Below are 50852 nucleotides of genomic sequence, written 5' to 3' on the forward strand. Positions count from 1 at the left end.
GTCCCCATAGGACAAAAAATGTCCTATGGGGACCCCTCATGACACCCCGGGTGACCCACGCCGCTCAGGAAGGCCGGTTCATGTCCGGGATCTCGATGTGGACCGGCCTGCCTCCCGAGAGCCACAGCTTGATGTACTGCCGGATCGCCTCGTCCAGCACCCAGGCGACCGGCGGCACCAGCGGCAGCGGGATGAGCTTCTCGTGGAAAGCCACCAGTGCCGGGAAAGCGGTGCCGATCAGCGGGTCCCAGATTGGCTCCCGCGGGATGTCGTTCCACGCCGAGACCCGGTCACCGATGATGTACCGGGCCAGTGCGTTGACCATCGGCCGGTCGGCGCCGCCGGGGCTGGTCTGGTCGGCGAGCATGTCGAGGAGGATGTCGGTGAGTTCGACGCCCTCGCGGGTCGGTCCCATCGCCGGGTCCAGTACCTGCGTGGACTGCGCGTAGGCCGCGTCCCATGACGACGGCAGATACTCGTCCCTGATTCCGAGCATATGGCCGGTCACCTGCCAGCTGTGCAGGTAGGCGGCGGAATGCGCGGGGGAGACCCGGACGTGCCAGTCGGTCAGTTTCCGCATCGTGTAGGTCGGCAGGGTGTGCCAGGTGACCAGCAGGTCGTTCTGGCTGATCGGGATTCCCTGCTGCCAGTGCGGGGATCGCGGCAGCAGATGCCGTACGGCGGCGTGCACGAGGCGGGTCTTCACCGCCGAGACGATCATCTGGCCGTCGGGCCGGTAGGCGTTGAGCGAGCCGACGTCATAGCCGAGTTTGGCGGTCTTCGCGACGCGGTCCTTCATATCCGCGCCACCCTTCGAGTAGTAGACAGCGCGGGCCTCGTTCGGGATGGCGGTGCTCAGCATCCCGCCGCCGAGCCCGTTCAGCAGGTTGACGAACCGCCCGCTGACCTTCATGAAATCTGCCGCCGTGTCCAAAGTGGACTGATTTGCCCACGGCGGGAGCCGTCGTGCGTGCTCGACGAACTCCCGCAGGTCCGGTGGGAGCCCGGACGGCGTCGGCTGGTCGTTCCGGGTCCAGGTCCGCAATGCCTGGTTGACCTCCGCGACTTGTCCCCGGTCGAGGACCGCGGCGACCACCGGATCGGCCTCGGCGTCCCACACCCATTTCGGATCGGTGCCCGCCCCCGCCCCGGCCACCGAACCACTCGGACTCCACGCCCAGGCCGGCGTGGCCACCCCCATCGCCCCCAGGATGGTCGCTCCGCCACTGACGATCAGCATTTTGCGTCGATTGAGTTCGGTCATACGCCAGTACTCCTCCTTGAGTCCCGGACCTGCGGATTGATACTGTGATACAAAGAGTGCAACCGCGTATCTCAAGGAGAGCACAATCATCGCGAAGACACCAGACCCGGATTCTTTGCTGGAGCGCGCGCTCGCCGACGCGCTCGAACCCGCCGAAGAGACCGACGAGATCGCTCTCCGGCTGCTCGACGCCGCCTACGAACAGTTCTGCCGCATGGGGATCCGCCGCTCCACCATGGAGGACGTCGCCCGCCGGGCCGGCGTCTCCCGCATTACGGCCTACCGCCGGTTCGCCACCAAGGACGCGCTGGTCGAACAGGTCGTGCGCCGGGAGTTCCGCCGCTACTTCGACCGGTTCCTGCTCGACATCCAGCACGCCGAAACCGCCGCGGACCGGGTTGTCCTCGGGTTCGCCAGCGCGCTGCGGGCGATTAGGAGCAACCCGCTGATCGGTGGCCTGATGGCCGTCGAGCCCGACGTGCTCATCCCGTCGATGGTCAGCGACGGCGGCAACACCCTGGCGACAGTGCAGCGTTTCGTCGCGGGTCAGCTTCGCCGTGAGCAGCAGGCGGGTACCGTTTCGGCGGACGTCGACGTCGAACTCGTCGCTGAATTGATGACCAGGGTTTCCGCCTCGTTCCTCGTCACGCCGAGCCATGTCATCGATCTCGACGACGACGAGCAGGTCCGCGAGGTGGCTAGGCGGTTCCTCGTCCCGATGCTGCGGCCGAAGTGAGTCCGTCGACCAAGATGTCCAGTGCCTTGATGAAGTCCCGCTCCGGTTCGACAGCCGAGAGCGCGGGCAGTGCGCGGCTGAAGTTCGGCAAGACCGCCGGATCGACCCGGCGTAGGTAGCGATCCCGCTTTTCCTGCTCTGCCTCGCCGTCGCGATCCAGGGTGAATCCGATGGTCGTGAGCAACAGCGAGCCGAAAACGAGACTGTTCAGCGCGCCCAGTGTCTGGCGGACTTCGTCGCCGTCGAAGCCGGCTTCGTAGAGCGCGCCGATGAGATCGTCGGTCGGCAGCAGGGCCCGCACCGAGTTCGGGTTGGCCTCGTCGGTGGCCAAGGCCATCGGGACGACCGGATGGCGGGCGAGCGCGCGGTAGGTGTTGAGCACGGTGACCCGGACTCGTTCCTGCCAAGGCGAAGCGGGGTCGGCACGCTCGATCCCGCTGTAGACGCGTTCCGCGATCCCGTCGAGGATGTCGGTCTTGTTCCGGACGTGGTTGTACAGCGCCATCGCTTCGACGCCGAGGGTCTTGGCGAGTTTGCGCATGGACAGCCCCTTGAGACCTTCCTCGCCCGCCAAGGCGAGCGCCGCGTCCAGGACTTTCTCCCGGTTCAACGGTTCTCTCCGCGTCATCTCGGCGCCCTTCGCTTGACAGGTTTACACTGTATCTATCATATTTACAGCGTAAATATACGCTGTAAATACGGGGGTGTCATGAACGACGTGATCATCGTGGGCGGGGGACCGGTCGGACTGCTGCTGGCCGGAGAGCTTCGGTTGGCAGGTGCCGATCCGCTCGTCCTGGAGGCGGCGGCCGGGGCCGCGCGCCGGAACCGGAGCTTCGGGTTGCGCGGTATCAACGGCCGTACCTCGCAGTCCTTGCGGCTGCGCGGACTGACCGAGGTGTTGCGCGAGGCGCAGCGTGAGATGTTCGACGCGCTCGCGGTGAAGGGCGCGGCGGACGGCACCGATGTCGCCCGCGGTCTCCTGCATCTGATGAAGGGGAATCGGGCGCGGGGGCATTTCGGCGGTTTGCCGCTCGTCGAAGAGGAAAGCGAGCTCCGGCCCGGCGCCGCAGGCGGGTTCATACTCAAACAACCTGTGCTGGAACAAATCCTCGCCGACTGGGCGACCGGGCTCGGGGTCCGGATCCTGACGAACCGCGAAGTCGTCGACGTCGTGCAGGAGGATTCGGCGGTCCGAGCCGTGCTCGCCGACGGCCGGGTCGAGCGCGCCGCCTATCTGGTGGGCTGCGACGGCGGCCGCAGCGTCGTGCGCAAACGGTCCGGGATCGCCTTTCCGGGAACGGACGCGACGATGACCGGACGGGTCGCCTCGGCCGAACTCGCCGATCCCGGCGCGGTCCGGTCCTCGATGCACGGACCCGGCGGTCTGGTGAACCTGTCGCTGGTACCGGGGGAGATCTCCACCATCGAGTTCGACGGCGGACCGGACGACCGGGACGCGCCGCTGACCGCGGCCGAGCTGCAGGGGAGCATCCGCCGGGCCAGTGGTGTCGACGTGACAGTGACCAGGCTGGACGACGGAATCCGCTACAGCGACAACACGCGGCAGGCGGCGACCTACCGGCAGGGGCGTGTGCTACTGGCGGGCGACGCCGCGCATGTGCATTCGCCGATCGGCGGTCAGGGACTGAACCTCGGGCTCCAGGACGCGATGAACCTCGGCTGGAAACTGGGGCTGGTCGTGCGGGGCTCCGCTCCGGAGTCCTTATTGGACACTTACACCGCGGAGCGCCATCCGGTCGGAGAACGCGTGCTGCGCAACACGAGGGCGCAGGTCGCGCTGATGCGGCCGGGCCCGCAGAGTGCGGCACTTCGGGAAGTGCTGGCGGAGACGCTGGAGATTCCGGCGGCCAAACGGCATTTCATCGCGATGGCGAACGGGATCGACGTCGACTACGCGCCGGGCTCCGAGCATCCGCTGGTCGGCAGGTTCTCTCCGATTCCGGTGACGTCCGAGAACGGTCGCGCGCTCCTGGTGGCTCCTTCCGACGAGATCCGGGCGGCGGTGAACGGGCACGCGGTCCAGGTCGTCGAGTCGGACTTCGAGCAGGCACTCCTTGTCCGGCCGGACGGTTACGTCGCGTGGGCCGCGTCGGACGGCGGCACGGCGGGCCTGCGGGAAGTGCTGGACGGCTGGTATAAAGCGAAACGTTCGTTCAAAATGTAACAAGTGTTCAAGTTGTGAGGGTATGCCTTGGCAGGCCAGTACCAGGAGTTGTTCTCCGCGAAGGGGTCCATCGCCTTCTCCGCAGCGGGGTTGGTCGCCAGGATCCCGGTCCCCATGATGGGGATCGGGCTCATCACCATGCTGTCGCAGGCCCGGGGTGACTACGGCCTCGCTGGGCTGGTCTCGGCGGCGTTCACGCTGTCCATGGCGTTGCTCGGGCCGCAGGTCTCGCGGCTGGTCGATCGCCGCGGGCAGGGCAAGATCCTGCTGCCGGTGACCGGGATCAGCGTGCTGGCACTCGGCGCGCTGCTGCTCTGGGCCGGTCCTTAAAGGACTCCTTGAGGGACCCAGAGTCCCTCAAAGTTCCCCTCACCAGTCCCGGAAGGCCATCACGAGCCCCCGCAGCACCACCAGTCACAACGGCGGCGCGTGAAGGACCCCTTCCCTCGGCTCAGCCGAGGAAACTCGACCTTCACACCCTTCCCCCAGTACATGAAGGCCCCCTTCCTTGCGCCTAGGTACAGGAAGGAGGCCTTCACGTACCTAGGCAAGGAGACCTTCACGAACCTGACCCCACAATCAGCCCCGCAACCAAATCCAGTAGCTACCCAAGACACTCTTGGCCCTAACGACCCAAATCACTCACGAGGCCGGGGGTGACCAGGTCAGCCGCGGATCGGTCTGGACGAAACTCCCGAGCAGGGCGTCGATCCGGGTCAGGACGTCGAGGTCCAGCGCCACGCCGGACGCCTTCGCGTTCTCCGTCACCTGGTCGGCGCTGCTCGCGCCGGTGACCACGGAGGCGACGGTGTTGTGCTGCAACGTCCACGCGAGCGCCAGTTGCGCCATGGTCAGCCCGGCCTCGTCGGCGACACCACGCAGCATGCCGACGCGGTCGAGCAGATCCGGCAGGAGCAGTGGCCGCGTCTCGCGTGCCCCCGCCGCCCGGGAGCCGGGCGGGATGTGGCCGTCGCGGTACTTGCCGGTCAGCACACCCTGCGCGAGCGCGACCGAGGCGAACTGCCCGATTCCGGCACGTTCGCATACTGGCATCACCTGCGCCTCGGCGACCCGCCACAGCATCGAGTAGTGCGGCTGGTTGGCGATGAGCGGGACGCCGTACCGCTCGGCGATCGGCCTGGCCTCCAGCAACTGCTCGGCCGTCCACTCCGCGGTCCCGGCGTACAGGATCTTCCCTTGCCGCACCAGATCCGAGAGCGCGAGGAAAGTCTCGGCGAGCGGAGTCCGGTAGTCGAACCGCAGCAACTGGTAGACGTCGATGTAGTCGGTGCGCAGTCGCCGGAGCGAGCCGTGCAGCGACGTGGTCAGGTGCTTGCGGCTGAGCCCGGCGTCGTTGACGCCGGGGCCTTCCGGCCAGAAAGCGCCGGTACACAGCACGAGATCGTCGCGGCGGGCCGGGGTCAGTGCCGCCGCGAGATTCTCCTCGGCGGCACCGCCGTCCCAGGCGGCCGCGGTGTGGAACGTCGTGATGCCCGCGTCGAGCGCCGTCTGGACGCATTCCGCGCCGTCGGGATGCGTGAGCCAGTTGCCGTACGAGATCTCGCTGACGGACAGCCCGCTCGCGCCGAGCCTGCGGTACTCCATGCTCACCTCTTCCGCGCGCCGGTTTCGAGGATGGTGCGGTCGATCCACGCGTCGAGGCCCGCCGCCTTGCGTGCGTAGGTCTCCCGCACCGATTCGTGCGGCAGGATCAGGAACTCCTCCGACGCCAGCCCGTGCACCACGGATTCCGCGACGTCGTCGGGTTCCAGCAGCGGCGCCATACCCGCGATCGCGAGTGCGGCGGGATGCCCGGCGGCGATCCCCGGTTCCAGCAGCGCTGTCCGCACCCCGAGCGGGCACAGCGCGCTGACCCGCACCCCGCGCGGCCGGTAAGTGATCGCCAGCCATTCGGCGAGCCCGACGGCGGCGTGTTTGGTCACCGAATAAGGTGCGTCGCCGGGTGTGCCGAGCAGACCCGCGCCCGAGGCCGTGATCAGCAGATATCCCTGTCCGCGGCCCAGCATCGCGGGAAGCGCGACCTGTGCGGCGTGCACATGCTGCATGACGTTGATCGCCCATGACCGCGTCCACTGCTCGTCGGCGGCGTGCACGCCGGTGCCGAACGCGGCTCCGGCGTTGGAGCAGAACAAATCCACCGGGCCGAACGCCGCACGCGCCTCGGTCACCAGCATCTTCAAGTCCTCTTTGGAGGCCGCGTCGGCGCGGAGTGCGATCGCGGCGCCACCGGAGGCGGTGATCCCGGTGACGACGTTCCTGGCCGCGTCGAGGTCGAGGTCGGAAACCACCACTCCGGCGGCGCCCTCGGCGGCGAACCGCCGGGCCATGGCGGCGCCGATTCCGTGTGCCGCGCCGGTCAGCACGACGACTCGTCCTGTCACTTCCACATGCGCTCCATGGTTAATTCGTCTTCTCTCGATGACAATTCTTCTGTTTTGTTACGCCGGTGAGCAACGCGTTGTCGAAATATGGAATGCGGATGATAAAAGTGCAGGTCAGAGGCTTGTTCTGACCGTGTCGACATATTTGTTTCCGGCGCCGGACTTTAGCATGCGTTCCCTTGTTTTCCGAGTCTTCACGCGAGAGTATTGCGCTGTCTGCGGCAAGTAGGTTATTTCTTGGGAATCCCGCTGAAGATCGCCGAACCCGGCGAGGTCCGACCAGCCCAGCCGAACAGGAGGTCCGCCGGTGACTCATGCGACGGCGCGCATGCGGGTTCTCGGCGTCAACCCGCTCGGACGTCCCGATCCGGGGCTGGTGACCGCCGTCGCCAGGGGTGGCGGGCTCGGCGTCCTCGACATCGGGGACACCAAGTCCTCAGTGGACGGTGGGTTCCCGTTCGGGGTCCGGATCCCGGCCGGCCGCCTCGTGCGGCCCGAGGAAGTGCGGGAAAGCGGCGCGGAACTCGCCCTGCTGGCCGAAGGGGCAGGTTGGCCGGGCAAGGTCGAGTGCCCCGTGCTGGCCGAGGTGACCGGTGTCGAGCAGGCCGTCCGGCTGCTCGGCACCGGCGCCTCCGGTCTGGTGGCGAGGGGAGCCGAAGCCGGTGGCTCGGACCTCACCACGTTCGTCCTGCTCCAGCGGTTGCTGGAGCGGTTCGGCGACGATGTCGCGGTGTGGGCGTACGGCGGCATCGGTCCGCGGACGGCCGTGGCCGCGATCGCCGGAGGCGCGGCCGGAGTGGTGCTCGACGGACTCGGCCTGTTCCCTGAGGCTGACGTCCCCGAAGCGGCCAGGAACGAACTCGCCAGGGCCGACGACGGGCTCGCGGCGTTGTTCGCGAACCGGTTCGAGGACGCGGAAAGCGCTGTCAGGTCGGTGATCCGCGCGCTGGCCGTCCCGGCGGGGAACGCGGACCAGGGCGCCCGGCTGCGCCGCACATTGGGAACGACGCTCCCGGTCGTACAGGGACCGATGACGCGAGTCAGTGACCAGCCCGGTTTCGCCGCGGCCGTCGCCGCCCATGACGGGTTCCCGTTCATCGCGGTGGCCACCGCGAACGGCGCGAAGACCACCGAACTGCTCGGCCGCACCGCCGAAGCACTGGGCGAGCGGCCTTGGGGCGCGGGCATCCTCGGCTTCGTCCCGGAGGCTCTGCGCACCGAGCAACTCGCGGCGATCCGGGCGGCTCGGCCGCGGTGCGTGCTGATCGCGGGTGGGAAGCCCGCGCAGGCCAAGGCACTCGAGGCCGACGGGATCGCGACCTTCCTCCACGTGCCGTCGCCGATCCTGCTGCGGCAGTTCCTCGACGCCGGGATCCGCCGGTTCGTCTTCGAGGGCGCCGAATGCGGTGGGCATGTCGGCCCGCGATCGAGTTTCGTGCTGTGGGAGCAGCAACTCGACGTCCTGCGCGAATACGGCGCCGCGGACGTCGAGGTGCTGTTCGCGGGCGGTGTCCACGACGCCCGCTCCGCCGCCATGGTCGCGGCGATGGCGGAACCGCTGGCGGCACGTGGCGCGGGGATCGGTGTCCTGATGGGCACCGCGTACCTATTCACCGAGGAGGCCGTGACGCACGGCGCCATCACCGGGCTTTTCCAGGACCGCGTGCTCGATGCCCGGTCCACCGTCACCCTGGAGACCGCGCCAGGACACCTCACTCGATGCCTGCCCAGTCCATACGCCGACGAGTTCGCCACGCTGAAGGCAGGGCTGCGGGCGGAAGGGATCGCGCCGCAGGAGAGCTGGCAACGGCTGGAGGAGCTGAACACCGGGCGGCTCCGGGTCGCGAGCAAGGGAATCCGGCGTGAGGGCCAGGCACTCGTCGAGGTCGGCGAACAAGTTCAGCTCGCCGAGGGGATGTACATGGCGGGCCAGGTGACGGTCCTGCGTGAGGAACGCACCGACATCGCCGCCCTGCACCGCGACGTCACCGAGGGCGCGGCGGAACTGCTGGCCTCCCGTATGCCAGGAGAAGAGTCCGTTGTGGACGGTGACGTCGCCATTGTCGGCATGGCCTGCGTGTTCCCCGGTGCACCGGATCTTCCCGCCTTCTGGTCGAACGTCCTGCACGGCGCCGACGCCGTCACCGAGGTTCCGGATCAGCGCTGGGACAAGGAGATCTACGCCGATCAGTCGACGTCGAAATGGGGTGGTTTCCTGCCGCCGGTGGACTTCGACCCGCTCGCCTACGGCATTCCACCCAAATCGATGGGCAGTATCGACCCGGCTCAGCTCGTGTCGTTGCAGACGGCGCGGCGTGCCCTCGAAGACGCGGGCTACGGTGACGGCGGTTTCGACCGCGAGCGCACCAGCGTCATCTTCGGCGCCGAGGCGGGGGGAGACCTGGCCAACGCGGGGGTCCTGCGCGCACTGTTGCCCAGTTACCTCGAAGACGTCCCGGAAGAATTGCTCGCGCAGCTGCCTGAGCTGACCGAGGACTCGTTCCCAGGCACCCTCGCCAACGTCATCTCCGGCCGGATCGCCAACCGGCTCGACCTCGGCGGTACCAACTACACCGTGGACGCCGCGTGCGGTTCGTCGCTGGCGGCGCTGGATCTCGCGGTCAAGGAACTGCGGGCGGGGACTAGCGGGATGGTCCTGTGCGGTGCCGTCGATCTCCACAACGGCATCAACGACTACCTCATGTTCACCTCGGCAGGCGCGTTGTCGCCGACCGGACGGTGCCGCCCGTTCGACGCGGCGGCGGACGGGATCGCGCTCGGTGAAGGCGTCGCGTGTCTCGTGCTGAAGCGGCGGGCCGACGCCGAACGCGACGGCGACCGGGTCTACGCACTGGTCAAGGGGGTCGGCGCGGCCAGTGACGGCAAGGCACTCGGTCTGACCGCGCCCCGGCCCGAGGGACAGCGGCGGGCACTGGAGCGGGCTTACCGTGACGCCGGGGTCTCGCCCGCGGACGTCTCGCTGGTGGAGGCGCACGGCACCGGCACCGTCGTCGGTGACGCCACCGAACTGACCACCCTCACCGACTTCTTCCTCGACGCGGGCGCCGAACCGGGCATGTGCGCGCTGGGTTCGGTGAAGAGTCAGATCGGGCATACGAAATGCGCCGCGGGACTGGCCGGGCTGATGAAGGCGGCGCTCGCGCTGTGGCACGAGGTCGTGCCGCCCACGCTGCATCTGAGCAGGCCGAATCCCGCCTGGGATGCGAAAAGCAGCCCCTTCACCTTCTCCACCGGCGCCCGGCCGACGCCGGTTGCGCGCGGCCGCGAGTTCGCCGGCGTGAGCGCGTTCGGGTTCGGTGGGACCAATTTCCACGCGGTGCTGGCCGCGCCGGAAGTACCGCCGGACCGGCGGCACGGTCCGCGTGACTGGGACGCCGAGCTGTTCCTGCTCCGAGGGTCCGATGTGGACGGTGCTCGCGCGGCCTTGCGTGACCTGCTGTCGGCCAACGAAGGCCGTCCGCTCCGGGAACTCGCCGCCCTCGTCGCCGAACGTCGTGAGTCCGGGCCGGTGCGGCTCGCCGTCGTCGCCGGTGACCTCGCGGAACTGCGTGAGGCCGCGCACGGAACGGGCGGGCTCACCGCCGAGAGCACCGAGCCGGGCGCGGTCGCGTTCCTGTTCCCCGGTCAGGGCAGCCAGCGGACCGGGATGCTGGCGGAGCTGTTCGTCCACTTCCCGGAACTGGCAGGCGTCCTGCGGCTCGCCCCCGACATCGCCGCCACCACGTTCCCGCCCCGCGCGTTCACCGAGGAGACGCGGGCGGCGCAGGACGAAGCGCTCAAGGACACCCGGGTCGCGCAGCCCGCGCTCGGCCTCGTCGAATCGGCCGTGTGCCGGTTGCTCGCCGGCCTCGGCGTCCGGCCGGATCTGCTCGCGGGGCACAGCTACGGTGAGCTGACCGCACTCTCGGTCGCCGGGGCCTTCGACACCCCGGCACTGGTGGCACTCAGCCGGGCCAGGGCCCGCGCGATCGCCGAAGTCGCCGGAGCAGACCCGGGGACGATGGCCGCGGTGAAGGCCTCCCCCGAGAAGCTTGCCGACGTCCTCGACCAGCCCGAAGTCGTGCTGGCCAACCACAACGCGCCGGGGCAGACCGTCCTTTCCGGACCGACGGCCGCGATCGAGGACGCCGTCCGAGTGCTGCGCGAGCAAGGGATCAGGGCCAACCGGATCCCGGTCGCGTGTGCCTTCCACAGCCCGCTGGTGGCCGGCGCGAGCGACGTGTTCGCCGTCGACCTCGACAACGCCGAAATCACCGAACCGGCGCTGCCGGTGTGGTCGAACCGCACCGCCAAGCCGTACGAGGCCGGGAAGGTACGGGCCGGGCTGGCCGCGCAGATCGGTGCGCCGGTGCGGTTCGTCGACCTGATCGAGGATATGTACGCGGCGGGTGCGCGGACGTTCGTCGAGGCCGGGCCGGGTCAGGTGCTTTCCCGGCTGGCCAAGGAGATCCTCGGCGACCGGCCGCATACCGCGATCGCGTGCGAACCCGGCGGCCCCGGCCTGCGAGGCTTCCTCACCGCGCTCGCGCGACTGGCGCTCACCGGCGTCGACGTGCGCACCGAGCGGCTCTTCCTCGGCCGCGTCCGTGTCGGCCCGCTTCCCGCACCCGCCTGGACCGTGGACGGCCGGACCGTTCGCGCACCCGGCGGCGAGGTCCCCGCCCATGGGCTCGTGCCCGCCCGCCGAATCCCGAGGACGACCATGAACCAGCCCGTACCCGGTCGTGACCAGGCCGTCGTCGAATTCCTCCGCACCAGCCGCGAACTACTGGCGGCCCAACGGGACGTGATGCTGGGTTACCTCGGCACCATACCGATCAACCCCACACCGATCAGCCCCACACCGATCGCCGCCGCTCCCGCGCCGATCGTGCTGCCGGTCGAGGTCCCGGTCGTACTCGCCACCCCTGAACCCGAGGTACCGGTGGAGACCGACGTCCTCGCCACCGTGATCGGCGCGATCAGCGATCGCACCGGTTATCCGGCCGAGATGATCGACGCGGATCTCGACCTTGAAGCGGATCTTTCCATCGACTCGATCAAACGCACCGAAATCGCGGGCTCGCTGCTGGCGAAGCTCGGTCTCACCGGCCGGGTCCACGACGACGCCCAGGACCAGCTCAGCCGCGACCGGACGGCGAGCGCCTTGGCGGCCAGGTTGCGGAAGTGGCTCGAACCGGCGGTGCCGGTCACCGTGGCCCCGGCACCCGTCGAGGCCCCGGCCGGCCGCGCGCCAGGCCGGTATCTGCTCGGCCGGGTTCCGGCGCCGCTCGGGACACCCGACCTCGCCAAGGTGGGCGGCAAGACGGTCGCGGTGAGCTTCGAATCTGGTCAAGAAGACCTCGCCGAATCGGTCCGGACGGTGTTCGCCGAGGCAGGCGCGGTGCCGGGGGAGCGAGGTGCGGCCGAGATCGTCGTCGTGCTGAACCCGCTTTCGGACGCCGAAGAGCCGGTCGCCGCGCAGGTCTTCGGCTTGATCAAGGCGGCCTCCGGCACCGTGATCGTGGTGGCGCGCCCAGGTGCCGGGCACACCGCCGGGCTGCGTGGCCTGGTCCGGGCCGCCGCCAGGGAACGGAGCGAGCCGACCCGGCTGGTCGAGCTGGAGTCCACGGTGGACCTCGCGCGGATAGTGCTGGAGGAGGTGATCGCCGAAGGACCGGCGGCGGTGCGGTACGACACCGCCGGCCGCGCGACGTTCGAGCCGTCGGCAGGCCCTCTCGGTTCGATCGCCTACGCGGGCGCGGGACCCGGCGGCGGGGAGACCAAGGCACTCGGGCTCGACGCGGATTCGGTACTGCTGCTCATCGGCGGCGCCCGCGGCATCACCGCGCGGGCGGCGATCGCGCTGGCGGCGAGTGGCTGCCGGATCGAACTGGCAGGCCGCACGCCGTGGCCCGCCGAACCCGGCGACGACGGCCTGCCCGGCGACGCACAGGGGATGCGCTCGGCGCTGTCGGCGCGTGGCGGCTCTCTGGCGGATATCGAACGCCGGGTGCGCACTGTGCTGGCCCAGCACGAGATCGCCAGGACGTTGGACGAGATCACCGCCGCCGGTGGCAGCGCGGCTTACCGTTCACTCGACGTCCGCGACGGTGCCGCCGTCCGGCAGGTGGTGAAGGATCTGCACACCCGCTACGGCCGCATCGACGGCGTCGTCCACGCGGCGGGCGTGATTGACGACAAACTCATGGCGGACAAGGACGAAAGTTCCTTCCGCACGGTGTACGGGACCAAAGTGGACGGTGCGCGGGCGTTGCTCGACGCACTGGAACACTTCGGCGTCCGGCCAGGGTTCGTCACCTTCTTCGGCAGTATCGCCGCAGTACTGGGCAATCGCGGCCAGACCGACTACGCGGCCGCGAACGACGCGCTGGAAACCCTCGGCGCGCAGTGGGCGGAGCGCACCGGCTGCCGGGCACTGACCGTCCATTGGGGACCGTGGGCGCCTTCGGGTGACCATGCCGGAATGGTGTCGCCGGAGCTGGCGCGAGAGTACGAACGCCGCGAGGTCGCGCTGATCGATCCGGACGAGGGCACCGCCGCCCTCCTGCGTGAACTGGCCTACGGCCCGTCCGACGTCCGCTCGGTGCTGTACACGGCCTCGCTGTGGTGAACCAGGAGCCCGTCGCGATCGTCGGCATGGGAGTGTTCCTGCCCGGCGCGTCCACTGTGGACGAATATTGGCAGAACATCGTTTCCGGTACGGACGCGATCACCGAGATCCCGCCGCACCGGTGGGATCCGACCTTCCACGACGGCGACGGCCGCACGCCAGACCGCACTTACGGGCGGCGCGGCGGTTTCGTCGAGGACAGCTTGGACTTCGACGCGGCCGCGCTCGGCATCGCGCCCAGTTCCCTCGCCGGGATGGAGCCGGATCAACTGATCGCCTTGTCCGTTGCCGCGTCGGCGGTCGATGACGCCGGTGGCCTGCAGCGGCTGGGCGACCTCGAACGCGTCGGCGTCATCCTCGGCCGGGGCGGCTACCTCTCGCCAGGGCTGCAGCGGTTCGAACAACGCGTCCGGTCGGTCCGCCAGATCACCGGCACCATTCGAGAACTCTTGCCGTCGGCGAGCCCGGAGGTACTCGACCGGTTGCGGGACGCGTTGCTGGAACCACTCGGCGAGTTCCGGCCCGACACCGCGATCGGGCTGGTGCCGAACCTGGCGGCGTCGCGGGTGGCCAACCGGCTCGACTTCGGCGGGCCCGCGTACACGGTGGACGCGGCCTGCGCCTCTTCGCTGCTGGCGGTGGACCAGGCGATCGGGGAACTCACCCGGCGCCGCTGCGACGTCGTGCTGGCAGGCGGTGTGCACCATTGCCACGACGACACGCTCTGGTCGATGTTCACCCAGCTCGGCGCACTCTCGCCGAGTCAGCGGATCAGCCCGTTCTCCCGCGACGCGGACGGCCTGCTGATCGGCGAGGGCACCGCGATCGTGGTGCTCAAACGGTTCTATGACGCCCGCCGCGACGGCGACCGGGTCTACGCCGTGCTCCGCGGTTCGGGGACGTCGAGCGACGGCAAGAGCGCGAGCCTGCTCAGCCCGGCCGTATCCGGCCAGACACTGGCGCTGCGCCGGGCGTGGGCGTCGGCGGGCCTCGATCCTGCCGCGCCGTCCGCGCTCGGCCTGCTGGAGGCGCACGGGACCGCCACGCCGACCGGGGACGCCGCCGAACTGGCCACCATCGCCGAAGTGTTCGGCCCGCCGGACGGTCCCCGCGCGGTGATCGGCGCGGTCAAGGCGATGATCGGGCACACCATGCCGACCGCTGGGGCCGCCGGGCTGATCAAGACGGCGCTCGCACTGCACCACGCCGTCTTGCCGCCCGCGCTGAACTGTGCCGATCCGCATCCGCTGCTGGACAAGACCCGGTTCCGCGTCCTGACCGAGGCCGAACCTTGGCCGTCGGGTGAGGTCCCACGCCGGGCCGCGGTCAACGCCTTCGGTTTCGGCGGTGTCAACGCGCACGTGGTGCTGGAGGAGGCCGACCCGGCACCCGCGCGGCCACGCCGGGTGAAAGTCGAGGAGCCGGAACGGGTACTGCGGCTCGCGGCGTCCACTCCGGACGGACTCCGCGTGCTGCTCGACAACCCGCGGCAGGACTTCGCGGGAGACGGGCCTTGCCGGATCGGGATCGTCGGGCCGACCGGGAAGCGGCTCGAAGTCGCGCGCCGGGTACTGGCGAAGGTCGCGGCCGAGGGCAAGTCCTGGCACGGGCCCAACGACATCTGGTGCGGTATGGCACCGCTGCTGGAGCAGGACGGCGCGAAGACCGCTTTCGTCTACCCGGGACTGGAAGCGGACGCGGAACCGCGCTGCGCCGACGTCGCCCGGCATTTCGGCCTCGACCGGCCGGAGTGGTCGACGACGAGCGTGCTTTCCCGCGCGTCGAGCGTTTCCCAGGTCGGGTTGCTGCTCGACACCGCCCTGCGGCGGGTCGCGATCACCCCGGATCTGCTCGCCGGGCACAGCGTCGGCGAATGGACCGCGATGCAGGCCGCCGGGATGTACCCCGGACAGTCCACTGAGGACTTACTGAGCCGGTACTGGCCGCAAGGTTTCACCTTGCCCGACGCGGAGTTCCTGGTGCTCGGTTGTTCCGCCGAGCGTGCGGAGGGGTTGCTCGCCGCCGAGCCGGAACTGATGATCTCCCACGAGAACGCGCCGCGGCAGACGATCGTCTGCGGTGATCCGGCCGCCGCGGCCCGCCTCGCGCGGCTGTGCACGCAGCACGGCATCGTCGCCAGGACGCTGCCGTTCCGGTCCGGGTTCCACACCCCGCTGATGCGCTCCCGGCTCGGCCCGTTCACCCACCTCGCGGCGGAACTGGACCTGCGGCCGCCTCGGGTCCCGGTGTGGTCGGCGACCACGGCGCGGCCGTATCCCGAGTCCCCGGTGGAGGTCCGCGAGCTGTACCTTGCCCACCTCGTGCGCAAGGTCCGGTTCCGGGAGCTCGTCGACGCGCTCTACGCCGACGGTGTCCGCGTGTTCGTGCAGGCGGGCGCCGGGCAGGTCGGCTCGTTCGTGACGGACACGCTGGGGGACCGGCCGCATCTGGTCGTCGCGGCGTCGTCCGGGACGCGACCGGGCCTGGCGCAGTTGCGCCGGGTCGCCACCGCGGTCTGGGTCGAGGGCGGGAGCCCGGCGTTCGACGCGCTGGAACCACGACGGACCAAAATCGACACCGCGGGCACGCGGCTCACCGTCACCGACGACGTCAAAGGCCTGTTCGACGACGCGGGCGGGATCCCCGAGCTGACCGAGGGTGTTCCGGACGCGATCGTCGCGGAGTTCAGCGCGTTGCTCGCCGAGACAAGGCAGGCCGCGGCGAGTGTCGTCAACGCGGCGGCACGGCGAACGGTCGAGTCCACTGTGGACGTGTCCTTGGAAGCCATGCCGTACCTGGTGGATCACCGGTTCTTCCGCCAGCGTGAGGGGTGGCCTGAGGAAGCCGATTTCCGTCCGACGGTCCCCGCGACGACGCTGATCGACCTGGCCTGCCGGGCGGCCGAACGGGACTGGCCGGGGACGATCGCGACCGGGGTGGGCAACGCGGCGTTCTCGCGGTGGCTGATCGCGGCGCCCGCGCGAAGTGTACCGCTTTCGATGACGCGCGAAGGTGATCGCGTCAGTGTCCAAATCGGACCGCACGCGAGTATGGACGTCCAGCTGGCGCGGCGGTATCCGACAGCACCCCGGCCGTCCCCGTTGCCGGGACCGGAGACCGCGCCCCCGCTGAGCGCCGCCGAGATCTACTCGCGACGGGAGATGTTCCACGGCCCGGCGTATCGGGGGCTCGCCCGGCTGACCGGGCTCGGCGAACGGCATATCCGCGGCGACCTCGTCGTGCCTTCGGCGCGCGGCGCGCTGCTGGACAATGTCGGTCAGCTGCTGGGTTGCTGGCTGATGGCCACCAAGGCGGACGCGTTGCTCGCGTTCCCGACGTCGATGGGCCGGATCACCTGGTACGGCCCGGAACCGGCACCCGGCACGTGGTTGCAGTGCGTTGTCCGGGTCCGGCTGCCCCGGCCGGACGTGCTGGAGATGGACGCCGAACTGGTGCGCGGCGGCGCCGTGCTGGCCCGGATCGAACAGTGGCGGGACATCCGCTTCCCGTGCGACCGGCAGGCCCACCGGGTCTACGCCTTCCCCGACCGGCACCGGCTTTCCGAGGACCACCACGGATCCTGGACGCTGGTCACCGACCGATGGCCGAGCCCCGCCGCACGCGACATCTACGCCGGCGTCTACCTCGGTTCGGAGGAACGGGCCGAGTTCGCTGCTCGCGCGCCACGCGAGCAGCGAGGATGGCTGCTGGAGCGGATCGCGATCAAGGACGCCGTCCGCGCGAGGCTTGCCAAAGCGGGCGTCGACGGCGTCTACCCGGCGGAGATCCGCGTGAGCGCCGACGGCACGACGGTGTCCGGGAGACACGGCAGGACGTTGCCGGACCTCGCCGTGGCGGTCGCCGTCGCGAAGACAGGGGACCTCGCGGTCGCCCTCGTCCGCGACGCGACCGAGGCGCCGCCCCGGATCGCCGTCCGGGCCGAGGGCGAGCTGACGGGGCTGGCCGACGAGATCGGCGCAGGGGTGGAGTACGCCGGGATACCCGGGCACGTCGTGGCCTGGAACCGCGGGTAGGAACAGGAGCAGAGCATGACCATCGAACAGCACAGCCCGGTCTCCGTCTTCGGCACCGTGGCCGATCTCCTCAGAGAGCTGGTCGGGGACACCGACGTCCTCGGCATCGAAATCAGCCCGGAGACCACCTTCCACGAAGACCTCCAGCTGGAGAGCATCGACCTGGTGACCTTCGCGAGCATCCTCGCCGAGTTCTTCGGCGCCGACGTCAATCTCGCGGAGTTCCTGGCGGAGAAGGATCTCGACGACGTGATCGGGTTGCGGGTCGGCGACATCGCCGACTACGTGGCCGCGCGCCTCGGCGAACGGGGCTGACACGGTGCCGACGATGACCGTCAACGGGCTGCGCACGAACGTGCAGCTTGTACCCGGTGGGGGTACCGAAACCGTGGTGTTCCTGCACGGTATGGGTACCGACAGCCTGGCGAGTTTCTACCTCACGCTGGCCCCGCCGGTCGCCGCCGCCGGCATCGACGTGATCAGCTACGACCTGCGCGGGCACGGCAAGACCGAACGCCCCGAACGCGGGTACACGATCGCGGATTTCGTCGCCGACCTCGACGACCTGCTGTCCCAGCTCGACCTGGACCGGCCGGTGCATCTGGTGGGCAACAGTTTCGGCGGCACACTCGCCTACAGCTACGCCGTGGCGAAACCGGAGAGGGTGCGCAGCATCGTGTGCATCGAATCCGAACCCGCGACCGAGCTGTGGGCGGACAAGATGGCGCAGATTCTCGAACACACCGTGCGGTTCCTCAAGGTCGAGGAGAGTTTCGACTGGATCGAGGCCAACTACAGCGCTCATCACCGGCGGCTCGCGAGGATGGCGGCCGAGCGGATCATGGCGACGTCGATGGCCGAGGAGGTCCCGCTCGGCCCGTTGCTGACGCTCGATCAGGTGGCGGGGATCGGCTGCCCCGTACTGTCCATTTTGGGCAGTCACGGGTACCAGGCCGACGATCTGAACGCGTTGACGTCCCTGTTGCCTCGCGGCGAGTTGCACGTATTCGAGGGCCAGGGTCACTCGGTGCTCGTCGAGCAGCACCGGGAGGTCCGGGAGCTGCTGCTGAACTGGATCACCCGGCACGGAAGGCCACGCGGATGAGCCGGTTCCTGCTGGTCGTCCCGCCGCTGACCGGACATGTGGCGCCCTTGCGCGCGGTGGCCGCCGAACTGGTCGCGCGCGGTCACGACGTCGCCTGGTGCGGACCGGAGCCCACGACCTCCGAGCTGACCCGGGCCGGACGCGTGTACGCGGCCGGAGACGCGCTGGAGTTCGCCGTCGAGCGGCGTCCCGAGGGTTTGCGGGGCTTCGCGGCGCTGAAGTTCCTGTGGGAGCAGTATCTGGTGCCGCTGGCCGACGCGATGGTGCCCGGGGTCGAGAAGGCGGCCGACGCGTTCCGGCCCGACGTCGTGATCGCCGACCAGCAGGCCTTCGCGGGTGCTCTGGTGGCGAGCCGCCGTGGCCTGCCCTGGGTGACTTCGGCGTCGACGTCGACCGAACTCGGCGACCCGCTGGGTGCCCTGCCGAAGATCGCCGCCTGGGTCGGCGGTTTGCAGCGCGATCTCCGGGAGCGGCACAAGGTGTCCTGCGGCGACCTGCGGTTCTCGCCGGACCTCGTACTCGCCTTCACCACCGTGACGCTGACCGGACGGATCGCCGACCCCGGCACCGTCCGGTTCGTCGGACCGGCATTGGCGCCCGCGCCACCGGTGGGCTTCCCGTGGCACCGGCTCGACGGCCGCCCGCTCGTGCTCGTCACCCTCGGCACCGCCAACGCCGCCCTCGGCCGCCGCTTCCTGGCCGAATGCGTCGACGCCCTCGACGGGATGCCTCACGTGCAAGGGCTGGTCATCGACCCGGCCGGCGGGTTGTGCAGTGAGAAAGTACTGCTGGCCAAGCGGATTCCGCAGGCCGAAGTGGTGCGGCAGGCGGCCATGGTGGTCTGCCACGGCGGGCACAACACCGTCAGCGAAACCCTGGCGTCCGGGCTGCCGCTGGTGATCGCCCCGATCCGGGACGACCAGTCGATGCTGGCTCAGCAGGTGGAGGCCGCCGGTGCGGGACTGCGGTTGCGCTTCGACCGCGTCAAGGCGCCGGACATCCGCCGCACGATCACGGACGTCCTGACCGAGCCCGCCTACGCCGCGGCGGCCGCGCGGGTGCGGGCTTCGTTCGCGGCGGCCGGGGGAGTCGTGGCCGCCGCGGACCACGTGGAGTCCCTGCGGCACTCGTGAGGACCATTCTCGAACGGGACTCAGACCCGGAACTCGCGTGCTTGAAGGCGTAACTCGCGTGCTTAAGGGCCGATCTCGCGTGCTTGAAGGCGTAACTTGCGTGCTTGAAGGCGTAACACCGAGATCCGTCTCTGAGCACGCGAGTTACGCCTTCAAGCACGCGAGTTACGTGCTCAAGCACGCGAGTCACGTCTTCGTGCTGGCGGCGAACCCGGCGAACGGGCCGGTCAGGGTCACCTTGGGGCGTGCTCCCGGGGTGACCGGAACGTCCTCGCCGCGATCCATCCACCCGCCGACGCGGCGGCCGCCGCGATTCCGAGCGAAACCGGGATCGACCAGCCCGACGGGCGGCCCAGTGCGAGCGCCCTCGTCGCGTCGATCGCGTAGGTGAGCGGGTTGATCGCCGAGACCACCCGCAGCCACGCGGGCATGGTGTCGAGCGGCATGTAGGCGCTGGAGGAGAACATCAGCGGGAACATGACCACAAAGGACGCCATCTGCAGGGTTTCGGCCTTACGCAGCCAGGTCGTGATGGCGACGAAGATCCAGCTCAGGCACCAGCCGACGACGAGTGTCAGCAGAAGTGCCGCGGTGATCCCGAAAACACCGCCGGTCGGCCGGAAACCGAGCAGGATCACACTCGTGAACGCCGTCACCAGCAACTGCACGGCGAGCCGGGCGGAGTCGGAGATGGTGCGGGCCACCAGGACGGCGGACAGGCTGATCGGCAGGCACCGCAGCCGTCCGGTGAAGCCACTGTAGATCTCCGCGAGCAGGCCGGCGCCGGAACTCATGGCCGTGGTCATCGCGATGTTCACCAGCGTGGCCGGGACCAAAAAGTTCACGTAACCCTGGTAGGCCGCGACCCCGGGCAGCGTGCTGACGCCGTTGAAGACCTGGCTGAACAGCAGGAGCAGCACGATCGGTTGCAGGAGCCCGAAGAACACCAGCCGCCGGTCGCCGAACGCGGTCTTCAGCGAACGTCCGGCGAGCACCCGGACCTGGGTGGCGAACGTGCTCGGCCGCCAGGCCGCCGGATCGGTCAGTAACACCGGCGACGGCGCGCGGTGTCGTGCTTCGGTCATGACAGGGCCGCCGGATTCCGGTGCAGGGAAAGGTAGACGTCGTCGAGGGTGGGCTCGGCGACGGTGAGGTCTCGCATCGGCGCGCCCGCCGCGTCGAGCGCGCGAACCAGCACTGTGATGTCGGAGGGCCCGGAAAGCGGGACGCCGATCACCAGCCCGGAGGCCGACGTCGTGCAGCTCATGCCGAGCCGATGCAGGGCGGCCAGTGCCCGGTGGCTGGCGAGTTCGGTGCCGAAGGTCAGGGTCGCGGTCCGTTCCCCGAGCCGGGCCTTCAGTTCCGACGGCCGCCCGGAAACGGTGACCTGGCCCAGCCCCAGCACGATGACGTGATCCGCCAGCCGGTCGGCCTCCTCGAGATACTGCGTGGTGAGCACGACGGTGGTGCCCCTGGCGGCGAGCCGCTCGACGCCGTCCCAGAGTCCCGCGCGGCTGAGCGGGTCGAGGCCGGTGGTCGGTTCGTCCAGGAAAAGGACCTCGGGGGAGCCGACGAGCCCCGCCGCCAGATCGAGCCGTCGCCGCATCCCGCCGGAATACGTCTGCGCGGGACGGTCCGCCGAGTCGTCGAGCCCGAACATCGCGAGCAGTTCGGCGGCACGCGCTCTGGCCTGACGCCGATTCGCGCCCAGCAACCGCGCGACGAGTTCGAGATTTCCCCGGCCCGAGAGCGCGTCGTCGACGGCGGCGAACTGCCCGGTGACCCCGATCCGCTTTCGGACGTGGTGCCCGGCGCGGACGACGTCGAAACCGCACACTTTGGCACTGCCGCCACTCGGTTTGACGCGGGTGCTGAGGATGTCGATCAGCGTCGTCTTCCCGGCGCCGTTGTGGCCGAGCACCGCGAGCACGGTGCCGCGGCCGACGCGAAGATCGATGCCGGCGAGCGCCGTCACCTCACCGTAGTGCTTGGCGAGGCCGGTCACCTCGATGGCGGCCTGCTCCATCGCCACTCCTCGGGTTCGGTCCGCCGAACCTACCGAGGTATTCGGCACGGCCGCAATGAACGCGTGCGGACCGCGGACGCGCGTGACAATTCCGGCCCTCGCGTATGGCATGGGCGTCACAAGAAGAGTCGCGTGACAGTTCCGTGCCGCGAATCGATGAGGTAAGTGACAAAAGCGGGTTCCGGCGGGCGCCGATGCCAGTCTGTTCGAACTCCGGCCTCATCCGGATGACAAAGAAACGGGGCGGCATTCGAGATCCTTGCCGGTGGTGTTGGGCACAGGTAATTTACCGCTTCCGTGACGTGGCAGTTTCGGTCTTGTCACGTAATTTCCCCGATTCCCCGGGAGTGACCGTTGTGAAGTTCCCATTGAAGTCGAAAAGATCCGTACAGGCCTTGGCCGCCGGTACGGTGGCCGCCGTCGCGGCCACCCTTGGCATCGTCGGCGCGGGTCTGAGCGAGGCGGCACCCGCGTCGCTGACGCTGAAGTACACCTGCCCGTTCCCGTTGATCGGCGACCAGACCCTGGTCGTGAAGATCGACACCGTCCTGCCGGACGACGCCGTGGCCGGGAAGACGTCCACCCCGATCACGTTCGACGTCGACGTCACCGTCCCGGCGGACGCGACCGCGGGACTCTCGCTGGTCGGCGCGACCACGGTCGAGGGCAGCGCGAAAGCAGCCGCGGTGCTGAAGTACCCGGTCGACAAGACGCTGAACCTCGGCCTGCCGCTGGCGATCCCGGTCACGCCGGTGCCGGAGTCCGGCGATTTCCACGTCAAGACGAGTGGCAAGGCTCCCGCCGTCACGTTCCCCAGTGCCGGTACCGCGTCGGTGACGGTCGGAAACTTCAGTACCACCATGACGCCGAAGAACGCGCAGGGTCAGCCGACCGACCTCGGCACCTTCACTTCGGACTGCGTCGTCCAACCTGGACAGAACCAGCTGCTGGGGACCTTCGAGATCAAGCCCGCCGGTGGTGGTACGACGACGCCGACCACGCCGACGACGACCCCCACCACGACGACCGCGGAACCGACTCCCACCACAGAGCCGACGCCCACGACGCAGCCGACCCCGACGACGGAGCCGACTCCGACGACTCAGCCGACGCCGACCACCGAGCCCACCCCGACCACCGAACCGACCCCGACCACGCAGCCGACGCCCACGACGGAGCCGACCCCGACCACGAAACCGACTCCGACCACGGAACCGACACCCACAACGCAGCCCAGCCCGACCACCGAACCGACACCGACCACGCAGCCGACACCCACCACGGAACCGACTCCGACGACCGAGCCGACCCCGACCACGCAGCCGACGAGCCCAACCACCATGCCGACGACACCGACGACGCCGACCGGGACGACCACGACACAGCCGCCGGGTGACACGCAGATCGTCTACGGCGTCAAGGGCAAGACCACCATCGCGGGCCTGAACGCCAGGCTGCCGCTCGGTCCCGGCGAGTTCTCCGCGAAGCTGAACGCGCAGTCGGGCAAGTTCACCGGTCAGCTTTCGCTGCCGCCGTCGAGTGTGCAGTTCCGTTTCCTCGGCTTCTTCCCGGCCTCCGCGACGGTAAAGATCAACCAGGTCGGGGACGTGACGGGTACCGTCACCGCCGGCGCGGTCAAGGCGGACACGAAGGTCGACGTCAAGCTGCTCGCGGTGCGGCTCTTCGGGTTCCCGATCCTGGCGAGCTCGTCGTGCCAGACGGCCAAGCCCGCGGACATCCCGCTGGTTTCGGCGTACGGCTTCAACCCGTTGAAGGGCGGCAAGCTGACCGCTGAGTACAAACTGCCGCAGTTCCGCGGCTGTGGCCTGCTGACCCCGATGATCAGTGCGATGGTTTCCGGCGACGGCAACAGCCTGGAAGTGAACCTCACCAAGAAGTGAGGGTCACCGGGGTCGTGAGTGGCGATTCGGGTTCTGTCGAGGGGTAAGGCAAGGGTGGCGTGGTGGTGGCCGAGGTACCCCGGTCCGATGCCGTCGCCAGGCGCGTCCATGAAGGAATCGGGACGTTGAGTGTCCTGATTCCTTCATGGACGGGGGTCACCATTACCGCGCTACTCGCAGTCGTGAGTGATAAGGGTCGTTCTAACGACACTTATCACTCACGACCCCCCACCCTGACCGGCCTGACGTGGCACCCCTCGATAACCGTCATGACCACTCACGAACCCACCACCAAAACAGTTACCCCCATTACAACCTTTCTCGTGGCGGCCCCCCGAATTCCCGCATCGCTTGTTTCCCTGATCTTCCGCCAGTAGCGTGCTGCACAAGTTGGCCGTTCGGCCGGAGAACTCGAAGTGAGGAAGCCCGAATGTCAGTGCTGACCGGGCGCGTTCCGCGCGCTTTCCTGCTCCCGGTGATGCTGGGGCTGGGGGCGCTTTCACTGGCTTCCGCCTCCGCCGAACCCGCGCCGGCACCGCAGGCAGAGGCCGTCCCGGAACAGTTGATCGCCGCCGGGCTGCCGTTCGGTTTCTACGTCGGCGACGAACAGCAGCCGACCACGAGCCGGGTCGCCAAACTCGGTTCCGACATCACGTTCCCGCAGGGCCGGTTCGACGGCGCGCTGCAGGGTCTCTCGGGCAAGGTGCCGATCACCGGCAAGCTCGCCATCCCGGTGACGTCGAGTTATTTCGTGTCCTTCCGGTTCATGCCCGCCACCGGCACGGTCGAACTGATCCCGGACGGCGACGCCACCGGGACCGTCGAGGTGAAGACCGGTCCCACAACCAACTGCAAGGCCGTGGGCACCAACCTGTGCGGGGATTCCGACGTCACGTCGAAGGTGTTCATCAAGCTGTCGAACGTCAAGGTGGACGGCAGGACGCTCGACGTCGGCCCGGACTGCCGGACGGCGCAATCGGCCGTGGTGAACATCAAAGCATTGATACCGCTGGGTTTCCCCGCACCGTCGGTCAGGACGACCAGCACGTTCTCGACGCCGGGGTTCACCGGCTGCGGTGTTCGTGAGGACCTGAGCCCGTTGCTCACCGGCCTGGTTTCCGGGCCGGGCAACACACTGGTGACCAATCTCAAGCTGCGCTGTGTCGGTTCGGGTCCGCCCCCCAAGGGATGTGGGAGCTGACCATGTCGAACCCCGTCGCACTCCTCGCGCGCGCCCCGGAAAAGATCGCCGCCGCGCTGCGTGAATTCGGCCGCATGTGCGCCATGGGCCTCGACGTCATCCTCGGGATCTTCCGCCGTCCGGTGCAGGTCCGCGAGTTCGTCCAGCAGTTCTGGTTCATCGCCAGCGTTTCGATCATGCCCGCGATCCTGGTCTCGATCCCGTTCGGCGCGGTCATCTCCTTGCAGCTCGGCTCGCTCACCAGCCAGATCGGCGCGCAGCAGTTCAACGGCGCCGCCAGTGTGCTGGCCGTCGTGCAGCAGGCGAGCCCGATCGTGACGACGCTGATCATCTCCGGCGCGGGTGGCTCGGCGATCTGCGCCGACCTCGGTGCCCGCTCGATCCGCGAGGAGATCGACGCGATGGAGGTGCTCGGCGTCTCGCCGATCCACCGCCTCATCGTGCCGAGAGTGCTGGCCGCCATCGGGGTTTCGGTACTGCTGAACGGTTTGGTCAGTGTCGTCGGCGTGCTCGGCGGCTACTTCTTCAACGTCATCGTGCAGGGCGGGACGCCGGGTGCGTACCTGGCGAGCTTCAACGCGCTCGCCCAGCTGCCCGACCTCGTGGTCAGCTCGATCAAGGCGTTCATCTTCGGTTTCCTCGCCGGCGTCGTCGCCTCCTACCGGGGGCTGAACCCCAAGGGCGGCCCCAAAGGCGTCGGTGACGTCGTCAACCAGTCGGTGGTGATCACGTTCCTGCTCCTGTTCTTCGTCAACACCATTCTGACCGCGCTGTACCTGCAACTCGTCCCGGCGAAGGGAACCTGATCCCGTGACCAGCGTCCCCGAGCGGGCCCGCGAAGCGTTCAAACGCCCCGGAAACAGCCTTTTCGAGCTGGGTGACCAGCTGCTGTTCTACGTCCGCGCGCTCGCGGCCATCCCGATGGCCGTCACGCGCTACTTCCGTGAAGTGGTGCGGCTACTCGCCGAAGTGACCTTCGGCAGTGGCGCCCTCGCGGTGATCGGCGGCACCGTCGGCGTCATGGTCGGCCTCTGCGTGTTCACCGGGATCACGGTGGGGCTGCAGGGTTTCAGCGCACTGAATCAAATCAACATCTCCGCGATGACCGGCTTCCTCACCGCGTACTTCAACACCCGCGAGATCGCCCCGCTTTCGGCCGGGCTCGCGTTGTCCGCGACGGTCGGCGCCGGGTTCACCGCGCAGCTGGGCGCGATGCGGATCTCCGAAGAGATCGACGCGCTCGAAGTGATGGCCGTGCGCAGCATGCCGTATCTCGTCACCACGCGGATCGTGGCCGGGTTCATCGCGATCATCCCGCTCTACGTGATCGGTCTGCTGATCTCCTACCTCGGCTCGCGAGTGACCACGGTCGTCTTCTTCGGACAGTCCGGCGGTACCTACGACCACTACTTCTCGCTGTTCCTGCCGCCTGAAGACGTGCTTTGGTCGTTCGGCAAGGTACTGGTGTTCAGCGTCGGCGTCATTCTCACGCATTGCTTCTACGGCTACCGCGCGTCGGGTGGCCCGGCGGGTGTCGGGGTCGCGGTCGGCCGTGCGGTGCGGACGTCGATCGTGCTGATCAGCGTGCTGGACTTGTTCCTCAGCCTGGCGATCTGGGGCGCGACCACGACGGTGAAGGTGTCCGGATGACCACGCGGGCACGGACGCAGGCGGCCGGCGTGCTCTTCCTCGTCTTCCTGGTGCTGCTCGGCAGGCTCGCCGTCGCGATCTACGACAAGGACTTCGACCGCGCCGAACTGGTCACGCTCAAGACCGACCGCGTGGGCAACCAGCTGGCACCGCCCGCCGAAGTCAAGGTCCGAGGGGTTCCGTTCGGCGAGGTCAGGGCTGTCCGCGGCAGCGCGGACGGCGCCGAGATCGACCTCGCCATCGACCCGGCGAAGATCGATCAGCTGCCGCGCAACGTCTCGGCCCGGCTGCTGCCGAAAACGGTGTTCGGCGAGCGCTACGTCAACCTCGTCCTCCCGGACCGGCCCGTAGGCGGCTCGCTCCAAGACGGCGACGTCATCACTCAAGACCGTTCGGCCAACGCGATCGAGCTGGAACGTGTGCTCGGCGACCTGCTGCCGTTGCTCCGCGCCGTGCAGCCGCAGAAGCTCAACAGTTCGCTCGGCGCGATTTCGCTCGCCCTCGACAATCGCGGGAAATCCTTGGGGGACAGCATTGTCCAGCTCGACGACCTGCTCGGCCAGGTGAACCCGCTGATGCCGCGGTTCAAGGCCGACATCAGCGCTCTCGCCGACGTCGCGGACCTCTACACCGGCGCCGCGCCGGACATCCTCAAGGCCCTCTCGGATCTTTCGACCACGGCGAAGACCATTGTGGACACTCGTACCGACCTGGACAAGCTGTACACGAGCGTCACCACCGCGAGCGGCGATCTGAACAAGTTCCTGGTGGAGAACAAGAACAACATCATCGGCGTCACCGTCAAGAGCAGGCCGACGCTGGAGCTGCTGTCCCGGTACTCGCCGGAGTTCCCGTGCCTGTTCGACGCGGTGAACAGGCTCAAACCGGTGATGGAGAAGGCATTGGGCAAGGGGACCGGTGAACCCGGACTGCATGTGACGTTGTCCGTACACGACCCCCGGGACAAATACGTTCCGGGCCGCGACGATCCGCGTTTCGACCAGAAGGGCGGCCCCCGGTGCTACGGCGGGGGCACGACGTCCGCGGCGGTGTCGTTCGCCACCGACGGGGACCTCGGCCCGGCGAACTCGCCGGGGGAGCGAGGGCTGGTCGCCGAGATCCTGGCGCCGTCACTCGGGATGAAACCGGCCGAGGTTCCGGACTGGAGCAGTGTGCTCGCCGGCCCGGCCCTGCGCGGAACGGAGGTGACCGTCCGATGAGGAGTGTCGCGGGCCCGGCGATCAAGGGCCTGATCTTCTTCGCGATCACCGCGGTGGCCACCGGGATCCTGGCCGTCACCATCGCGAACTCCGGGGTCGGCACCACGGTCGGCTACACCGCGAGGTTCACCGACGCGACGTCTGTCAACCCCGGCGACGAGGTCCGGATGTCCGGCGTCCGGATCGGGCAGGTCGACTCGATCGGCGTGGTCGATCGCCGTCTGGCGGACGTGAAGTTCTCGATCGAGAACAAACGCCGTCTCACCGCCGGTGCCACGGTCACCATCCGGTACCGCAACCTGGTCGGGCAGCGGTACCTCTCGATCGACCCCGGCCCCGACGGCCCCGCCGTGCTGACCGAGGGAGCGCTGATCCCGCCGGAGCGGACGACTCCGGCACTGGACCTCACCGCGTTGTTCAACGGGTTCAAGCCACTGTTCCAGGCGCTGTCCCCGAACGACGTCAACCAGTTGTCGTTCGAGATCGTGCAAGTGCTGCAGGGGGAAGGGAGCACCATCGACAGCCTCCTCAAGCACACCGCGTCGCTGACGAACACGCTGGCGGGCAAGGACGACGTGATCGGCCAGGTGGTCGGGAACCTCAACACGGTGCTCGACACGCTCAACTCCCAGGGCGACCAGTTCGACAAACTCGTCGACGTCACCGCGCGACTGGTCTCCGGGCTCGCCGGGGACGCGAAACCCATCGGGCAGGCGATCGGCGGGCTCGGCGAACTCACCACCGCCACCGCGGGACTGCTTCAAGACGGCCGCGCGCCGCTGAAGGGCAGCATCACCGCCCTCGGCGACCTGTCGAAGAACCTGGCCGACAACACGCCGGTGTTCGAGCAGTTCATCGGGAACCTCCCGAAGAAGCTGGACCGCATGGGTGCGATGGTCTCGTACGGCTCGTGGTTCAACTTCTACTTGTGCTCGGTCAAATCGGACGCGGCGCCCGCCCCTGGCGGCCCGCCGGTCGGCATCCCGCTCACCCAAGGACGGTGCCGGTGAAAGCGCCAAGGATTAAACCCTTCCGCAGCCGCAATCCCATCGCGGTCGGCGCCGTCACGGTGGTGCTGATGGCCGTTGCCGGTTCGGCGGTGTTCTTCTCCGACGACCTCCCGCTGGTCGGCGGCGGGACCACCTACACGGCGGAATTCACCGAAGCGGCAGGCCTCAAGACCAACGACGAGGTCCGGGTCGCCGGCGTGAAGGTCGGCGAGGTCACCGGCGTCCTGCTGGACGGCGGGCGGGTCAAGGTCCTGTTCCGTGTCAAGGACACCTGGGTCGGCAACCGCACCACCGCCGCGATCAAGATCAAGACGTTGCTGGGGCAGAAGAACCTGGTCATCGACCCGGTCGGCAACGCGGACCTCGACCCGGACCAGCCGATCCCGGTGGAACGCACGAGCTCGCCCTACGACGTCACCACCGTGTTCAACGACCTCGCGAACACCGTGGGCGCGATCGACACCGACCAGCTCGCGAAGGCGTTCGGGACGCTGTCGGAGACGCTCGGCGCGTCGGCACCCCAAGACGTGCGGACCGCCTTCGACGGCATCAGCGCGCTGTCCAAGACACTCGCCTCCCGTGACGAGGAACTGGCGAAGCTGTTCGCGAACACCAACAAGGTGTCCCAGACGCTCGGCGACCGGTCGCAGCAGATCGAGGCGTTGATCCGCGACGGCAACACGCTGCTGACCGAGCTGAACGCACGCAAGGACGCCATCGCGAAGCTGTTCAGCGGGGTGAAGAACCTTTCGGTGCAGCTCAAGGGCTTGGTGGCGGACAACCAGAAGACACTCGGGCCCGCACTCGACCAGCTGGACCGCGTCGCCACCGTGCTGCAGCGCAACCAGGACAAACTCGGCGAGAGCCTGCGGCTGGCCGGACCGTTCTACCGGCTGCTCGGCAACGCCGTCGGCAACGGCCGCTGGATCGACACCTATATCTGCGGGCTCGTCCCGGCCGGAAACACACCCGGCAGCTGTATGCCTTCGAGGAACGGGGGACGATGATGGGGCGCCATTTCACGCTGTCCGACCTCGGGACGCAGGCCCGGCGCGGGGCATGGATACGGCGGCTCGCGCTCGCCGTGGTCGCCGGACTGCTCGTGACGGCGGCCTGGCCGCTGCTGACCAAGGTGTCGGACCGCGTCCTGACCGGGTCTTTCACCGCGACTGTCGGGGTTTATCCGAACACCGAGGTGCGTGTGCTCGGGGTCCCGATCGGCTCGGTAACGAAGGTCGAACCACGTGGCACGAACGTCGAGGTGACCATGTCGGTCCGGCCGGACGTGAAACTGCCAGCCGACGTCGGCGCCGTCGTCATCACGCCTAGCCTGGTCGCCGACCGGTACGTTCAGCTCACGCCGGTGTACCTCGGCGGGCCGGAACTGGGCGCCGACGCGAAGATCCCGCGCGAACGCACGGTGACCCCGGTCGAGGTCGACGAGCTCCTCGGCAGCCTCAACCAGCTGATGACCGCGCTGGGACCGCAGGGCGCCAACAAGAACGGCGCGGTCAGCGACGTACTGACCCGGGCGGCGACCTACCTCGACGGCAACGGCGGCAAACTCGGCGAGGCGATCAAGAACCTCGGCGAGTTCGCCCGCACGGCAAGTGATTCCAAGGACGATCTGTTCAACTCCGTCGACAACATCAGCAAGTTCACCGCGATGCTCGCCTCGAACGACGGCCAGGTGAAGCAGGCGATCCAGCAGATCTCCTCGATCAGCGAGATCCTCGCCGACCAGCGCGACCAGTTCTCCGGCGCGATGACCGAACTCACCGAGGCGATCGGCGTCGTGCAAGGGTTCATCAAGGACAACCGGGGCAAGGTCAAATCCGATGTGGACAAACTGGCCGAGATCACCAAGGTGCTCAGCCAGCAGAAGGCGTCACTGGCCGAGGCACTCGACTCCGCGCCGAACGCGCTCGCCAATGTGCTCGGCGCGTACAACCAGGGCGCGGGAACACTCGACGGCCGCGGGAACATCACCGAGTTCTCGGGGGCGAAATGAACGCCCGGCTCAACTGCGCCGCCGTCCTGATCCTCACTCTAGGCGCGACTGGTTGCGGCAGCGGCGGCGTCGACGTCTACGACATCCCGCTGCCCGGCGGTGCCGCGCTGGGGGAGCATCCGGTCCACGTGACGGCGAGCTTCACGAACGTGCTGGACCTCGTGCCGCAGTCCGGGGTGAAGGTCAACGACGTCCCGGTGGGCCAGGTGCGGACGGTCGAGCTGGCCCCGGACGGACGCAGTGCCGTGGTCGGGCTGCTGCTCAACGGGGACGTGAAGCTGCCGGCCAACGCGATCGCGCGGCTGCGGCAGGCGAGCATCCTCGGGGAGAAGTTCGTCGAACTGGCCCCGCCGGACGACGCGACCCCGAGCGGGCGACTGTCCGACGGCGCGGTCATCCCGCTGGCGCGTTCATCGCTGACCCCGGAGATCGAGGAGGTCTTCGGCGCGCTTTCCCTGCTGCTCAATGGTGGAGGCGTCGCGCAGGTGCAGAACATCACCCGCGAACTCAACGACGCGCTCGGCGGCAAGGAAAGCGCGGCCCGCGGCCTGCTGTCCAATTTGGACACCTTCGTCCGCGGGCTCGACGAGCACAAGGCGGAGATCACCCGCGCCATCGAGAGCGTCAACAAGCTCGCGGCGACATTGAACGCGAACACCGAGGAGATCAAGACGACGCTGAACGGGCTCACACCCGGCATCGAGGTGCTGAACCAGCAGCGTCAGGCGCTCGTCGGGATGCTGAAATCCCTGGACGGGCTCACCACGGTCGCCGTCGACACGGTGAACCGAAGCAAAGACGATCTCGTCGCGGATCTGAAGTCGCTGGAACCGTTGCTGCGGAAGCTGGCCGATTCCGGGGACAAACTGCCGAAGGCGATGGAGATGATTTTCACCTTCCCGTTCCCCGACGCCGCGCTGGACGCCATCCGCGGTGACTACCTGAACACCTTCCTGACCTTCAAGAACAGTGGTGGCCGCTGATGCTGACCAAGCTCGTCCGCGTCCAGGTGGTGGCTTTCGTGGTCATCGCGGTCCTCGGTGTCGCGTACGTCGGTGCGACGTACGCGGGGCTGGACAAGCTGGTGCTGGATCGCGGGTACACGGTCAAGGCGCGGTTCGCCACCGGCGGCGGGATCTTCAGCAACGCGGAGGTCACCTACCGGGGTGTACCGATCGGGCGCGTCGGGGAATTGCGGCTGACCGCTTCCGGGATGGAAGTGGACCTCGACATCGATTCGGGTGGACCGCAGGTGCCTGCGGACACCGAAGCCGTCGTCGCCAACCGGTCCGCCGTCGGCGAGCAGTACGTCGATCTGCGGCCGCGTCGCGCCGAGGGGGCGACGTTGCGGGACGGTTCGGTGATCACCGAACCGGATACGAAGATCCCGCTGCCGGTGGACGTCGTCCTGTCCAGTGTGGACGCTTTCGCCAACTCGGTGCCGAAGCCCGCGCTGCGGACCGTGGTCGACGAGCTGTACAACGCGACGTCCGACGCGGGCCCGGCACTGGACCAGCTGGTGGGCCGGGGAATCGAGTTCGTCCGAGAAGCCAGCGCGCATGTCGGCCCGCTGACCAGGTTCGTCACCGACGCGCACACCGTGCTCGACACCCAAGTCGGGCAGGCGGAAGCGATCCGCTCATTCGGCGCGAACGCGAAACTGCTCGCCGAGACGCTGAAGAGCTCCGACGGCGACCTGCGCAGGCTGATCCCGGCCGTCCCGGCGGCGGCGAACGAAGTGAGCACGCTCCTGCGGGAATCCGGGCCGAGCCTCGGCATCCTGCTGGCGAACCTGCTGACCACGGCGGATGTACTGGAATCCCGGCAGGACGGCATCGAGCAACTGCTGGTCACCGCCCCGAAGGCGGTCGCGGCAGGCCACGCGATCATGGGGCCGGACGGCGCGCATGTCGGGCTGTCGCTGACGTTCTTCGATCCGCCGCCCTGCGTCACCGGCTATGGCACCGGCTACCGCGACGGACTCGACACCTCGCCGCGGCCGCTGAACACCGCCGCACGCTGTGCCCTGCCGAAGGGTGATCCGACGAACGTGCGTGGCTCACAGAACGTGCCGGGAAGGTGAAGGCGATGACCCGATTCACAGGCGCCCTCGCGGTGCTCGCCATGGCATTGGCCGCTTGGTTCGGCTACAGCTGGTGGGACGCGAGTCATGACGACGGCGTCGCGCGGGCAGCCGTCCGCGACGATGCCCTGCAAGCGGGCAGGCAGGCTGTCGCCGCATTGACCACTTTGGACTATCGGCAGGCCGAGCAGGGTTACCAGAACTGGCTGAACCTCTCCGGTGGCGCGCTGCACGACGAACTCGCGCGGGACCGGGAAGGCGGCCTCGGCCGGATCGGGCAGGCGAAAACCGTCACCACCGGCCGGGTCGTCGACGCCGCGGTGACCGAAGTGGACAGTGGCGGCGGGACGGCGGAAGTGATCGCCGCTGTCGAACTCGAGGTCCGGCCCGACGGCGGCGAAGCCGTGACCAAGCACAACCGGTTCCGCGCCGGCCTGAACCGGACGCCGGACGGGTGGCGGGTCACGTCACTCGGCCAGGTCCCGGTGACCGACAGCGGAAAGCCCTGACGGAGGACGGAATGCCCACGAAACGAGCCGTCAAACCAGCGCGGCGCACGGTGAAGGTGGCCGGGAAAATGGGCGGGAGCACGCGGACGAGTGTGCTGGAACCACCTGCTGACCTCCCTGACGTCGTTGAGCCAGTGCCAGTGCCTGTGCCTGTGCCGAAGCGCCGTTTGCCGCTGGTGTTCGGCGCGGTCGCGCTGGTGATGGCGGGCCTCGCGGGGTGGTTCGCGATCGAAGCGCGGGACGCCGCGGCGGTGCTGACGCAGAACACCGCGCTGACCGACGTCGCCACCACCGCTGAGGTGAGCGACCAGGTCGGCAAGGCACTCGGCACGGTCTTTTCCTACCGCTACGACGATCCCGCCAAGAGCGAGCAGGCAGCGAAGTCGGTACTGACCGGATCCGCGCTGGGGCAGTACGACCAGCTGTTCGCGCAGGTCCGGACCCTTGCGGCGGAACAGAAGCTTGTCGTCACCTCCACGCCGGTGGTCTCCGGGGTCAAGATGCTCGACGGCGATCGGGCGTCGCTGCTGGTGTTCCTTGACCAGACCGGGGTGCGCGGGGACGGACAGCGGAGCAGCGGTGCCGCCCAGTTGAGTGTGACCGCCGAACGTTCCGACGGGCGGTGGCGGGTCACCGCGCTCGCCGCGGCCTGACCCCAGCAGTACGTGAAGGACCCCTTCCTGTACCGGTGTCCGGGATTTCGGGTCGCTGCCGGAGTCTATGAAGGAATTGGGACGTCGAGTGTCCCAGTTCCTTCATAGACAAGCCCGAGCCCAGCCGAAAGGCCATGTTGCTGTCGCCGCGCGGCTTCGAACCAGGATGGCGTCCGAATACCCCGTCGAGTGGGTAGCCCTATCCGCTGACTTACCCCTCAATAACCCCCACTGCCACTCGCGACCCCTGCGCGCACTCTCGCGACTTTGCCGGGGCCCTGACCTAGGTACAGGAAGGGGTCCTTCACGTACTTGGATCGCCGTCAGGAGGGGGCTGACCGCAGGGCGAGGATCATTTCGAACCGCCGCTCAGGATCCCGCAGTCCGTCGGAGAACAACGCCTCCAGTTCCTGCGCCCGCGACCGTACGGTCTGCGGGTGCACCGCGAGCCGTTCCGCCACCTCGCGGACGTTCCCGCACGTCTCCAGCCACGCCAGCAGGGTGCCCGCCAGCCGCGATTGCTGCTTCCCGGTCAGCCCGGCCAGCGGCCCGAGCCGTTCCCGCACCAATTCGGCGGCGAGGAACGGTTCCTTGAGCAGCCAGAGCCGCGAAAGATGGTCGACACACCACGTCACGGGCTCGTCCGGGAGGACGCCGTCCTCGACGAGCCGCAGTGCTTCCCGCGCGGCTTGCCGGGAACGGGCCGCGAAGGCGGGCGGGACGGCGGGGCCGATCGCGGCTCGCCATCCGGCGAGGCTTTCGGCGAACTGTTCCCGTTCGCCTGCTTCGGGAGCGGGCAGCAACAGGCAGGGGGAGGCGCTCTCGAAGTCGGCCAGCCCGGCCGAAGCGGCCGCCGGGACCTCATCCGACGGCTGGTCGAGTGCGACGGCGACAAGCAGGTCCGGCAGCTGCCATCGGGCAAGGTCTGCGGCGTTCTTGACCACTTCGGGTGGTGACGGAGGCTCGGCGAGCAGTAGCTCCATCAGCCGGTGACGACGACGTTCCAGCGCGCCGGCGGCCTTCTCGCGTGCCTCCGCGTGGCCCTCGACGGATAGTGCCGAAAGCTCGTCGATGTAGGCGAAGATGGCTTCCGCGAGCAGGCACAGCGTCGCCGACGGGACGCCCGCGCGCCGCCCGGCGTCGGCCACCCGGCGCCAGGTCACCCGTGCCCCGACTCGGTACGCGGCTTGGAGGACGTCGACGTTGCGGCCCTGGTGGAACTCCTCGACGCCGAGGCTCAGAAAGACGTTCCGGCGATCCTCCGACGGCGCCTCGGGGTTCCCGATGCGGTCGAGGAACTGCAGGAACGCCATCTGGACGCCGGTTTTGAGTGACTTCCCGAACGCGCCGTCCAGTGGCCGCGCGTAGTCGGGGATGGTCCGCTGGATCTCGCGGACGACCTCCCCGGCCACGTCGGCGAGCACCGGGCGGAAGACCGTCGCCAGTTCTCTCGGCAGCAGCGCCCAGAGCTGGACAGGACGCCCGCTCGACCCACCCGGCCGAGCGGGTGTGAGGAGCGGGCCGTACGTCGCTTCGATCCCGCTTCGGGCATCCTGCGGTCGGGTCACCTCGTCACCTCGTTGTGAGTGGGAAACGCTGGTCTTCAGTCCTCGGCGAGCAAGGCCTCCGCGCGCAGGGCGATCTCCATGTCGAGCCGGTCGTCCGCGTTGTTCAGCCGGTCGCCGAAGAGATCGATGAGCTGGTGCATGCGGTACCGGACGGTCTGCGGGTGGACCTTGAGTTTCTTCGCGATCTCGGGTGCGCTGCCCCGGGACTGCAACCAGATCAGCAACGTCTCCCCGAGCCGTGTCCGCTGCTTGGGGGTGAGGTCGTTGAACGGGGCGAGGCTGCGCGCGCACAGCTCACGGACCAGGAACTCGTCGGCGAGCAGCCACAGGGTGGACAAATGGTCGCTGTACCGCGTGACCGGGTTGTCCGGCAGGACCTGACGCTGGATCAGCCGCAGGGTGCGGCGGGCCCACAACAGCGAGCGTGGCGCTTCGGTGAGCCGCACGGCCGGGCCGATCACCGCCCGCCAGCCGGGAAGCCGTTCGGCGAGGTCCTTCAGGTGTTTGTCGGGGTCGCCGGTGACCAGGCAGGGCTTGGGGCCCTCCAGATCGACCAGGACGTCGGCGTCGAGGTCGGCGCTGTCCGGGTCGAGCGGGCCGAGCCGCCGTTCCAGTGCGACGACCGTGACTTCGGCGGGCAGTGCCCACTGGGCGTTCGCGGCGTGGGACGCGATCGACTGCGGTGAGGACGGCGGATCGGAGAGGATCAGTTCGAGCAGTCTGCGCCTGCGTCTCGCTCTGGTGCCCGCGGCCCGTTCCTGAGCGGCCGTGTAGCCCTCGATGGACAGCGCCGAAATCTCGTCCACGTAGGCGAAGATCGCTTCGGCGGTGGTGCACAGGAGATCGGCGTCCGCTCCGATCGCCTGGCCGAATTCCGACACGTGCCGCCAGGCGACGCGGCCGCCGACGCGGTAGGCCGTCTGCAGGCAGTCGAGACTGCGGCCCTCGCTGAACTCGACCTTCCCGAGATTGCGGAAGACCGTGGTCCACTTGTCGAGTGGCGCCGTCCCCTGACCGATGGTGTCGAGGCAGTGCAGGATCGCCTGCCGGATACCCTGAGTGATGATCTGTCCGAACGCGCCTTCCAGTGGCTGCGCGTATTCGGGAACGGCTCGTTGTACCTCCTGCAGGATGGCTCGTGCCATGGGGTCCACCCGCGGCCGGAACCTTTCGCCCAGCTCGCGGGGCAGTGACGCCCACAGTCCATTCGCGCCGGTGCTGCGCACGGGTCGGTTCTCCACTGGGGTTCTCGGTGCCGGCGTGAAGGCGCGCGGTCGCTGGACCGGACCCGGTGGCTGGCGGTGCGGTGTGGCGGGGTGACGCACGTCGTGCCGCGAGAACCCGGTATCCAAGTCGGTCATGTTTTTTATCCTTGCTGGCAACAAAATCAGCCTCTTCAACGGTGAAGCCGATCCAGATTTTGTGGCTCACGCAACATAAAATCCGGCCGAGAGGACTGTCAACGGCTGGCGGGGCCTTGATCGGCCACCTGGATGGACTACACCCGAACGGGTGGTCCGATCCGGCGGCAGGTGACATTTACCCACGCGGGGGATGGGGCCCGGATGACAACTTTTCCGGGACGCTCCGAGGGGGCTTTTGGGGCATTTCGACCTGGTTCGCGGCCTCGCTCGCCCGGATGAGCACCTCGACGACCTCGTCCAGGCTCAGCCGGGCGGGTTCGGTCTCGTCCAGGAAGCGCTCGATCTCGCCGCCGAACCGGGCCGGGTCGGCCACATGAGGAAAGTGTTTCGCATTTTCGAACACCGTCAAGCGGCTACCTGGCAGCAGTTCGGCCGTCTTCCGGCCGTGTTCGACCGGGATGAGCGGGTCGTGCGCGCCCCAGACGAGGAGTGTGGGCACCTGCTGGGCGAGATAGAGCTTGTCGACGGCACTCGCGCGCTGGCCGCGGAGGTCGATGAGGCCGCGCGCGATGAAGAGGAACGCCCGGCGGCGGCCAGGGTCGGAGAGTGACGAAAGGTGCCTTGTCAGCTCGCGTGTCTCGGGGGCGAGTTTGCCGCCGAGACGGCGCCCGGCGGCGGCGAGGCCGCGGGCGATCGCCACGGTGGCCGGATTGACGGCGGCCGACAGTGTCGCCTTGGCCCCCGGCAGCGCCGTCGCGCGCAGCACCGAGGTCACCTGCGGGCCGAGGCCGGCGCTGCCCACGAGCACCAGCCGGGCGCACATCTCCGGGAACTGGTAGGCGAACTGCATCGCGATCCCGCCGCCGAGGGAGTGCCCGGCGATCGTCGCGTGCCGTCCCCCGGTCAGCGCGAGGACGTCGCGGACGACGCTCGCCATCGCGCCGAGGCCGTAATCCGCCCGCGGGGTGCCGGAATCGCCGTGCCCCGGCAGATCGGGGACGAGAACGCGGTGGCCGAACCCGGTCCGCTCGAAATGCTCCAGCAGCGGGCGCCAGGTCTCGCCGCTGCCCGAGATCCCGTGCAGCAGCACGAGCAGCTCACCGGAATCGTCCGGTGTGGACGGGCGGTATTCCCGTAGCCTGATTTCCTGGCCGTGCAAGGTCAGCGTGCGTGCTTCGAGGGCCATGTTCCGCCTTTCCGTTGTCGGGCGTCAAAATAACGTGAAGAACGGCCGGCCCGTCAGCGTGTCGCCGGACCCGTCCGGCAATTGCGACCGGCGTGACAAGAAAGCAGCCGCCGCCCCCGTCCCCGGTGCTAAATCCTGGTATGCCGGAACAATTGCGCATCGACATTTCCCGGCTGTCCCGGTATTCAGGAAAGCGTCGGTAAACACCTGTCACCAGGGGAGAAACGCATGGCCTGCCGGGCGGACTTCCACATCGAACAGCCCCGTGCCGGGCGTTCCCGCCGCGGCCTGCGCTGGGTGCTGCCCGTCGTGCGGCCGCCGGAGCGGCGGGTCAGGCGGGTCCTTCGTCGCGGCGGTGGGCGCGCATGAGCCGCTGGGCACGCAGCGCGAGGTGCATGCCCAGCCGGTCGTCGGCGTCCTTGAGCCGGTCGCCGAACAGTTCTTCCAGCTGCCGCAGGCGGTTTCGCACGGTCTGCGGATGCACGCCAAGCCGCTGCGCGATCTCCGGTGCCCCGCTGCGGGTTTCCAGCCACGCCAACAGGGTTTCGCTGAGCCGCTCGCGCTGTTTCCCGCTCAGCGAGGTGAACGGGTCGAGACTCCGCTTGGCCAGTTCGGCGCTGAGGAAGTCCTCGGCGAGCAACCACAGCGTGGCGAGGTGATCGCGGCACCAGACGACCTGACCGAGGGCGTCCTCGCTGGTCAGCAGTAACGCGCGACGCGCGGTGCGCAGTGCGGCCGGCGCGTCGGTGAGCGGTACGACGGGCGAGATCGCCGCGCGCCAGCCGTCCAGTGCGTCCTTCAGCCGGGCGAACGTCGCGTCGGGATCGGCGGTGAGCAGGTACGGCTCGGCGGCGTCGAGATCGGTCAAGACGTCGTCGTCCAGGAGGTGGGTGGGGAATTCATGGGCGCCGTGGCCGCGCTGAAGGGCGACCATGGCCGCGGTTTCCGGCAGCCGCCACCCGGCCCCGTTCGCCAGGCTCGCGATACTGCACGCGGATCCTTCCGGTGCCTGCGCGATCAGTTCGAGCAGCCTGCGACGGCGAAGCGGGATCGCGCCGGCGGCCTGTGCCTCCGCCTCCTGGTAGCCCTCGATCGTCGTGGCGCACAACTCGTCGACGTAGACGAAGACGGACTCGGCGGCGAGTGCGACGATGTCCGTCCCGACGCCGAGACCACCCGCGATGGGCCGCATCGCGCGCCAGGCCGCGCGGGCCCCGATGGTCGCGCTGTCGTGCAACGGTTCCAGGCTGCGGCCTTCGGTGAACTCGATCCGCCCGCGCAGGCGGTAGAAGCCGGTCCAGCGGTCGTGCGGCAGGTCCGGATCGCCGATGCAGTCGACGTAATGCCGCACCGCACGCTCGCAGGAGACGACCAGGACGCGGCCGAAGACGCCACGCAACGGCAGTGAGTACGCGGGAACCGACCGCTGCACCTCCTTGATCATCGCGGCCGCGGCATGACCGGTATGCGGACGCAGTTCTTCGCCGAGCGAACGCGGCAGTGTCGCCAGCATCCGGAAACTGCGGTACTCGACCACGAAGACCACCTTTGATTTCGCCGAACGGGCGGCGGGAAACATGAATCCGTTTGCATAACTGCGCCGGATCTGGCGGGGAGCGGCGCAGGGAGTGTTTCTACTCGATCGGCCGTCGGCGTGCACCACGAATGTGACGTTGAATTGACGACGGAAAGTCGCGATACTCTTCCCCGTCGCCACGGACGGGTGTTTCGGTGCGGCGCCTTTTGACACGGATGCGGCACCGGTTCTACGCTCCGTGCATTCGAGTGCGCCGGTGGCGCGCGGACGAAAGGGAATGAGTGCCCGAAATCGTCGGCCTACTTCCGAACAGGGGAGCGCGCACTTGAGCTGGCAGCCCGTGGGTTCCTTGTGGGCGCGGCTGCCGAGGGAGCTCGGTGACGCCGTCCGGCCGCGGATCCCGGCGATCGCCCGGCACTGCGTCGAGGGTGTGGTGGCCGAAATCGGCGAATGCGCCGAGGTGTTCAGCGACAGCGACGCCCGCGCGGCCGCCGTCGAGCTGACCCGGCGCGGTATCGAACGTGCCATCGACCGGGTCGGGGTCCCCGAACTGCTCCAGAACGACCTGCTGACGGATTTCCGCGCGCAGGGCCGAATCGCGTTCCATCAAGGACTCAGCCGCGAGGCAACGCAGGCGGCGTTCCGGGTGTCCAGCCGCGTGCTGTGGCGTTCGATCGCCGCGGCGGGCCGTCAGCTGCGGTTGTCCGGTGACGTCCTCTACGGCGCCGCCGAGTGCCTGTTCGGCGACGTCGTGGAGGTGACGATGGCGCTGACCGAGGGCTACAACGCGGCGCAGGCCGAGGCCACCGGGCCCGCGGAGCAGCGGGCCCGGTTGTTCCGGCTGCTGACCGGTGGCACCGGGTACACGAGGGCCGACGCCGTGGCGCTCGCCGTCGCGATCGGCTGGCGGTTTCCGGAACGGGTGACCGCGGTCGTCTTCAGCTCGGCTCCCGGTGCACCCGCGTTCCCCGCTGGATTGCTGCCCGCGGCGGTGCCCGCCGATCTGGTGTCCGACGTGCCCGGCGCGCTGGTCGCCGATCCGGAAACCGGGCTCGGCGGCCTGCGGGAACTGCCGACCGGCTGGTCCGCGACGGTCGGGGTGTCCGTTCCCGTGGCACAGGCCGCCGAGTCGTTCCGGATCGCCCGCCGCGCCTCCGCGCTGGCGCAGCGGGGGATGATCACCACGGTCGGCCCGGTGCTGTGGTGCGACGAGCACATCACCACCTTGCTGCTGCTCGCCGACGAATTCCTGCTGGACCAGCTGGCGGGTGAGGCGCTGGAGCCGTTGTCGGGGCTGGCGCCACGACAGCACGAGGAGCTGGCGGCCACCCTGCTCACCCAGGTGCAGACGCGGGGGAGCGCACCCGAGATCGCCCGGCGGCTCGCCGTGCACCCGCAGACCGTGCGGGCACGGCTGCGACGGCTCACGGAGTTGTTCGGGGGGCGGCTGGAGGATCCGGATCAGCGGCTGCGGATCGAACTCGCGCTGCGTGCGGAACGGCTGCGGCCCGCGGACGCCTGACGGGCTCCCGCCACCGGGAACACCCAGCGGCGGTAGCCCCACCAGCGGAACGCCGAACCCGCCGCGGTGCCGAGCAGCATGCCGCTGACGAAGTCGGCGATCTCCTGTGCCAGGAAGCTCACTTCGGGGACTTCCAGGTCCAGGACGTAGCGTGAGATCAGTGGCGGGCAGAGATTGATCATGACGGCGATCGCGTTGACCGCGAAGAACAACGTGGCCTCGTGCAGTCGTGGCCTGCCGCCGCGGGTGTGGAACGCCCAGCGCCGCGAGAGCAGGTACGCGAAGGCCGTCGCCACGACGGTCGCGATGGCCAGTGCGGTGACCGGTTTCGTTTGCAGGACGGTGAGTTTGAGCCCGTAGTTGGTCCCGAGGGTGAGACCGAAAGCGGCGAGCCCGACGGTGGCGAACCGGAGCAGCTCACGCCGCTTGCCCGTTCGCGCACCGCCGGATACCACCTCGTCCACAAAGGACTCAGGGGCGGTTCTGAGCATCGGAGGCTCAGCAGTTCGTCGTCGCCGGGATGCCCGCGACGCGGTCCTTGAGGAAGGCGAGCACGTCGGCGTTACCGGTGTAGACGGCCGTGATGTGGTCGGTCTCGAAGGTCTTCCAGGTCGTCTTGACCCCGGCCGCGCAATAGGTCTTGTGCAGTGCGTCGGCTTGGGCGAACTGCACGAGCTGGTCCTGGGTGGCGTGATAGAGGAACACCGGGGCCTTCGGCGGGGTGCCGCCGAGCTTGTTCTCGTTGAGCCGCTTCACCCATTCCGGCCGCACGTAACCGGGGCTGGTCGTGTAGTCGGCGATCTTCTGGTTCGCGTAGGTGGTGAGCAGTTCGAACGTACAAGCGCTCTTCCGCATTTCGGCCAGTTTCACGCGTCCGTTGTCGCTGAGGAACGAGTCCAGCTTCAGTTCGGGATAGGCGTTGTCCAGTCCGACGAGGGCGTAGGCGAAGACGCCGAACCCGGCCTTCCCGTCCAGTTGCAGGGTGACCTGGACGAGATCGGCGGGCACACCACCTGCCGCGACCCCGACGAGGTTCAGTTCCGGGGCGTAGGACGGCTGGAGTTCGCCTGCCCACGCGGCAGCCCCGCCGCCCTGGGAGTACCCGCGGAAGAGCACCTTGGCGTCGGCGGACAGCTTCGCCTCCGGCAGGCGCTGGGCCGCGCGGACCGCGTCGATCATCGCCGGGCCTTCGGAACGGCCGACCACATAAGTCGTCTTCGGGTTCTGGTGGTAGCCCTCGTAGTCGGTGAGCGCGACGGCGTATCCGGCGTCGAGCAGGTCGTCGAGACCGGACTGCTCGTAGAACGCGCCGATGTCGATCATCGCCGACGGCGTGCAGGTGAACGCCGGGCCGTGGGTACCGGCGCCGAACGAGACGATCGGCGCCGTCGACGGGGTGGCGTTCTTCGGCACGAGCACCGTCCCGGTCACCGCGTCCGGCCGCCCGAGGGCATCGGTTGACAAGTACATCACCTGCCACGCGTTGACGGAATCCTTACGCGGTCCGGCTTTCGAGACACGGGAGCGGATGATGTCACCCGGTTTGCCCGCCGGGAGCGGGGACGGCGGGGTGTAGAACGAGTCGTCGGACGCCGCCGGGGTGGCGGAGTTCGCCGGGCTCCCGCTCAGCGCGGTCAGCAACCCGGCGGTCAGGACGACCGCCAGCGCGGCGGCGAGCGGGCGGGGGAACGAGATCGGCACGGCCGGGCCTCCAGGGAGCGCGGGACGGGGTGTCAGGCGTTGCCGTAGACCTGGCGGCAGGTCTGGGATTCGGCGAACGCGAGGTTCAGTTCCGGGTTGGCGCGCAGTGGCTTGATCGGGCCTTCCGGCTCGCTCAGCCCGCTCATCGTGCTGTCCGCGTCGGCGATCACCTTCTGCAGGCTCGCCTGGTCGGAGACCTTGGCGTCCTGCATCTTCGCCAGAGTGGCGGACACCTTCGACTTGGTGTCGCCGAGGGTGCTGGTCGCCTTGTCCACAGCGGACTGTCCATCCGGGACCGGCGGCACGCCGGCGTTGCGGATCCCGCCTGCCATGTCGTCCAGCGCGGCGGTGAGGGAATTCAGGAAGCTCACCATCGCGGTCTTCGTCCCCTGCGGGTTGGCGGCGTCGAACGCGGGTGGCTGCGACAGCTTCGCCGAGCCGTTGGCGACTCCGGAACACACCTTGTCCACCCAGGCGAGCGCGGCGGGGTCGGCGTGCTGGACGGAGTCGATGGGCTCGTCGGACCCGCAGGCACTCAGCAGGACCGCCGCGGCGGTCACGGAGACGGTGGCGAACGCGATTCGCGCTGCCGTGCGGCGCATTCTTTTCATGGTTTCCCCGTCGAATTCGGCGAAAGAGGCCGGCATCCGCGGTGGTCGGCGGTGACCGGCAGGCTGAACCGCGAGGTTACTCAGGAAGGATTCCGTCAGGCAAGCGGATCGGTGCGCCGTGGAGCAGGGAAAAAGGCTATTGGCATGTGTGAGACAGTTTCGCGCATTGCGGTTGTCACCCGCGTCAGCAGTTCTTCCGTATGCCTCAAGTGGCTCTGTGCTGGGGAAACCCACGTGCCCCTACTAGGAACCACGTGGTCGCACCGTGCAAGGGTGACAATTTACCGAGTGTGAGTCAACTTTTCCGGAGAAGGCCTTGAAAGCGGTGCGGGCGCGTCGTTAGTTTACTGATCGGTTGCGATCCGTCAGACATCGTCGCTACCCGGAGAATTCTCTCGGGCCGATATTCAGTGCTCTGGGGAATTGTACGCCGTTTCGTATCATCGTTGATACCACGGAAGGACGATCGTGAGTCACCGTAGAGGAACAAAGAAGGCGGTCGCCGCCGCCGCTGCCGGTGCTGTTGGCCTTGCCACCGCAGTACTCGTGGTCGGGGCACAGTCCAGTGTCGCCGAGCCGATCTCGCTGCCGCTCAACTACCACTGCAACCTCCCGCTGGTGGGTTCCCAGTCGCTGAAGGTGGTGATCAACACCGATCTCCCGCTGTCGGTCAAGACCGGGCAGCCGACCGGCACGTTCGACATCAAGGCCGTTTCCACGATCAACGCGGATACGGTCAGCGGGCTGAACCTGATCGGTGCGACGACGCTGGAAGGCCAGGCCATCGCGGCGGCGACCGTGGCGGCACCGGGGCTCAACCTCCCGGTCAAGGTCCCCAACGACATCGCCAAGTCGAATATCCCCACCTCGGGTGAGATGACGGTCAACGCGGCGGGCAAGACCCCGTCGCTGACCTTCAACCAGCCCGGCGAGGCGAAGATCAGCGTGGGTGACCTGCAGCTGAAGGTCACCCCGCGCAAGGCCGACGGTTCGGTCACCGGCATCACGCCGGACGGCACGATCGACGCGCCGTGCACGCAGGATCCGGGCCAGAGCAACACCCTGGCCACGATCAAGATCGGGGACGGCGGCGGCACCACCACGCCGACCACCACCCCGACCACGCCCACCACCACCCCCACGACGCCGACCACACCGACGACGCCGCCCACCACCACGACCCCCGGCGGTGGCGGACTGAAGTACGCGTTCGGCATCAAGGGTCAGACCGCGTTGAAGGCGCTCGGCAGCACCGCGCCGATCAACGGTTCCTTCGACGCGGACGTGGACCTCGCTTCGAAGACGTTCACCGGTGACCTGAAGCTCGACCCGTCGCGGACCGAATTCAAGCTGTTCGGTTTCGTACAGGGTGCTTCGGACATCAAGGTCGAGCAGGTCGGCAAGCAGACCGGTGAACTCGTCGGCACCGGTTTCAAGGCGCACATCAAGTTCAACGTGTTCCTGCCGAGCGTGCAGGTCTTCGGGATCCCCCTCAGCAGCGACCCGAAGTGCGGCACGGTCAGCCCGTCCACCAGCGAGATGACCACCGGACCGGACTTCGACCTGCTCAAGGGCGGGAAGCTGTCGGGCGCCTATTCGCTGTCGGGGCTGCAGAACTGCGGTTCCTTCAACGACATGATCAGCCTGTTCACCAAGAGCGACGGCAACACGCTTGATCTGAACCTCACCAAGAAGTAGCCAGGCAAGCCGGTCCCCGTCGCCCCGTGCGGCGGGGACCGGCGCCGTGCACGGGAAGGCGACCATGCCCCTCCGCATCACCGTCCGGACGCTGCTCGCGACGGGCCTCATCGTCCTGCTCACCGCGACCTGCCTGCTGTTCGTGGCGGTCAGCGGTGCCGCGGCAGGCACACCCGTCGACAAGAAACTCTCCTACACCTGCCCGTTCCCGCTGATCGGGCTGCAGAAGCTCGACGTGAATATCAAGGCGGACTTCGACATCCCCGCCGCTCCCGGTGGCACCCTCACGACGTCCGGGCTGACCATCACCGTAAGCGTGCCCGACAAGGCGGCGCGCGGGCTGAACCTCGTCGGCGCCACCACCATCGAAGGCACCGCCGCGGCGGGCGTGACGCTGGTCAACGGCGACGCGAAGCCGTTCCCGGTGACCATTCCGCTGGCCGTGGCCAAAACCGACATCCCGCAGACGGGTGGTTTCAGCCCGGTCGCGACCGGCTCCGTTCCCGCGGTGACGCTGGCGAAGCCGGGCAAGACCACACTGACCGTCGGCGACTTCACCACCCGGCTGACGCCGAAGAAGGCCGACGGTTCGTTCACCGGCCTCGGATCCTTCACTTCGGACTGCACACTCGACCCGGGCCAGGACGCGGCCCTGCTCTCGTTCGACCTCGGCGACAAGCCGGCCGGACATCGGTACGCGGTCGCCGGGAAGACGACCGTGAAGGCGCTGAACGCCACGGCGCCGCTGGCAGGCGGGTTCGAGCTGAGCCCCACCGCGGCGACCGTTTTCACCGGCGGCCCGGTGTTCGACAAGACGCACACGGACTTCCGGCTCTTCGGGTTCCTCCCGGGCGCCGCGGATCTCGAGTTCGTCGCCGACGGGCCGCAGGGTGGCGACCTCACCGGGACGGGCTTCGTCGCCCGGCCCCGGTTCACCACCGTCCTCCCGCTCGTCACCCTCGTCGGCATGCCGGTCAGCAGCGGTCCGGGCTGCCGGACGTCGAGCCCGTCGACCGCGGAACTGCGTACCGGCGACGGCTTCACGATGGCGGGCGGGGGCACGCTCACCGGTACCTACCCGCTCGCGCCACTGACCGGGTGCGGCGCTTTCACGCCGTACCTGAGCACGTTCGTCCAAGGCGACGGCAACACGTTCGATCTCGTGCTGACGCCGCGCTGAAGTCACCTGTTTCCACCACCAAGGAACGACTGATCCAGGGGAGTGCCGTGAGATGACGATTTCCGCGCCGGTTGCCGACGAGGCCACGGCCGTCGTGACCGCGGCGCGCGCGGAACTACCCGATCTGCCGCCGGTGGACGGTCCTGCTCACCGGCGATAACGAGGGCGCCGCCCGGGTGGTCGGGGACGAGGTCGGGATCTCCGACGTCCGCGCCGGGGTCCTGCCCGCGGAGAAGGCGGCGGTCATCGAGGAACTGCGGGCCGGGGGAGACTGGTCCGTGCGGACTTGCGCGTGGTCCCGGACGCCATCCGCCTCGCGGACCGCACGCTGCGGATCATCCGGGGGAACCTGGCGTGGGCGTTCGGCTACAACGTGGCCGCGATCCCGCTGGCGGCGTTCGGGCTGCTGAACCCGCTGATCGCCGGGGCGGCGATGTCACTGTCGTCCGTGCTCGTGGTGTCCAACAGCCTCCGGCTCAGGGACTTCGGCCGGGCCGACCGACGCCCTGCGTGACACTTCCGGGTGGTTTTGTACCATCGCCCCTGACAAGGGGGCCTTCGTGAAGCCGTTGAACACCGGCGAACCCGCCGGCGTGGGGCGCTACCGGGTGTTCGCCGCGCTCGGTGAGGGCGGGATGGGCCGGGTACTGCTCGGCGTCTCCTCCGACGGCCGCCTGGTCGCGATCAAGCAGGTGCACCCGGGATTCGCGCACGATCCCGGCTTCCGCGAGCGGTTCCGGCGCGAGGTCGAGACGTCGCGCCTGGTCTCCGGCGCGTACACCGCCCCGGTCATGGACGCCGATCCGCACGCACCGACACCGTGGCTGGCGTCGGTGTTCGTGCCAGGCCCGTCGCTGTCCGAGGCTGTCGCCGCGGGCGGGCCGCTGCCTGCCGGATCGCTCCGGCACCTCGCCGCGGGGCTCGCGCTGGCGCTGGGCGACATCCACCGCGCCGGGCTGATCCACCGCGATCTGAAGCCGAGCAACGTCATCCTCGCCGGAGACGGCCCCAGGGTGATCGACTTCGGCATCGCCCGCGCCGTCGAGGGAGATTCGGAGCTCACGCACACCGGGGCCGTCCTCGGCTCGCCCGGGTTCATGTCGCCGGAGCAGGCCGAGGGCAAGCCGCTGACCTCGGCGAGCGACATGTTCTCCTTCGGCGCGCTGCTGGTGATGGCCGCGACCGGGACGAACCCGTTCACCGGAACGTCCACTCCGCACACCCTCTACAACGTCGTGCACGTCCAACCGGATCTGCGGCACCTCGCCCCGGAGCTACGGCGGATCGTCGAGCCGTGCCTTGCCAAGAATCCGGCGGACCGGCCGACCCCGGCCTGGGTACTGGAGCGGCTGGGGCCGATCCCGCCGATGACGAGCCCCTGGCCGCCGGCGGTGGCGCGGCTCATCGAGACACAGCAGACCGAGGTCCGACGCCTGCTGAGCCCGCCGAAACGATCCCGGCGCGGCCTTTACGCCGGGCTCGCCGCGGCCGCCGTCGTCCTTCTCGTCGGCGGTGTGGTCGCGGCGGTCTCCCTGACCGGGGACGACCCGCCTCCCGCCGTCGCCGCGCCAAGCACGTCGCCGCCGCCGGACGTGCCCGTCACCACCCCGGTCAACCCGGACCCGCTCGGCCCGGACAACCTGCGCAAGGTGGACCTGTGCAAGGTGCTCGAAGGGCGTGACGTGCCCGGATTCGGCAAGCTGAGCAAGAAGATCGACATCCAGTTCGACTCGTGCACGTATTCGTCGCCTTCGGGTAAGTGGCTGGAGCTGGCCGTCGTCGGCAACCTGATCGAAGGCCAAGCGGGCGGAGAGCTCGAAGGACTTCCGCTGAGTATCAAGAGCTCCGGCAACGCGTGCGACGTCGCTGTCGCCGTCACCGGCCTGCCGAACACGGTACTCAGCGCCGGCGTGAACTCGGTGTCCACAAAGGACCAGATGTGTTCGATCGTGAAGGCGGCCCTCGCCGACGCGGTCAAGCGGATCCGGGCCGGTGGCCACGACCGCGACCTTCCGGCGGGCACGCTGGCGCCACTGGACCCGTGTGCGCTGATCGGCCCGGCGACCGCCGACCGGTTGGTCGGCCCGGTGGTCGAGACGATCCGTGAGCATCTGCACCAATGCCGGTACGACGCGGTGGGAAGCCTCCGGGTCGACCTCGTGCGCGGACGCCCGCCCGTGGAGTCGAAGGACTCGTACTACGCCAAGAAGGCCACCCTGGACCTCGGCGGCACCAAGGTGTACCTGGCTCAGAACGACGACGGCGTCGCCCGCTCCACTTGCTCGCTGACCTGGCAACACCGGTCGGTCAGCGAGAAGGACGGCGAGAACGTCGAGCTGACGATGGGCACCAGCGGCTCGAAGCTGACCGCCGACGAGGCCTGCGACAAGGCGAAAGGCTTCGCCGAGGCGCTGCTGCGGAAACTCCCGAAACCCTAGGGCTGATCAGTGAAACCGTTGAATCCCGGCGAACCCCGGCAGATCGGCCCGTACCGGATCATCGCCGAGCTCGGCGAAGGCGGCATGGGCCGGGTCGTGCTGGGCCTCGCCCCGGACGGCAGGCTCGTCGCGGTCAAGCAGCTGCACGCCCAGTTCGCGCACGATCCGCGCTTCCGCGAGCGGTTCCGGCGCGAGGTCGCCACGTCGCGACTGGTCTCGGGTGCCTACACGGCGGCCGTCATGGACGCCGACGCGGAAGCGGAAACCCCGTGGCTCGCTTCGGTCTTCGTCACCGGGCCGTCACTGAAGGAAGCCGTCGACGCGGCAGGCCCGCTGCCCGCCGAGTCCGTGCGGCTACTGGCTTCGGGGCTCGCCGCGGCATTGACCGAGATCCACCGCGCCGGCCTGATCCACCGGGACCTCAAGCCCAGCAACATCATTCTCACGAGTGACGGGCCGAGGGTGATCGACTTCGGCATCGCGCGGGTGGCCGAGGACGCACCGGACCTCACCGGGACGGGTGCGATCATCGGGTCACCCGCGTTCATGTCGCCGGAACAAGCCGGAAGCGGGCAGGTCACTGGGGCGAGCGACGTATTCTCCCTCGGCGCGATCCTGGTCATGGCGGCGACCGGACGCGGCCCGTTCACCGGTCCGACCGCGCCGCAAACTCTGTATAACGTCGTGCACAGCGGCGCGGATTTCACCGACGTCCCGGAGGAGGTCCGGCGGCTCGCCGAGCCGTGCCTTGCCAAGGACCCGGCACGGAGGCCCACCCCGGCGCAGATCCTGAACCACCTCGGCCCGGTGCCGCCGGGTGCGGCTCCCTGGCCGCCCGCGGTGCACGCGAGGATCCAGCAGCAGGACCTCGAAGTGCGTTCGGTGCTGGCTTTGCCGCTTCCGGTCTGGCGGCCGCCGCCGAAGAAGATGGCGCCGCGGACCAAGAAGATCCTGTTCGGCTCGCTGGCCGCGGTCGTCCTGCTCGTGGTCGCCGGGATCGTCGCACTCGGTCTCTCCATCGCCGGCTACGCCAAACCCGAGGATCCCGGGGTGACTTCACTGGCGGTGTCCGAAGCACTCAGCCCGGAACGCCTGCGCCTCGCCGACCCGTGCAAGGTGCTGGCAGGCCGGTTCGTGCGGGAATTCGGCACGCTGAAGCCGGACACGAACCAGTTCTACCCGGCACGCTGCAAGTACACCGGCCTCAACGGTGCCGCCTTCGACCTCCAGCTGGGCGAGGGTGTGACCACCAGCGGTCTCGAACGCACGGACCGCACCGCCGAGGGACTTCCGTTGTCTCACAGCACCATCAGCGGAGGCTGCGACTCGGTGGTGCAGCTGCCGTCGGACCGCCGGCTCGGGGTGCTCATCCGGAACACCAACCGGGACGGCGACGCCTGCAAGGCCGCCGACGACGTGCTCACCGCCGCCCTCACGCGCCTGCGCACCCACGAGGCCGACCGCGCCGGCGACCCGGCGAGCATCCTCCCACTCGATCCGTGCGCCGTCCCGGATCCCGCCGTGGTCACCAAGAACGTGCCCAACGCGCAGGCCGCTCCGCGCACGCTGCGCATCTGCGAGTGGGAGGGCGGCGGGGACACGCTGACCGTCGAACTGAACCGGGGTGCTTTCGGGCAGGAAGGCACCCCGGTCGATCTGGGGAACGGCGTCACCGGCGGCCTGCGTGAAGTCGGGGGGACGAGCTGCGTCGTGACGTGGCAGCACCGCCCTCTCCCGGACCGCGAGGCCGAGCACATCGCCGTCCGCCTGTACGCCGGGGGAGCGACCGGAAGCCCTTGCGACCGGGTCAAGGACATCGCCACGTCGGTCGCTTCGCGGTTGCCGAAGCCCTGAACCAGGCGGCTTTGATCGAGAGGGGATCCCCTGTGCGCACCCGGAAACGGGTCCGCTAAGCTAGGGCCTGTACGAACAACTACACAACGCGCGTTTAGCTCAGCGGGAGAGCGCTTCCCTGACACGGAAGAGGTCACTGGTTCAATCCCAGTATCGCGCACCAGGTTCACTTCCCCGGTGAACCGGAGTTCGTACCGCGGGCGATTAGCTCAGGGGGAGAGCGCTTCGTTCACACCGAAGAGGTCACTGGTTCGATCCCAGTATCGCCCACCGCAAGCCCCATCTTCGAAGGTGGGGCTTTTCGCGTTGCGCGGGTCGCGGGCCCGGTAGGGGCTGAACGCGGTCGACGCCGGGCGTGTGTGGCTCTCGGCATATCCTGTGTCCTGAAGGCCCCCTTTGAGACGATCAACGTCTCAAAGGGGGCCTTCAGGAC

General features: G+C 68.8%; 38 protein-coding genes, 2 tRNA genes and 1 pseudogene. 28 read left to right on the plus strand and 13 right to left on the minus strand.

Going from position 1 to position 50852, the window contains the following annotated elements:
- Window positions 1-64 precede the first annotated feature (64 nt).
- Complete coding sequence (locus tag AB0M65_RS17635; RefSeq protein WP_364028401.1) at window positions 65-1264, minus strand: oxygenase MpaB family protein; 1200 nt, start codon at window positions 1262-1264, stop codon at window positions 65-67.
- Between the two features lie 115 nt (window positions 1265-1379).
- On the opposite strand from AB0M65_RS17635, the gene AB0M65_RS17640 reads away from it, so the two are divergent.
- Window positions 1380-2000, plus strand: a complete 621-nt coding sequence (locus AB0M65_RS17640) for a helix-turn-helix domain-containing protein (protein WP_364028403.1) — start codon at window positions 1380-1382, stop codon at window positions 1998-2000.
- Here the strand turns inward: AB0M65_RS17640 and AB0M65_RS17645 are convergent.
- Window positions 1963-2628: a TetR family transcriptional regulator gene (locus AB0M65_RS17645; protein ID WP_364028405.1), complete on the minus strand. Its 666-nt coding sequence runs from the start codon at window positions 2626-2628 to the stop codon at window positions 1963-1965. The two genes, AB0M65_RS17640 and AB0M65_RS17645, sit on opposite strands and share 38 nt — an antisense overlap.
- Window positions 2629-2709: 81 nt before the next feature.
- Here AB0M65_RS17645 and AB0M65_RS17650 point away from each other — a divergent pair, with 81 nt between their 5' ends.
- Both AB0M65_RS17650 and AB0M65_RS17655 read left to right on the plus strand, forming a co-directional pair.
- The gene (locus AB0M65_RS17650) at window positions 2710-4188 is read left to right on the plus strand and encodes an FAD-dependent monooxygenase (RefSeq protein WP_364028407.1); all 1479 of its coding nucleotides are present in this window, start codon (window positions 2710-2712) and stop codon (window positions 4186-4188) included.
- A 27-nt stretch (window positions 4189-4215) separates the two neighbouring features.
- Window positions 4216-4518 carry a hypothetical protein gene (locus AB0M65_RS17655; RefSeq protein WP_364028409.1) on the plus strand — a complete coding sequence of 101 codons (303 nt, stop codon included), beginning with the start codon at window positions 4216-4218 and terminating at the stop codon, window positions 4516-4518.
- Between the two features lie 312 nt (window positions 4519-4830).
- Here the strand turns inward: AB0M65_RS17655 and AB0M65_RS17660 are convergent, their stop codons facing one another.
- Window positions 4831-5793, minus strand: a complete 963-nt coding sequence (locus tag AB0M65_RS17660; protein ID WP_364028411.1) for an aldo/keto reductase — start codon at window positions 5791-5793, stop codon at window positions 4831-4833.
- A 2-nt stretch (window positions 5794-5795) separates the two neighbouring features.
- A complete protein-coding gene (locus AB0M65_RS17665; protein ID WP_364028413.1) occupies window positions 5796-6596 on the minus strand; it encodes an SDR family oxidoreductase in 801 nt (266 codons plus the stop codon).
- Between the two features lie 322 nt (window positions 6597-6918).
- Here AB0M65_RS17665 and AB0M65_RS17670 point away from each other — a divergent pair, with 322 nt between their 5' ends.
- The 5 genes from AB0M65_RS17670 to AB0M65_RS17690 are packed head-to-tail and all read left to right on the plus strand — an operon-like array spanning window position 6919 to window position 19496.
- Complete coding sequence (locus AB0M65_RS17670) at window positions 6919-13224, plus strand: SDR family NAD(P)-dependent oxidoreductase (protein WP_364028467.1); 6306 nt, start codon at window positions 6919-6921, stop codon at window positions 13222-13224.
- Complete coding sequence (locus tag AB0M65_RS17675; RefSeq protein WP_364028415.1) at window positions 13218-17258, plus strand: beta-ketoacyl synthase N-terminal-like domain-containing protein; 4041 nt, start codon at window positions 13218-13220, stop codon at window positions 17256-17258. Before AB0M65_RS17670 ends, AB0M65_RS17675 begins: the two co-directional genes overlap by 7 nt.
- Window positions 17259-17273: 15 nt before the next feature.
- Window positions 17274-17573, plus strand: coding sequence for a phosphopantetheine-binding protein (locus AB0M65_RS17680; RefSeq protein WP_364028417.1), 300 nt, complete (start codon window positions 17274-17276; stop codon window positions 17571-17573).
- Between the two features lie 4 nt (window positions 17574-17577).
- Window positions 17578-18363 carry an alpha/beta hydrolase gene (locus tag AB0M65_RS17685; RefSeq protein WP_364028419.1) on the plus strand — a complete coding sequence of 262 codons (786 nt, stop codon included), beginning with the start codon at window positions 17578-17580 and terminating at the stop codon, window positions 18361-18363.
- Window positions 18360-19496, plus strand: coding sequence for a glycosyltransferase (locus AB0M65_RS17690; RefSeq protein ID WP_364028421.1), 1137 nt, complete (start codon window positions 18360-18362; stop codon window positions 19494-19496). Before AB0M65_RS17685 ends, AB0M65_RS17690 begins: the two co-directional genes overlap by 4 nt.
- Window positions 19497-19729: 233 nt before the next feature.
- Here AB0M65_RS17690 and AB0M65_RS17695 read toward each other — a convergent pair whose 3' ends face one another.
- Window positions 19730-20581, minus strand: a complete 852-nt coding sequence (locus tag AB0M65_RS17695) for an ABC transporter permease (protein WP_364028423.1) — start codon at window positions 20579-20581, stop codon at window positions 19730-19732.
- Entirely contained in the window at window positions 20578-21522 is a 945-nt protein-coding gene (locus tag AB0M65_RS17700) for an ATP-binding cassette domain-containing protein (RefSeq protein ID WP_364028425.1), read from the minus strand. The genes AB0M65_RS17695 and AB0M65_RS17700 overlap by 4 nt, the downstream gene beginning before the upstream one ends.
- 356 nt (window positions 21523-21878) lie before the next feature.
- Between AB0M65_RS17700 and AB0M65_RS17705 the strand changes: the two genes are divergently transcribed.
- The 12 genes from AB0M65_RS17705 (at window position 21879) to AB0M65_RS17760 (ending at window position 33760) form a co-directional block, all read left to right on the plus strand.
- Window positions 21879-23423: a DUF6801 domain-containing protein gene (locus AB0M65_RS17705; protein WP_364028427.1), complete on the plus strand. Its 1545-nt coding sequence runs from the start codon at window positions 21879-21881 to the stop codon at window positions 23421-23423.
- A 430-nt stretch (window positions 23424-23853) separates the two neighbouring features.
- Window positions 23854-24624, plus strand: coding sequence for a hypothetical protein (locus AB0M65_RS17710; RefSeq protein WP_364028429.1), 771 nt, complete (start codon window positions 23854-23856; stop codon window positions 24622-24624).
- 2 nt (window positions 24625-24626) lie between these two features.
- On the plus strand, window positions 24627-25430 hold the full coding sequence (locus tag AB0M65_RS17715; protein ID WP_364028431.1) for an ABC transporter permease: 804 nt from the start codon (window positions 24627-24629) through the stop codon (window positions 25428-25430).
- A gap of 4 nt (window positions 25431-25434) precedes the next feature.
- A complete protein-coding gene (locus AB0M65_RS17720) occupies window positions 25435-26274 on the plus strand; it encodes an ABC transporter permease (RefSeq protein ID WP_181772909.1) in 840 nt (279 codons plus the stop codon).
- A complete protein-coding gene (locus AB0M65_RS17725; RefSeq protein ID WP_364028434.1) occupies window positions 26271-27494 on the plus strand; it encodes an MCE family protein in 1224 nt (407 codons plus the stop codon). The genes AB0M65_RS17720 and AB0M65_RS17725 overlap by 4 nt, the downstream gene beginning before the upstream one ends.
- Window positions 27491-28504 carry an MlaD family protein gene (locus AB0M65_RS17730; RefSeq protein ID WP_364028435.1) on the plus strand — a complete coding sequence of 338 codons (1014 nt, stop codon included), beginning with the start codon at window positions 27491-27493 and terminating at the stop codon, window positions 28502-28504. The genes AB0M65_RS17725 and AB0M65_RS17730 overlap by 4 nt, the downstream gene beginning before the upstream one ends.
- Window positions 28495-29511, plus strand: a complete 1017-nt coding sequence (locus AB0M65_RS17735; RefSeq protein ID WP_364028437.1) for an MCE family protein — start codon at window positions 28495-28497, stop codon at window positions 29509-29511. The genes AB0M65_RS17730 and AB0M65_RS17735 overlap by 10 nt, the downstream gene beginning before the upstream one ends.
- On the plus strand, window positions 29511-30515 hold the full coding sequence (locus tag AB0M65_RS17740) for an MCE family protein (RefSeq protein ID WP_364028469.1): 1005 nt from the start codon (window positions 29511-29513) through the stop codon (window positions 30513-30515). Before AB0M65_RS17735 ends, AB0M65_RS17740 begins: the two co-directional genes overlap by 1 nt.
- Window positions 30512-31498 carry an MCE family protein gene (locus AB0M65_RS17745; protein ID WP_364028439.1) on the plus strand — a complete coding sequence of 329 codons (987 nt, stop codon included), beginning with the start codon at window positions 30512-30514 and terminating at the stop codon, window positions 31496-31498. The genes AB0M65_RS17740 and AB0M65_RS17745 overlap by 4 nt, the downstream gene beginning before the upstream one ends.
- Window positions 31498-32598, plus strand: a complete 1101-nt coding sequence (locus AB0M65_RS17750) for an MlaD family protein (RefSeq protein WP_364028441.1) — start codon at window positions 31498-31500, stop codon at window positions 32596-32598. The genes AB0M65_RS17745 and AB0M65_RS17750 overlap by 1 nt, the downstream gene beginning before the upstream one ends.
- Before the next feature lie 5 nt (window positions 32599-32603).
- Entirely contained in the window at window positions 32604-33107 is a 504-nt protein-coding gene (locus AB0M65_RS17755; protein WP_364028443.1) for a hypothetical protein, read from the plus strand.
- 152 nt (window positions 33108-33259) lie between these two features.
- Window positions 33260-33760, plus strand: coding sequence for a hypothetical protein (locus AB0M65_RS17760; protein WP_364028445.1), 501 nt, complete (start codon window positions 33260-33262; stop codon window positions 33758-33760).
- 323 nt (window positions 33761-34083) lie between these two features.
- Here the strand turns inward: AB0M65_RS17760 and AB0M65_RS17765 are convergent, their stop codons facing one another.
- The 4 genes from AB0M65_RS17765 to AB0M65_RS17780 all read right to left on the minus strand — a co-directional run bounded on the left by AB0M65_RS17765 (window position 34084) and on the right by AB0M65_RS17780 (window position 39424).
- Window positions 34084-35328, minus strand: coding sequence for a helix-turn-helix domain-containing protein (locus AB0M65_RS17765; RefSeq protein ID WP_364028447.1), 1245 nt, complete (start codon window positions 35326-35328; stop codon window positions 34084-34086).
- A gap of 35 nt (window positions 35329-35363) precedes the next feature.
- The gene (locus AB0M65_RS17770; protein ID WP_364028471.1) at window positions 35364-36554 is read right to left on the minus strand and encodes a helix-turn-helix domain-containing protein; all 1191 of its coding nucleotides are present in this window, start codon (window positions 36552-36554) and stop codon (window positions 35364-35366) included.
- Window positions 36555-36867: 313 nt separating this feature from the next.
- The gene (locus AB0M65_RS17775; RefSeq protein WP_364028449.1) at window positions 36868-37878 is read right to left on the minus strand and encodes an alpha/beta hydrolase; all 1011 of its coding nucleotides are present in this window, start codon (window positions 37876-37878) and stop codon (window positions 36868-36870) included.
- Between the two features lie 331 nt (window positions 37879-38209).
- Window positions 38210-39424, minus strand: a complete 1215-nt coding sequence (locus AB0M65_RS17780) for a helix-turn-helix domain-containing protein (RefSeq protein WP_364028473.1) — start codon at window positions 39422-39424, stop codon at window positions 38210-38212.
- A gap of 316 nt (window positions 39425-39740) precedes the next feature.
- On the opposite strand from AB0M65_RS17780, the gene AB0M65_RS17785 reads away from it, so the two are divergent.
- Window positions 39741-40937 carry a helix-turn-helix domain-containing protein gene (locus tag AB0M65_RS17785; protein ID WP_364028451.1) on the plus strand — a complete coding sequence of 399 codons (1197 nt, stop codon included), beginning with the start codon at window positions 39741-39743 and terminating at the stop codon, window positions 40935-40937.
- On the opposite strand, the gene AB0M65_RS17790 is transcribed toward AB0M65_RS17785, so the two are convergent.
- The 3 genes from AB0M65_RS17790 to AB0M65_RS17800 are packed head-to-tail and all read right to left on the minus strand — an operon-like array spanning window position 40877 to window position 43240.
- On the minus strand, window positions 40877-41428 hold the full coding sequence (locus AB0M65_RS17790) for a GtrA family protein (RefSeq protein WP_364028453.1): 552 nt from the start codon (window positions 41426-41428) through the stop codon (window positions 40877-40879). The genes AB0M65_RS17785 and AB0M65_RS17790 overlap by 61 nt on opposite strands.
- Before the next feature lie 7 nt (window positions 41429-41435).
- Window positions 41436-42638 (minus strand): lipase family protein, encoded by a 1203-nt coding sequence (locus AB0M65_RS17795; protein WP_364028455.1) that lies wholly within the window; start codon window positions 42636-42638, stop codon window positions 41436-41438.
- 32 nt (window positions 42639-42670) lie between these two features.
- On the minus strand, window positions 42671-43240 hold the full coding sequence (locus AB0M65_RS17800; RefSeq protein ID WP_364028457.1) for a hypothetical protein: 570 nt from the start codon (window positions 43238-43240) through the stop codon (window positions 42671-42673).
- Window positions 43241-43717: 477 nt separating this feature from the next.
- Here AB0M65_RS17800 and AB0M65_RS17805 point away from each other — a divergent pair, with 477 nt between their 5' ends.
- The 7 genes and pseudogenes from AB0M65_RS17805 to AB0M65_RS17835 all read left to right on the plus strand — a co-directional run bounded on the left by AB0M65_RS17805 (window position 43718) and on the right by AB0M65_RS17835 (window position 50689).
- Window positions 43718-44947 carry a DUF6801 domain-containing protein gene (locus tag AB0M65_RS17805; RefSeq protein WP_364028459.1) on the plus strand — a complete coding sequence of 410 codons (1230 nt, stop codon included), beginning with the start codon at window positions 43718-43720 and terminating at the stop codon, window positions 44945-44947.
- Between the two features lie 64 nt (window positions 44948-45011).
- Entirely contained in the window at window positions 45012-46127 is a 1116-nt protein-coding gene (locus AB0M65_RS17810; protein WP_364028461.1) for a DUF6801 domain-containing protein, read from the plus strand.
- Window positions 46128-46264: 137 nt separating this feature from the next.
- Window positions 46265-46641: pseudogene (locus AB0M65_RS17815) on the plus strand (cation-transporting P-type ATPase); the annotation flags it as partial.
- A gap of 46 nt (window positions 46642-46687) precedes the next feature.
- On the plus strand, window positions 46688-48565 hold the full coding sequence (locus tag AB0M65_RS17820) for a serine/threonine-protein kinase (RefSeq protein WP_364028463.1): 1878 nt from the start codon (window positions 46688-46690) through the stop codon (window positions 48563-48565).
- A gap of 9 nt (window positions 48566-48574) precedes the next feature.
- Entirely contained in the window at window positions 48575-50419 is a 1845-nt protein-coding gene (locus tag AB0M65_RS17825) for a serine/threonine-protein kinase (protein WP_364028465.1), read from the plus strand.
- An 88-nt stretch (window positions 50420-50507) separates the two neighbouring features.
- Window positions 50508-50582: transfer RNA gene (locus tag AB0M65_RS17830), tRNA-Val, on the plus strand.
- 35 nt (window positions 50583-50617) lie between these two features.
- Window positions 50618-50689: transfer RNA gene (locus AB0M65_RS17835), tRNA-Val, on the plus strand.
- The last annotated feature ends 163 nt before the right edge of the window (window positions 50690-50852 follow it).

The organism is Amycolatopsis sp. NPDC051071 (assembly GCF_040682875.1).
In the GTDB taxonomy this organism is placed as follows: Bacteria; Actinomycetota; Actinomycetes; order Mycobacteriales; family Pseudonocardiaceae; genus Amycolatopsis.

Coding starts and splice junctions, on each gene's coding strand:
- AB0M65_RS17775 (WP_364028449.1), bottom strand. CDS start 37,878: ATGGCCCTCGAAGCACGCACGCTGACCTTGCACGGCCAGGAAATCAGG.
- AB0M65_RS17690 (WP_364028421.1), top strand. CDS start 18,360: ATGAGCCGGTTCCTGCTGGTCGTCCCGCCGCTGACCGGACATGTGGCG.
- AB0M65_RS17755 (WP_364028443.1), top strand. CDS start 32,604: ATGACCCGATTCACAGGCGCCCTCGCGGTGCTCGCCATGGCATTGGCC.
- AB0M65_RS17695 (WP_364028423.1), bottom strand. CDS start 20,581: ATGACCGAAGCACGACACCGCGCGCCGTCGCCGGTGTTACTGACCGAT.
- AB0M65_RS17645 (WP_364028405.1), bottom strand. CDS start 2,628: ATGACGCGGAGAGAACCGTTGAACCGGGAGAAAGTCCTGGACGCGGCG.
- AB0M65_RS17745 (WP_364028439.1), top strand. CDS start 30,512: ATGAACGCCCGGCTCAACTGCGCCGCCGTCCTGATCCTCACTCTAGGC.
- AB0M65_RS17635 (WP_364028401.1), bottom strand. CDS start 1,264: ATGACCGAACTCAATCGACGCAAAATGCTGATCGTCAGTGGCGGAGCG.
- AB0M65_RS17650 (WP_364028407.1), top strand. CDS start 2,710: ATGAACGACGTGATCATCGTGGGCGGGGGACCGGTCGGACTGCTGCTG.
- AB0M65_RS17810 (WP_364028461.1), top strand. CDS start 45,012: ATGCCCCTCCGCATCACCGTCCGGACGCTGCTCGCGACGGGCCTCATC.
- AB0M65_RS17740 (WP_364028469.1), top strand. CDS start 29,511: ATGGGGCGCCATTTCACGCTGTCCGACCTCGGGACGCAGGCCCGGCGC.
- AB0M65_RS17750 (WP_364028441.1), top strand. CDS start 31,498: ATGCTGACCAAGCTCGTCCGCGTCCAGGTGGTGGCTTTCGTGGTCATC.
- AB0M65_RS17800 (WP_364028457.1), bottom strand. CDS start 43,240: ATGCGCCGCACGGCAGCGCGAATCGCGTTCGCCACCGTCTCCGTGACC.
- AB0M65_RS17710 (WP_364028429.1), top strand. CDS start 23,854: ATGTCAGTGCTGACCGGGCGCGTTCCGCGCGCTTTCCTGCTCCCGGTG.
- AB0M65_RS17700 (WP_364028425.1), bottom strand. CDS start 21,522: ATGGAGCAGGCCGCCATCGAGGTGACCGGCCTCGCCAAGCACTACGGT.
- AB0M65_RS17680 (WP_364028417.1), top strand. CDS start 17,274: ATGACCATCGAACAGCACAGCCCGGTCTCCGTCTTCGGCACCGTGGCC.
- AB0M65_RS17670 (WP_364028467.1), top strand. CDS start 6,919: ATGCGGGTTCTCGGCGTCAACCCGCTCGGACGTCCCGATCCGGGGCTG.
- AB0M65_RS17725 (WP_364028434.1), top strand. CDS start 26,271: ATGACCACGCGGGCACGGACGCAGGCGGCCGGCGTGCTCTTCCTCGTC.
- AB0M65_RS17790 (WP_364028453.1), bottom strand. CDS start 41,428: ATGCTCAGAACCGCCCCTGAGTCCTTTGTGGACGAGGTGGTATCCGGC.
- AB0M65_RS17730 (WP_364028435.1), top strand. CDS start 27,491: ATGAGGAGTGTCGCGGGCCCGGCGATCAAGGGCCTGATCTTCTTCGCG.
- AB0M65_RS17715 (WP_364028431.1), top strand. CDS start 24,627: ATGTCGAACCCCGTCGCACTCCTCGCGCGCGCCCCGGAAAAGATCGCC.
- AB0M65_RS17660 (WP_364028411.1), bottom strand. CDS start 5,793: ATGGAGTACCGCAGGCTCGGCGCGAGCGGGCTGTCCGTCAGCGAGATC.